Source organism: Kurthia populi (assembly GCF_042686175.1).
GTDB classification, from domain to species: Bacteria; Bacillota; Bacilli; order Bacillales_A; family Planococcaceae; genus Kurthia; species Kurthia populi.
This window is the reverse complement of sequence record NZ_JBHUOR010000025.1, coordinates 1-51,319: the sequence shown is the minus strand read 5'-3', so window position 1 is coordinate 51,319 and position 51,319 is coordinate 1. Positions and strand designations below refer to the sequence as shown.

The following is a 51,319-nucleotide window of genomic DNA, read 5'->3' as shown; positions in this document are numbered from 1 at the left end:
TGGCCCCCTGTTGATTTTGGTGTAGGAACTTTAATTATACAGGCTCATATTGAATGGGTCTTTTTTTATTTATTTTGAGTGGTGCACTTAATATTACAATTCGTCCTATACAAAAACAAAAAAATTACAGATAAAAAGGACTTCGGCATCTTCATTTGCCGAAGTCCTTTCTTTAGCTAGGGTTTTGTCCCAGCCTCTTTTAAGATTATTTAAGATGCAAACGTTAAAATGACAGTATAAATTAATAACAGACCATTTAATAGACCACCCGTTAATAAGTAAATCGCATTCTTTGCTTTTACTGCAAATACAAGACCTACAATTGTTAAAGCAAGGAATACAATAGCAAACAGTAAAATCGGCATATGTACACCACTTAGGATGAACAATGCCAGGACCGCGATTACACCACATAGTATGGAATACATTCCAAAACGATTCATTAAAACACCTCGTGACTCATTATACTATGCTTTTAAACTATCTGTCACCTTTGTTAAATGTGCGATAATTGACTCACGAGAAGCTGTTACTGTGCGTTCTCGCTCTTCATCTTGGACGATTTTTTCTTTTGCACGCGCAGCTACTTCTAGTGCAGCCTCTTGTGGTACAACGACTACACCATTAACATCCCCCACAATAATATCGCCTGGCTGTACCGTTGTTTTGCCGATTGTTACTGGAATATTCACTTTGCCTCCGCCATTTTTAACACCTGCGGCTGGTGTGATGCCTGTCACGAATACTGGGAAATCTAATGCCAGCACTGCTTCAACATCACGAATAGCACCATTAACGACAAGGCCGCCGATACCCAACTTCTTCATCATTCCAATAACGAAGTCTCCAGCAACTGCACGCGACGTATTATTTTCGATATCAACAACTAAAATATCACCAGGTTCTGCACGTAACATTGCTTCCATCACTGCACCATTTTCATAAATCGGCAACTTTACCGTCACTGCCTTTCCGGCAATATGATGGCGTGCATCAAGCACTTTAATAGTTGATGGCAAATGATTCTTCCCCTTTAACGCATCACTTACCGCAGTTGTTGGTAATGTCTGAAATACTTCGTTTGACATGTAAATTCCTCCCATCTATATGGTTTAACAGTAGAATTAATTGAATATTTTGTCAAATAAAAGTAAGAAAGCAGCTAGAACTATTTTGCTGCTTTCTTATCGAAGCTTACATCGACGGTGTACATAATTCATTCAAACAGTATTCTAACGCATCATCAAATTCTTCTAAAGATGAAAACAGTTTGCGTATGCCCATCGCACGTGACAATAACCGATTAATCGACTTTGTATAACGTCTTTGCTCAAGCGCAATCTCCGCTTTTTTCCATTTTAATTGACCTGTTTCATCGGTTAATGCTAAAAATAAACGTGCTAGTTGGTCAATATCACTATAAATCGTCGTTTGTTTATAAAGTTCTTCGCTCGTCAGTTCATTAGGCGTTGTTAATTCCGCAGCTTGATCAAAGCCAACGATAGCCAATTGTTGATGCTTAAAAATAATATTTTCAGGTTTTAAATGCCGATGCACATAGCCTTGTTTATGAATTTTTTGAAGTAGGCTACTAACTTTTTTAATAATTCGTAACGCATCTAAAGCAGCATATGGTCCATGTTCAAGAATATTTTCTCCTTCCATATACGTCATCATAAAAAAAGGAACTTTTCCGACCATCCCATTGCCTAACCAAGTAGGTACATACGCTAAATCAAGCGCTTGCAATACTTGTTGCTCCTGCTCGAAGCGTTTTTTATATTTTGTACGATTTAACGTGCGCTTGCGCATTCTTTTTAAAACAATTTTTTCATGTGTTCGGCGATTTTCTACTAAATATAAAATACTGGTGGAGTTTTTTCGCAATATTCCACAATACGTAAAGGGCGTATCTGTTGCGATATACTCTAAAAATTTTTGATTCGTCGACAATTCTTGGAAGTTTTCCAGTGTCTTCTTCATTTTCTGACCCCTCATATATACCGAATTCGATGGCTAAATTTATTTTTCTATGAAAACAATCTTTTTTTCTATTTTATTTACAATTTTACTCAATCTGTATTTTAATTCTATCTGACTTTTAATCCTTTTTCAATATAACTTCTTTGCCTTTTTATGTAGAATTCCAAAAGACGCCTATTATACTTAGACATAATAGGCGTCTTTTGCGTTACATATTAGTGGAAACGTTTACGAGATGGTTTCTTTTCTGGCCATTCACGTAATGTTTTCTTTTTAATCGCATATTGTTGTACGCGGTAAGTACCTTTCGCACTTTCAATTGATTTATCCATTTCTTCAATATATTTATCTTTATGACCTTGCTCATAAGCAATTAATGCTTCAATTGCATGGTCCATCCATAATTGAACTTGTGGAATTTCACGCGCCATCCCGAATTTACCCATATATACTTCACACTGCGCTTGGTTAAATCGTTTTAATGGACTCTTTTTCATTGAACCAACAACTGCTTTTGCTGTTGTTAAATCCTCTTCCAAAATCGCTTTGCGGAATTGGAAATCAGATAACGTATCTACATTTTTACGGTGCTTATGTAAGATGCGTTCAATTTCATCTAATTCTTGCTCTTTAGTACCTTCCAATAACGTAATAGGGTATTGGAATAATGGATCTGTTTTTTGCATACGCATTAAGCGTAAAATAAGTTTCGTATTCTTACTTGATGTAATCACATATGAATAACCAGCTACAAGTGCAAACGCTAATACAGCGAAAAATCCGACTGCATATTTCGTTGGCACACCTAAATAAATAGCTAGCATCCCTAGTGATACAGACACTAAGTAGAAAACGACGAGAACAACAATATTCATACTCTTTTATACTCCTCTGTCTAATAGGCAAATGCCCAGTATCTCCTTAATAGTAGCAATATCCTATATGAAGAGCAATGGATATCCGGTGACAAATTGTTACCAATACGTTGGGTATTTACGCGTTTGTCGCAAATTATTAATCAGTAGTGCCATAATAACAACAAACACTGCGCCCGTTAATACAGGGAACAATAAAAAGCCCCAATTGTGACTGCCTTCCAGCATAATTACTAATGGATTGGCTGCTGCCGGTGGATGCATCGTACGTGTTAGCATCATTGCTGCTACCGCTAAAGCAATTGTAAGCCCGACAACAACAGCATGATTCCCGGCCAAATGATACATACTAAGTCCAATCGTTGTCGATAAAACATGCCCTACAATAATACTTCGTGGCTGGGATACCGGTGCTTGCCATAACCCAAAGGCCAGCGCACAGCTACCACCAAATGATGCCATGATCCACTGGGAATGCAAATGTTGCGTTAAATAGATTAACCCAGCGATTGTTATAAACGTGCCAATAAATGTTACAATAATATCTTTCATATAAACGGTAAATGGATTTTGTCCATTCCCTTTCATTTTACTGAAGTAGTTCATCCACATTTTCATCACTCGGTTCAGCTAATTTAATTTCATACAACATCATATCACTGAGGTCCCCCTTGTAGCTCAGCTTCTGCTGATCAATTAGTGAACGCACACGATATTCTAAAAAAGTATCACCGGTATAATCGCGCATTGTGCTATACACGTCACCTAGTAATTCAGCTGCTTTTACATAGCTGCCTTGTTGTAAATCTGCGACATGCTCTAAAATAAAATCATCTAAAATCGTTTCATCAAACGCTTTTAGTTCCCCTGCCTCAAATAAATGGAGCTTCGCTTCGCTCATTAACCACAGCTTACCTTCTTCTTTAAGCTCTGTAACTTGTTGTGCCGTTAAATGCGTTGGCGGTAGCTGCGCCATTTTTGATAATAACTCAGGTGCTACCTCGCCTGTCGTCCGTGGAAAACCTGGTGTGTCATGTTGTTCAATATCTCGGTATCCTTGGTATGTATCCACTAATTGAATCGTATGCACTTGTGGCAATGCCGCCATAATAATTCGTGCGCCTAAACGCTCCGCAGAGTTTGCACATGTCCAAATCACGACATCTTGCTCCGCTGTTAAACGTTTTAAATCACGGAAAGACTGCATCATTTTACGCTTCATTTTTTTAAATTCATTATATGTATCATGTAAGTTTTCTTTAAACCACGCGTAACGCGCTTCCATCCCTTTCCACGTATCAAGCGCCTTAATAGGCCCCATTGATAAGACATCTGGAAAAGCAATAACCCGTTCATCTAATGCTTGCTTAAGACTAAGACAAGCTGTACGTCCAAAGATAATATGTACCGTAGACGTATCCCATTCTAATTGGTGTTTTAAATGCTCATTAAACCATATTTCATCGTTTTCATCTAATTCCATATATAAATCCAGCAATAAATTTTTTGCTTGATTCTCTGAAAGCTCATCAATTTTTTGTTTCATTAAATCCGATTTTTCCATACTAAAAGAGCCTCCTTCATGCATTATGCATCATCCAAATATCGCCAATTTCAATGATAACTGTTTTTATTGTACAACACCTTTTTCATGGAAAGAAGAAAAAATTTTAACGGCAGATGCTTTTTCATAGGCAAAAACACAAAAAAAGAACGCCGATTCGTCATGAATCTGGACGTTCTTTCTCATCATATACCACTCATTTATTTTAAATTTTTCGCTAAAAATGCTTTTGTCCGTTCATGCTGTGGATTGCCAAATAATTCGTCTGGTGTACCCGCTTCAACGATTTCGCCGTCATCCATAAAGACAACTTTATTGGCCACACCCCGTGCAAAGCCCATCTCGTGTGTCACCACAATCATCGTCATATGCTCTTCTGCTAAATCTTTCATAACTTTTAATACTTCGCCTGTTAATTCTGGATCAAGTGCAGAAGTTGGTTCATCAAATAATAAAATTTCGGGATTCATCATTAGCGCACGCGCAATGGCTACACGCTGCTGTTGACCACCAGATAAGCTTTTTGGATACGCTTTTTCTTTATTTAATAGCCCGACTTTTTGTAGTAAATCAGTTGTCATTGCTGAGATTGTAGTCTTTTTACCAGCCATTTTTGGAGCCAGCTCTAAATTATCTTTGACCGTTAAATGCGGGAATAAATTAAATTGCTGGAACACCATGCCCATTTTAGATGTCGCCTGTTTAATAATTTCTGGACGTTTATACACGCCATCCTCGACAAAGGCTTCATCGGCAATTTTAATTGTACCGCCGTTAATTTCTTCTAAATGAATTAAGCTACGAAGCATCGTACTTTTACCAGAACCTGAAGGACCGATAATTGCAATAACATCGTTTTTTTCGACGTTAAATGTAATATTTTTCAATACTTCATTATCGCCAAATGATTTTTTTAAATTTTGAACTTCAATTAATGACATGTCAATGTCCTCCTATTCGTATTGAAAGCGACGTTCTAACCATTTGAAGAAAACTGTCAAAATAATCGTCATGATTAAGTAAATCGCACCTGCAATAAAGTACGGTACAATCGAGAAATCTCGGTTGACGGCTGTTTCAGCAAAGTGTAAAAGCTCTGGTACAGCAACCGCATATAATAATGCAGTATCTTTAATTAATGTAATCGATTCATTGGCAACCGATGGTAGTGCTACGCGGAACATTTGTGGCAAAATAATTTTACGCGTTGTTTGAGATTTTGATAAACCAAGTACCTTCGCTGCCTCGTATTGACCTTTATCAATTGACAATAAACCGCCACGGAAAATTTCAGCAAAATAGGCTGCATAATTTAAAATGAAACCTAAGCAAGCCGCTGCAAAACGGTCAATCGTTAAATATTCACCGATTCCTGGAATCATCGGTAGACCAAAACAAATAATTAATAATTGTAGTAAGAGTGGTGTCCCACGCATAATTGTTACGTAAATTGTTGCAAGCCAAGAAAGTGGCTTCACTTTACTGTTAATCGCAAGCGTTAATAAAAAGCCAATTGGCACAGATACAATAATTGCGATAAAAAATAATAGCAATGTCATTTGCGCGCCTTCAAGCATCGGCATAATGACGGATGACCAATAATCTGCCATCGATAGTTCCTCCTTTATAGTGAGCGAGAATAGGGTTTTGAAACGAGGGAAGGAGATGCCCGTTGTTGGACATCCCCTTCAGAAAGATACGCTATTTTAGAACTTTGTTTTCACCAAACCATTTGTCTGAGATCTCTTCAGCTGTACCATCTTCGTTCATTTTATCTAAAGCTTCTTGTAATTTTGTTTGAAGGGCTTCATTCCCTTTTTTAATCCCAACACCATATTGCTCAGGTGCTAAGGATTCATTCATGATTTTGAATGTATCTGGTTGTTGCGTCATATAGTAATCAATTACTACTTGGTCAATAACAACCGCATCTATACGTTTCGCTTTTAAATCATTTAATGCTAATACATTATCTTTAAACTCTGAAACGTTTTTTACTTTTTTGCTAATCGCATTATCATTGAATGCGTCAAGTGCAGAAGATTGTGCTTGCACACCGATTTTTTTATTTGTTAAATCTGTTAATTTCGCTAAACTAGAATCTTTTAATGTAACAAGTACTTGTGCGTTTTCTAAGTATGGTTTTGAGAATAATACTTTTTCTTTACGCTCGTCTGTAATTGTATAGCCGTTCCAAATTAAATCAATACGTCCACTTGCAAGCTCTGATTCTTTTGTTGACCAGTCAATTGGTTGAAACTCAACAGCCATATCCATATGTTTTGCTGCTTCTGTCGCTAAGTCAATATCAAAACCGACAATGTTGTTTTTATCATCGCGGAAACCCATTGGTGCGAATTTGTCGTCAATCCCAATTACTAATTTGTCTTTGCCTTCTGCTCCTGATTTCTCATCAGATGAGCCACATGCTGCAAGAACCGAAACAATCCCTACTAACATGAACAGCAATGAAAAAATACGTTTCATGCAAAATGCCTCCTATTTCATATCCTATTCTCTAGCTCTTTACCATTTTACTTTCGTCTGCTAAATCACTAATGTAATGAAATATTATCACGAGCCTGAAAAAGTGTCAACGGTTTTCAAAAAATCGGAATTTTCTGTTTTTAATATATCCATTATAATTTCCAAATGGCGAATTTTTTGGATTATAATAGAAGAAAAAGCAACGCGTACTTCGTTACACGTTGCCTTATTTGATTAAACATCTCTTTTTTCGCCTTTTTCATTGATGCCATCTTTATTACCTTGTTGATCAAAGCTGTATTTATCTAAACCTTCTCTTGAATACCCTTGCTCATCTAACGGAGTCCCATTTTTGTGCATGCCGTACTCATTAAACCCAAACACATCATATGGGCCTGCTGCTTTGCCTTTTGGATTGTATGCCTTGTGATTCGTATAATCCCGTCTCCGTGAAAAAGTTCGCTTTTGTAGCGGTTGTTGTGCTACTGAAATTAATTGTTGTTCTAATTTTGTCAATGGCTGCTGCCGTTGATTTAGCTCGGCTACTTGTTGTTCAAAGCGCTTTTTTCCGTATTTATCGAAGCCTTCCTGATTATAACCATTATGGTCATAGCCCGATGCATTATAGCCTTGTCTATTAAAACCAAGCGCATCATACCCAACCGCATTATAGCCGTCATCATTAAACATCGTCCCATTACGATGCCGACCTTTTTGATTAAAGCCACGCGCATTATAGCCCTGCACGTCAAAACCACGTGCATTATAGCGTTTCCCTTCTCTTGTAAAGCCGCGTCGATCAAAGCCTTTTTGATTAAAGCCACGCGCATCATAGCCTTGGCGATTGTAACCTTGACGATCAAAACCATCTCGTTTAAAGCCAGCTACATCGAAACCTGCATTGTTATAGCCGTCTTGCTTAAAGCCAGCTGCATTATAGCCCGCATGATCATAGCCATCATAATCGTAGCTTGTGCCGTTTAAATGCAACCCTGCTTTATTAAAACCTCGTTTATCATACGTGCGCTGAATACTTTGATGTTCTCGTCGCTTTTTAAAAAATTCCATTGCCGTCACCTCATATGCTGTTTCTATTTTTATCGTGATAAATAGCGCGTCATTTAGGATTCACAGTGGAAATGTCTCTTTCTTTTTTAGCTAAACTATGTTAAATTACTCTTTGTGTCTTAATTTAGAACGGAAAGGACTTAAGCGTATGAAAGCGAGCGATTGTATTCATTATTATGTCGTCGAAAAAGACGGCCTTTTTTATTCTCATGGCAGCATGTTCACAATGAACCAAGAAGCTGCCTATGCCTTCACTAATGAAGAAGCGGCTGCACAATTAGCACGTGAGCATGACGCTTCAGTTCAACATTTGTCAGTAAGCTATGGAGAGCTAGAAAACTTATCACTAGCGCCTGAAGACTGTATTGAACTCGATTTTTTAGAAGCAGTTTTCTACTAATTAAAAAGAGTCCCCTCCTCGTAATAAGGAAGGGGCTCTTTTTATAGATGTTTATTGTAAAACGTCATTGTAAAGTGGGGCAATATGCGTGATGAATTTTTCTGCGTCCTCACGTGTAGCAAGCGTTAGCGTTACACTATGACCTTGTTGCTTTAAGTCGCCTTCAATCGCATAAACGGCCATTTTTTCGTGTAAGCCTTCCATTGTAATTGCACCATAATGTTTTAAAATGCTTACGTCTAATAAATCAAATGGCTGACGGTCAGGTGTCATCGCATAAATTTTTGTCACGCGACCGGTTTCACGTTCTGTTAACATATTATTTACTGTAAATTTGTTTGTCACTCTATCTCTTCCTTTATTTCATTATCTGTTTTATGATGCCATAGTATACTGGCATTTGTAAATGCTACGCTGCGTAAGTATAGCCATCTTTTCCTTTTTTCTTTGTTTTATACAGCGCATCATCTGCCCTTGCAAATAAACTATTTTCCGTTTCATCCTCACATTGTTGAATTGCTCCACCAATCGACGTCGTCAATAAGTTCCAGCATTCACCTGTTTTATCATGGACGCTATTCATAATTTTTTGCGAAAGTTGTATCATTTTTTGCTCTGTAGCCTTCTCTAAAATAATACCGAATTCATCTCCACCAAAACGAACTACATAGTGTCCTTTTTCTATATTTTGATGCAAAATCTGTGCAAATTGCTTTAATACTTCATCTCCTACTGGATGTCCAAACTGATCATTTACTTGTTTAAAGTTATCTAAATCCATTAATAATAAACCAATTGGATATTTTTGTTTGTGTTGCATCATTTTATGCATTTGTTGTAAATAAAATGCACGATTATAAACATTTGTTAAAACATCATATGTTGCTAATCGTAGTGGGCGTGTGAAAATTTTAAAGATAATTAATAACGCCATAATTGATGTGACAAAAGCTACAGCAAGCATTACTTCTAGCTGTCTACGACTTTCTTTTAACATGGCCATTTCCGTATCATTCGTATAAGCAGTGTATATCACTCGATCTGTTGAATTTCCACGTCGATTTTCTGCTGTATATGGTTTAAAACGATAAATCATTTTTTTACCATTTTTAAGTTCACTCTCATAGCGTTGTGCTTTACCACTTTCTACAGCTTTGTTGTATGTTGATTGCCATGTTTTTGGCATATCATGAATAGATTCTTTATCATCGGATGACTCCAAAAAAAATCCTTCACTACTAATAATACGAATATCTTTTAAATCATTATATTTTTCTTTTAACGATGCAGATGAATCAAAAAAGTTAAAGGATTTAAATAGTTGTGTATCACTTAATGGCACGCCTAATTCTAATATATATTGATGATCTGCCGTAGCAATATAACCATATTTCCATAAATCTTTCGTCGCTGCTGAATTATCCAAGCCATCCGATACAAATGTCTCTTGTGCACGTCGCTCATTTAATAACTTGGCAAATTTTTCACAACACTCATTAAAATCTAAACCTTGTGCCGGTTGATAGGTTGTTTTAATAATTGTATTGGTTGTATCAATTATGTAAAACTCCATTTCTGTACGTTCTTTAATCGCTGCAATGTCCCACGTTTCAACTTCGGGATTCTTTTTATAGTAATTGCGCAGTGATTTTAATTCTTTCTCCATCTTCTCTGTATATGATTCATCAAAATATAAATAGGCTTTATCAACCGTTTGCATACCTGTCATGACATTGTTCTCAACTAAATTCCAAAGCTCTTGCTGTTGATTTCCTTGCATTTCTCGTAACATCATATAATTTAACCAACTAAATACTGCAATTAAAATGGCCGCAAAAATAATTAAACTTGCAAACACATTCATATATAAGTTTTTCATTCTACGACACCAACTTCCAAAAATCAATTACTTTACACTCTATTTTATATCATTAATTGTTATAATATTATTTTTTTGAAAATAAAATATCGTTAGACAAAAAAAGGAAGCACGATTCATCGCACTTCCTTTTTTAAAAATTATTTTTTTGTCACAGTAATTGTCCATGCAGCATCGCTTAATGCTTCATAGTTTGATACGGTATGACCTTCTTCTGCAGCCCAGCGTGGAATTGATTCTGTCGCTTGTGTACAGTCAAAATTGATAACTAAATCGTCCCCTGATTGTAAGTCTTTCATCGCATCTTTTGCTTCGATTAACGGGAATGGACAAACTTTCCCTGCTGTTTCTAATACTTTTTTCATTATTATTTCCTCCTTAAATTAAGCGGCGCGTTGTTTTGTTGGGCGTACAAACACAAAGTATGACGCTACCCAAACGCCTAAAATCATAAATACTAGCGCAATCCAGCCTTGCCAAGTCATCATTGCTGTCATTACTAAACCGTTACCGATTGAACATCCACCTGCAAGACTTGCACCAATACCCATTAAAACGCCACCTGCTGAACTTGTCACCATCGTTTTAGCATTTGGTACACGCCAGCGGAATTCACCACTTGCTTTCGCCGCAATAAATGAACCGATAAACAAACCTAATACTAAAAACATACCCCAGTTTAAAAATTGATTATCTCCTGTTACTGCAAATTGTAAAATATTAGCCGTCGGTACCGTAACACCAAGGCCAAACATACGACCTGTGGCTTCTGATACAGGCCATGCAATTGCGGCAATTAGACCGACAAGTACAGCTGTTACAAAGGGACTCCAGCGCTTTTCAAATAAAATATGCGCAAGTCCTGATTTTTTTGGCTTTAATTGTGGAATTTTCACTTTTGGGCGACGTGCATAGTTTATTAGCACTACTGACACAACAAGCACAAGCACAGCAATCAGTATCCATGTGTTCACATGAAGTGTCTCAGCCATCGAATTATTAACGACACCTACAGAAGATACAGATGTTGTAATCCCTGCAAGTACACCTGTTTTCATCATCGCTGCTGTCAGCATATAAAACCCAAGTGCAGCCCAACTACCAATAAGGCCTTCACCCGCACGATACCAAGTACCGGTCGCACAGCCACCCGCTAAAATAATACCGATACCAAATACAAAAGCACCACTTATAATCGCAACTAATGAAAATGTGCCTGCTGTAAATTGAACTTTTCCAGCAGCAATTAACGCGTAAACCATAACGCTTTGTACAGTAATTGCCAGTAATAACGCATAAAACATACGATTATCTTTTGCGATATACATATCACGGAAACCACCCGTTAGGCACCAGCGACCACGTTGCAACACGAAGCCTAATAGGGCACCTACAAATAGACCTGTTAAAATCATAAATGTCATTCATCTAAACTCCTTCAAAACCCAGCAATTTTATATGATTTATTATAGTAAATCATTTGAATATTGCAACGTGATTTTATACATTTCCTACAAGTTTACTTATAATTAAGCGGTTTTATGTAAAATCGAGTAGTTGAAGCAAAAAGAAAAAAGAAAAACTTTTTCAAGTTTTTCCTTTTTTGCAAATTATTGAACGCGTAATTTATAATAATATTCCGCTTCACCTTTATATCCTTTTTTACCAGAGCCGTCCCATTTCGCTGTATACGTGTAATAATAAATACCTTTATCTTGCGGTGCGAATAATAAAGAACCTTTTAATTTTTCTTTCCCTTTTTTTCCTTCTTCTGTAACCCATTCTAGTTCACCTGAAGTCGGACGATCTTTACTATCAATTGCGAATGTTAACGCTGTCCCCATTGTTGCTGGAATAGCTTCTGCTTTTTCTAATGTTTCAACGATGTCCTCGCCTTTTTCGCAGTTTTCTTTTCCTTCTACTTCCCAGCAATAATCGCCTAAAACACCTTTATCTTTATTATTCGTTGTCATCAACTCACTTTTGGGTGGTTGTGTGACATCTTCACCGCAACCAGCTAGTAATAGCCCTGTTGTTGCAAATGTTGCAAATGCCCATTTTAAACCTTTCATTATCTAAATCTCTCCTTATCTATCGTTCAGTTCTTCTCTATTATAGCTTTTCTATTTCAACTCTAACAGTCGCATTACAGTGGAAAATGACACGTTTCTTCAATTGTGCGACAATCCACACAATTTCTACAAAAAGTAACAGCATTATTTTAATTCCGTTATTAATTTGGCCAATAACGCAAAGCGCTTTGGAATTTCTGATAACACAATATGTTCATTACTCGCATGCATACCTTCACCAATAACCCCTAAACCGTCCAATGTTGGCGTAAACTCACTCGTAAAATTCGCATCACTGCCTCCACCTGCCGCAATTTGTTTTACAATATAATCAAGTTCTCCAGCAATAGCATATGTTTCATCAAAAATATGCTCGGTGCTATCCAAACGTGGCATTGGTGGACGATCGACACCGCCTGTAACGGTTAATGTAATGTCTTTACGCGTTGGTTTTAACTGTTTAAAAAAGCGCTCGATATGACTTTGTTGATGCTTCGTGAGCACGCGCACATCAACACCTAAGTGAACACGCTCAGGAACGACATTTTTGGCACTACCACCTTGAATAGTCCCAATATTAACGGTTGTGCCAAGTTCTAAATCCGTCAAATGACTTAAATGTTCAATTTGCTTCGCCGCTTCGATAATAGCACTAACGCCTAGGGTAAATGCATTCCCTGCATGCGCCGCCTTTCCAGTGATCTCAATATCATACGATAAAATGCCTTTTCGACTTGTCTTTAGCGCACCACTTGCCTCTGGTGGCTCTAGCACGAGTGCTACTTTACTTTTTTTCGCCTCTTCCTTAATTAATTCACGCGATGTTTTACTACCAACTTCTTCATCACTATTAAAAATACAGACGATTTTATAAGGGATACCTATCTCTAATTCTCTACAAGCTTTCAATGCCCAAACCGCCATCACAATACTCGATTTCATATCTAAAATACCAGGTCCATACAATTTATCGCCGTCTTGTTTTATTGGAAAAACTCCTTTTTTCCACACCGTATCATAATGTCCAACTAGTAATAATTGTTCTGCGCCATCTCCATAATCAAAACGCAGATGGCTACCATGCTCTTGTTGCGGAATTTCTTCTGCACGTTGTTTGAATTCACGCATTAGCAATTGTTGGATTGACTCTTTGCATTGATTGGCAGCATCACGATCTATCGATGGGGATTCTTTTTGAACGAGCGTTAAAATGTCTTGTTGAATCTCTTTCATATGCATTGTCATATAATCATAAATTCCAGTCATCTTTACCACTCCTTTATTGCCTTCTATACCCCAAAAAAAGAAGGAATCGAGCTGTCAGTAGCCCAATTCCTTCTTTTTTTATTTATGAGAGGTTTTCTTTTTCTTCTTTAATGCGGGATAGCCGACTAAAATTGCAATAAGCGCCATCACACCCATCAATAGTGGATAAATTGAATACACTTGCCACATACCAACTGTCGAAACACCGGCAATACTAGCAGCAGCTAGTAATTGCGGTGAATACGGTAATAACCCTTGCCAAAAACTGGCGAAAATATCGAGTAAACTCGCTGATTTACGTGGATCCACCTCATATTTATCAGCAATTGTTTTTGCTAATGGACCAGCCATTAAAATCGCAATGGTATTATTTACCGTCGCAATATCAACAACTGATACTAATGAAGCAATCCCCAATTCAGCACCTTTTTTCTTTTTGACACGTTTTGACACGACTTCTAGTAAATATGCTAGACCACCATGATGTTCAATCAGTGCTACGAGACCACTAATTAAAATCGCAATAAGCGCAATGTCTTCCATCCCAATCACACCGTCACTTACAGCCTTGATAAATGTTAAAAATGTATACGAGCCATTCATAAAACCGATAATACCAGACAATACGATACCGATGACTAAAACAAGCATAACATTTAAGCCTGCTAACGCTACAATTAAAACAATTAAATACGGTAACACTTCTACAAATGAATACTTTGCTACTTCTATAGCATCTGCACTACTGCCTGCTGTTAACCAATATAAAATAACACAAGTTAAAATCGCAGCTGGTAACACGATAAAGAAGTTCACTTTAAATTTATCACGCATATTCGTACCTTGCGTACGTACGGCAGCAATCGTTGTATCTGAAATAATCGATAAATTATCCCCGAACATTGCACCACCAACAACCGTCGCCATAGCGAGTGCCATCGGAATATCTGTGCTTTCTGCAATCCCAACACCTATTGGCGCAAGCGCGACTACTGTCCCCATCGATGTTCCCATTGATACGGAAATAAAGCATCCTATAATAAACAGACCTACTAATAATAAACTTGGTGGTACAAAGTCTAAACCTAAGTTTACCGTTGAATCAACGGCTCCCATCCCTTTCGCAACACTTGAAAAGGCTCCTGCTAACACGAAGATGACGACCATCAACATCACATTTGAATTGCCGGCACCTTTCGTAAAAATTTCTACTTTCGTTGCTAGTTTTTCTTGTCGATTCATCAAAAAGGCAATTATACAGGCAATTAATACCGCAACATTTAACGGCATTGCCGTAAAGTCACCACTAATCGCCCCTGTGCCAATAAATAACACGATAAACGCAACGAAGGGCAATAGCGCCCATTTATTTGCTCGCTGCATGTCATTCCTCCATTAATTAAAAATAAGACAGTTTATATCATACGCCAATTCAAGAACAGTGTAAATTTTTTGTTTTTTCAATTTTTTTATATATAAATGCAAAAAGACGCATAAAAACGCGTCTTTTTTTGTACTACTTCACTTCAATTTGGCCCATCATACCATTGTCCTCATGCTCTAAAATATGACAGTGGAACATATACATCCCTTCGTATGGGAATTTAACCGCAATACGCGCTTTTTGACCAGGCTGTAACGTGATTGTATCTTTATAGCCTTGTAAGCTTGGCTCTGGCTTTTCACCATTCACACTTAGTACTAAAAACTGTGTACCATGAATATGGAAAGGATGAATCATACCGCCTTCATCGGTAATAGCATTGTCAATTTCCCAGACTTCTGTTTCACCTTTTTTCTGTGTGAAATCAACACGCTTTTCATCAAATTTTTTGCCATTAATCGTCACGTTCTCACGCATGCCTTCCATTTTGACAACTTTTGTTGGTTGTTGCTCTAGAAGCGCTTTGTCTACTTTAATCGTATTTAGCTTTGTCGATGCGTTCACTGCCGATTTAGTATCGCTTACATCAATCGGTAATAACACAACATTTTGGTCATTCACTAACGACACATGCTTTTCTTTTACTTTTGATAAATCGACTAAAATCTCTGCACGTTCGCCCGCACCTAATAATAATTCCTTCATTTTTTGTGGTTTATTTAAAAAGCCACCATCTGTCGCAATTTGCGTAAAGGCCATATCATTATCAAAATGGACGTTGTAATTGCGCGCATTGGAGCCATTTAATATACGTAGGCGCACTAATTTCTTATCCGTTTTCAGCACCGGATTAATGACACCATTGATCATCATCGTATCCCCATAAGTGCCGTCACTATTCGCTACTTTGCTATAATCGAGCTGCTTTCCTTCAACAAATGCACGATCTTGTAAAATGATTGGGAAATCATTTTTACCGTAATCATTTGGTAAATTAAGCGCTTCTACATTGTCATCTTCAATATATAACAGCCCAGCTAATCCTTTATACACTTGCTGTGCTGTATTGCCCATTGGATGCGGGTGATACCAAAGTGTGGCCGCCTGTTGTGTCACTGTAAATTGAATTGTTTTTTCCTCACCTGGTTCAATTAAAGCATGTGGTCCTCCATCTGCCTTACCTGAAACTTCTAACCCATGCCAGTGGAATGTTGTTGCTTCAGGTAAATCATTTTTTAAGTGAATCGTCACATGCTGGCCTTCTTTTAAGCGTAATGTCGGACCAAGTAGATTACCGTTATAGCCGTATGTTTTTGTTTCATAGCCGTTGAATAGTTCCGTTGTACCGGCTTGTGCTGTTAACGAATATTCGACATTCTTTCCCTTCTCACTATCGGGTTTCAATATTGCTGGAAATATTAATGTATTTGTTCCTTTATTGTCCTTTAATACGAGCTGCTCATGGTCCATCGAGCCATTTTGATGCGTATTCGCCATCGAATGTTGATGCTCTGAGGCGCCTGTTGTATGATCTGTTGCTCCATCTTCATTGCCGCATGCTGCTAATAATGCTGTGCCGACAAGTAGTGATGCGATGAGTGTTTTCTTCACGTCTTCTCCACCCTTTCATTGTGACTATAGTATACCGAAGAAATATGAATTGTATATGAACAACTATCGACAATTCCAGAAAAAAGAAGGAATTGTGCGGCAACACAGCTCCTTCTTTTAAGATGGACATATTTTTCTAGCTCTGGCTTATTTAATGTGCGTGGTCATGATCGTGATGATGTTCTTCGTTTAAATCACAAATCAATTCATTATGATGCGTTGATTCACTTGATTCAAACTGCACCGTTATATGTGTAATATTTTTATGCTGTAATTTATGCTCTAAATCGTCTAATACTTTTTGTGTTTCACGAATCGTTAAATTATCATCTACAACGATATGACAGCTCAGTGCATTCGTACCGCTTGTAATCGTCCAAATATGCAAATCATGCAGACGTTTTACAGCAGATGTCTCCTCAATCGTTTTAACGATGTCATCAAACACTACATTTGTTGGTGTTCCTTCCATTAAAACATGAACCGAATCTTTTGTTACGGCAAGACCGCTTCGTAAAACAAGTACCGCAACAATAATACTCGCTAACGGATCCGCCCAACTCCAGCCAAATGCCATAATAAGCAGTGCGGCAATGATAGCACCAAATGAGCCTAGCATATCGCTGATGACATGCGCCAATGCTGCACGCATATTCAAATTATCATGTGTATCGCCACCACGTAGTAAAATGAATGCTACTAAAATATTCACAAGCAAGCCAATAATAGCCACAATCAGCATCCCAGTTGTCGCAATTTCTGCTGGTTGCATAAAGCGCTGAATTGCCTCGAAGAAAATAAAAATGGCGATTGCAATTAGCGTAACACCGTTAAAAACAGCTGCTAAAATTTCAAATCGTTTGTAGCCAAATGTTTTCGTCGTATTCGCTACTTTTTCGGCCATCGCAAAAGCGGCAACCCCGACACCAAGTGCAATCGAATCGCTTAGCATATGCCCTGCATCAGATAATAATGCCAAGCTATTGGTCATAAAGCCACCGATTACTTCTACGACCATGTAGGCCGTAATAATAATAAAGGCAATTAATAATGTTTTTTTGTTTGCGCCATGTGTATGGTCGTGTCCATGGCCACCGTGACCATGCTCATGTGAGTGTCCCATAAAACTCCTCCTAGCAGTGAGCGGCGTGCTCAATCATTTGTTTTAATATTTGCATGACATGCTTGTCAGCTTGTGAATAATAAATGCTTGTTCCCTCTCGACGAGATTTTACAAGACGCATATTTTTTAAAAATCGTAATTGATGTGACACAGTCGATTGTTTTAATGCTAACTCGTCACTAATTTCATTCACTGCATATTCTCGCTCAAACAACAAATATAAAATACGAATACGCGTCGGGTCACTAATCGCTTTAAATGTTTGCGACACGATAAATAACGTTTCTTCATCTAATTCCTGCGTGAAATCTATCGTTGGTTGTACATCCATACCATCACCTCTTATGCTTATATGATTATATGTTCATATATAGTATATTTTGGCTTAACGCTTCTGTCAATGTATTTCATGCATCGATTTACTAATCGAAAACTAAAAACAGCGCCGCTTACCAATACCATCGTACACACTGTTTCACTGCATCTATTCGGCACGAAATAACGCCAAGGTTTTGGGGATTTCTAGTAATGTAGTTCCCTTTTCGATGGCTTCTTCTAAGCAAGTAATGGCGGCTGCTACATCGCCTATTTCATGTAAAATTAATGCCTGCTCATAAAGCGCTCGGTCAAGGCTAGGAGCTAAGCGTAGCGCGTGCTCACTTGCTTCTAGCGCCCATTTATAATGCTGATGCCTACGCAGGCGCCTCGCTAAATTCATCATATATTCAGCAGATTCATGACGCCGACTACGAGGAAATTCTAAAGTAATGGGCTGTTCTGCAAAAAATTGTTCAAACACATGACGAAGCTGTCCTACCTCCTTTAAATAAAGTGGGACCCGGTGCCCTGCATATGGTAGCGCTAAAACTGTGCATTGAAGTAGTGTATTCTTTAAATTTTCTTCATAAAATCGCCCATCTGTCACATTTTTTATATCGAGTAATAAGGTAACGGGTGCGCTAACAATCGGAAATTGTTTATACGCTTGCTTTCCTAAATTTCGAGGTGAAAATGCCAAAATTTGTACAGATGGAATAACGGCACCTAAATACAGCGCACAATAACCAGCAAGGCTCGTGCCATAAGCAAAGGTCTTATTATAATTTTTAAAAATAGCGGCTGTTAATGCCTTGTAGTGCGCCTGTGAAATATCTTCATAATAATAGTCGATGCGATTACGTCGCAATGCAACGATGTCTAATTGTTGATTATTAATATAATATGTTGAAAAAATCGGATCATCTACGGTTAATTCCACCGTATCAAATGCTGCCACAATCCCCCGAGCGATGCCCTGCCATTTATAAAATTCAAGTGTATAGTTCGCCGTTTTATGCACGATGTATTTTTTATAACCATCTACTGAAAAAAAGTCGGCATGCTTTTGGGAATCATACAATGCTTGTGCACATTGTTCAAAAGAGTGCGCCTGCTCACGATTTCCTTGTAAAATCTTTTCCACACTTAGATGAAACGCTTCTTCAAATTGCATATAAATCCCTCCTTATACGGGATGATTGTTTTTCTCTAGCATGATTTTCATGCCACTTCTATGAAAAATACAAATTCCGTAATTCAAAATTTTCAAAATTATATCATTAATGAATGGCTAACGGGAATAGAAAAATTTTCTATATTCACGATAAATCATTGATTTTACGGCATTTAGACCTTATTATGGAGGAGAGTAATGGCGAGGCTCACGCAAAACACGAATGAAAGTAGACCTGCTTATAAAATTATTCGATAATTTCTATAATTCTATTTTTATGCGTCCCATTACAAACCTGCATACTATTATGAAAAAGAGGCGACGTTTATGCATAAATTAGCAGCTCAATTAAACGACACATTACAACAACAAGCACCAACTGTTTTGGACATGCTTTCAAACCTTGGTAAAGAAATGTACTACCCAACAGAAGGTATTTTATCGCAATCTGCTGAAGCAAAATCAGCTAAAAAGTACAATGCAACAATTGGTACTGCACTTGAAAATGGCAAACCGATGCACCTTAAAGTCATTCAAGATACACTTTCTGCATACGAGCCAAAAGATTTATACCCATATGCTCCTCCAGAAGGAAAAGCAGAGCTTCGCCAAGCATGGCGTAAAAAAATGCTGAAAGAAAATCCTTCATTAGAAGGCAAAACTTTCGGTACACCAATCGTAACAAATGCGTTAACACATGGTTTATCAATTGTCGCAGATTTATTTGCTGATACAAATGATGCCCTCATCATTCCCGATAAAAACTGGGAAAACTACGATATGGTATTCGGCATTCGCCGCGGCGCAAACGTCGTTACATACCCACTTTATAATGAACAAGGTCTTTTCAATGCCGAGGCATTAAAAGAAACAATCATTGCACAAAAAGATGCGACTGGTAAAGCCATCGTTCTATTAAACTTCCCGAACAACCCAACTGGTTACACACCTACTGCTGCTGAAGGTGAATCAATCGTACAAGCGATTAAAGAAGCGGCAGAAACAGGCGTAAAAGTTGTGGCGGTAACGGATGATGCTTACTTCTCATTATTTTTTGAGGATTCAATTACAGAATCATTATTCGGTAAATTAGCTGATGTACATGAAAATGTATTAGCTATCAAAGTCGACGGTGCTACAAAAGAAGAATACGTTTGGGGCTTCCGTGTAGGGTTCATTACATTTGCTGCACAATCACAGGATGTAATTCATGCACTAGAAGAAAAAGCGCGTGGTATTATTCGTGCAACGATTTCTTCAGGTCCACACCCTTCTCAAACATTCGTCTTAAAAGCGCTTGAAAGCAATGAATTCGACGCACAAAAACAACAAAAATTCGATATTATGAAAGGCCGTGCTTTAAAAACAAAAGCCGTCCTTGATAGTGGTAAATATGATGATGCATGGAGCTACTACCCATTCAACTCAGGTTACTTCATGTGCTTAAAACTTAAAACTGTCTCTTCAGATGCATTACGTAAAGTAGCATTAGAACAATTTGGTGTTGGTGCGATTGCACTTGGTGACACGGATTTACGCGTTGCTTTCTCTTGTATTGAAGAAGATGGCATCGAAGAATTATTCGATTTATTATATGCAGCTGTAAAAGAAGTCGAAGCAGCAAACTAGCATTTTTTTAAGCGTTGGCATTTGCCAGCGCTTTTTTGTATGCTTAAAGAAAGGAGGGATTTTTGATGATTCGACAAGCAATACTTGGACATGCAATTGCCGATGCTATGGGTGTACCATTTGAATTTCGTGCGCGCGATACCTTTACGGTGACAGATTATGAAGGCTTTGGCTCGTGGGACGTACCAGCAGGTAGTTTTTCAGATGATTCATCGATGCTATTTTGTACAATGCGCCATCAAATTGAGCATAGTGACATCGATGACTTAAAGCAGAAGTTTTGTGATTGGCTTTATAATGGATACTGGACATATAACCGAAAAGCAAGCTTTGATGTCGGCAATACAACAAAACATGCAATTGATCGGTGGCTACAATATGGCTTTGATACGGAATTGCCTTGTGATGAGCATCAAAACGGCAATGGAGCCCTTATGCGTATTTTACCCGTTATGTTGGCAGCAAACTCGCATGATGACGTATTCCAATTAAGTCGCCGCTATGCACTGACTCATTTGCATATTCGGAGCATTTTAAGTTGCACATTCTTCGGTCATATCGTTTTAGCATTAAAAGATGGTCATTCATTTGCTGATAGCTTTCAGTTGGCACAACGCTACACACAGCCACATTTTATGACATTCCAAGGTGAGCGACCGCATTTTGCAAGACTAATGGACACAACAATTCTAACTGCACCTAGAGTAACAATAAAAAGCTCCGGCTATGTCATCGATACACTCGAAGCAGTTTGCTGGAGCATGGCACAGTCTTCTAGCTATGAGCAGGCGATTTTCACAGCAATTGAGTTAGGTAGTGATACAGATACCGTTGGCGCACTAACGGGTTCACTCGCTGGTATGCTTTACGGTCTACATCATATCCCCGCACACTGGATTCGTGAGCTTGCGCGAATTGATGATATTGAGCAATTAATTCACGAATTTGAGCAGCAAGTAATATCGTAAAAAAGAGGCTGGGACATACGTATAAAAACAACCGTTCATATGAGCATAAGAAAAGCCGGAACCGCGCTGTAGCGCGGTTCCGGCTTTTCGTTGCGAACGCTAAAAAAGGAAAATGACGTGTTTTGTCCCAGCCTCTTTTTTTATTAAGAGGTTGCACCGCGTTGTATCACGCTACGCTGACTAAAGGCTACCGCATGTAAAATGGTTTTTGTCATAATTTCAATACCTGTAAATAAACGGTCGCGATTGTACGTCATATGTGGATCATGTAGGCCCGGTGTGACGCCACAACCTACACCTAGCATCGTCGCCTTAATGTATGGACGCTTCAATGTATAATAATGAAAATCCTCTCCACCTGGCGTTACGACGTCTGCCGCTAAATGATCTAAGCCACATGTATCAATAATGGCTTGCTTCATTAATTGTTTAGCCGTATCGTCTACCTCCGCTGCGACAATCGTTGCTTTCGTCTCAAATTCAATTTTAGCGCGATGGGATTGTTCAACACCCATAATTGCTAACTGTAGCTGGGCCATTAGCTGTTCCATGCCTTCATTTGTTTGGGAGCGTGCGTCAATCGTAAAACGCGCAATGCCAGGGATTGTATTCGCATTTTGCATATCTCCTGCTTGGAAGCTTGTTAATTTAACAGACGATGGAATCATCGGGTCAATATGAATATGAGATAAAGCCGTTACAAGACTTGAGCCAATTTCAATGGCATTTTTCCCTAAATGCGGGCGTGCACCGTGGCATTCTTGGCCAACAATGGTGCCTTCAATTAAACGTGCTGCTCCGTGATAAAGTGCCGGGCTATAGCTATTATCTTGCATTTCTTGTACAGGACGAATATGCATACCAAATAAAAACTGCATACCATCAACTAAACCACGTTCTACAAAAGATAATGCGCCGTTCCCCTTTTCCTCAGCAGGTTGAAACAAGACGCGAATTTTTCCTGATGCAGGGTTGTGTAACTCTTTTAATAGTAAAAGTACTCCTACTGCCATCGTCATATGTGCATCATGACCACATGAATGATTGCCACGAAACTCGCCATCTACTTGTTGCCATAGAGCGTCGATGTCTGTGCGAAGTCCGATAACTGGCGCACCTTCACCGATTTCAACATATAAGCCAGTCGAACCTTCAAAAGTTGTGACATGGAAATTTTGATCACGTAAGATTTTTGCCAAATACGCAGTCGTTTTATATTCTTGCCAGCCAACTTCTGGAATAGCATGTAGTTGTTCATATACTTGTCGTAAAAATGGTTTATGTTGTTCCAGCACTTGTTGCACATGCGTCACCTCTTAAATTTCTATTTCGCTATAAATGTACACTACTTTATCATGCTTTCGATGAAAAAGCAAATTAATTTCAGAAAATTTAATTTTTTAAGTCTTTTATTTTTACCAAAGTTTTACAAATTTTACAATAAAATTTGTTTGAAATTTTCTGTCTTTTTAGGTATAATAGAGAAAAGGCACTAGGAGGAATGGCTATGAATGTTAAAAATATTGCTGTTGACCCGTATGACACAAATGTTGAAATCCCTGCTTTCCTTGACGCATCTGTCTATTTCGAAGACATCGAAGCAGCTTTAAAAGAATTATTACTTTTGATTCAGTCAACGCATAGCGCTGTCGTTAATCCAGGCCCACAAGCATCGTAAATTATCCATAGTTCAGTCAACCATCATTCTTTTTAGGAATGATGGTTTTTTACTGTTCAAATCTTCCATTTCACGATATAATTATCAGAAAATAACGAATTTTCAAAAGGAATGGTGATATAGATGCACGCTCAACTAGAAAAAATCCTCGAAGAATTACAGACCTTTTTAGGGAAGGAACAGCTTTCGACAAATCAGACAGTCCGTGAGAATCATGGTCGTGATGAATCCTATCATGAAATGGCTCTACCTGACATCGTCGTCTTCCCTCGTACGACTGAGGAAGTATCAAAAATTATGCAAGTCGCAAATACATATGAAATTGCGGTTATCCCCTTTGGTGTAGGCTCTAGTTTAGAGGGCCATATTATCCCAGTAACACATACGCTAACAATTGATTTTAGCCAAATGAATCAAATCTTAGAAGTGCGCCCTGAAGATTTATTAGTGCGTGTACAACCTGGTGTCACACGTATGCAATTAAATAAAGAACTGAAAAAACATGGCCTATTCTTCTCAGTAGATCCAGGAGCTGACGCTACGCTTGGTGGGATGGCCGCAACGAATGCCAGTGGTACAACAGCAGTTCGCTATGGTGTCATGCGTGACCAAGTACGGGACTTAGAAGTCGTGCTTGCAGATGGACGTGTTATGCATACGGGGAATCTTGCCGCGAAATCATCATCTGGTTATCACTTAAATGGCTTATTCGTAGGCTCAGAAGGCACACTTGGTTGCTTTACGGAACTGACATTAAAAGTATATGGTATTCCTGAATTTGAAATGGCGGCACGTGCTGTATTCCCTACGGTTCGTCAAGCAATTGAAGCGGCTACAATGGTCTTGCAAGCAGGTGTGCCGATTGCACGTATTGAATTAGTTGATGAGCAATCAATGGAGCAAGCCAATGCCTATAGCGGAACGTCTTACTTAGTAAAACCAACATTATTTTTAGAATTCCATGGTAATGAGGCAGGTTTGAAGCAAGACGTCGAATTTACAACAGAAATCATGAATGATAATGGTTGTTTGGAAATCTTTTTTGAAACAGATAATAAAGCGCGTCATGAGCTATGGGAAGCGCGTCATAATTTGGCTTATGCTTATATTCATGGCTATCCTGGCAAAAAAATGATGACAACCGATGTCGTGGTGCCAATTGGTGTGTTAGCGGATGCGATTGAATTTGCACGTCAATTAATTGATGAAACGGGCATGATTGGTGGCGTTCTTGGACATGTCGGTGACGGCAACTTCCACTCGCTTGTGATGATGGATTTAAATAACCCAGAGGATGTAGCACGTGCGAAAGCCTATAATGCACGTCTTGTCGAGTTTGGTCTTGAAAATGGTGGTACTTGTACAGGTGAGCACGGCGTTGGTGTTGGTAAAATGATTTATCAATCACGCGAGCACGGCGAATCGCTAAATGTTATGCGTGCCATTAAGCACACATTAGATCCTAAAAACATTTTAAATCCAGGCAAATTAATTGCGGAAGTATAACTCAACTATAAAAAGAGATTGCGACAACGTCATGTTCCTTTTCTAGCGTTCGCAACAAAAAACCGGAACCGCGCTACAGCGCGATTCCGGTTTTTCTTATGCTCCTAGGAGCGGTTATTTTTACACGTATGTCAAAGCCTCTTTTTTACAGTAACAATCAACTTCGTTTTGAACGATCTAATGTCACCATCATCACAGTAGCTAGTACCCAAAGCCCTATCATAATTGTAATAATAACACCGTTTATATTTTGTAAATTGAAATTATGATATATCAAATACGCAATAATCACGATAATAAATACGAGCTGAATGGCCATTTTTTTCATCATGTGGTTCGTCCCTTCTTCTTTGTTGATTGTATCACGTTATAGCAGGATTTTGTGCATCGTATTCGTTCTAAACTGAATCGTTTCAATTTGCTCCAAGCGCTGCTCTACGAACGTAAACTGATGCGCTGTATAAAAAGCAATCGCTCGCTCATTCAATGCATTGACACGTACGTATAGCTCAGTGCCTGCTGGATAGAAGGATTCTCCTGTTACCAATAAATGATGCCCAATCCCCTCACTAAAAACGGTTGGGCTTAAATAAATTGTCTCCAGCTCATTTCGTGTACCTATTGAAAAATTAGCAAAGCCAACAATGACATCTTGCTGCAACGCAACGAAAAATAGCGTCGTATCAATGCGGTGGCGCAATTGACGATAATTATAATCAAATGCTAAAAATTGCTGCTGTAGCTTCGGTGGAATAATTTGTTGATACGTTTGACGCCAACTTTCAACGGCGATTTTTTGAATCATCGGTATATCTTCATATGTAGCTCGCCGAATCATGTCGATTCCCCCTTTTTATTTATTATAAAGCGTGCGAATTAGTTGTACAAATGCGTGCAATTTCTTACTATGAAGAGAGGGAGGGATTTTATGGAAAACTTCACGTATTATAATCCAACGCGCCTTCATTTTGGGAAGGGACAAATCTTAAAATTAGAGCAGGAGCTAACACATTACGGTAAAAACGTTTTACTCGTTTATGGAAGCGGTAGTATTTTTAAAAATGGTGTCTATGATGATGTCTATAAAGTGTTATCAGACGCAGGTGCTAATATTGTCGAGTTAGGTGGCGTTGAGCCAAATCCACGTGTCGATACAGCTGAAAAAGGTATCCGCATTTGTCGTGATACGAGCATTGATTTTATTTTAGCCGTTGGTGGTGGCTCTGTAATTGATTGCGTTAAATTAATTGCCGCAGGCGCGAAAACCGATGCAACGGCTTGGGATATTGTGACACGTAAAGCAAAAGTGCGTGATGCACTACCATTTGGTGTTGTCTTAACACTGGCGGCAACGGGCTCAGAAATGAATTCAGGCTCTGTTATTACAAATTGGGAGACAAAAGAAAAATATGGCTGGGGTTCTTCAAAAACATTCCCACAATTTGCAATATTAGATCCAGCCTATACATTTTCTGTACCAAAAGACCAAACAATTTATGGCATTGTCGATAGTATGAGCCATGTACTCGAACATTATTTCCACGAGGCCGACCATACAGAGTTTCAAGACCGTATGTGTGAGGGATTATTATTAACGATTATGGAAGCCGCACCCGATGTGCTGAAAAACCCTGAAAACTATGATGCACGTGCTACCTTAATGTATGGTAGTACAATGGCGTTAAATGGCATGTTAAATATGGGTTATCGCGGCGACTGGGCAACGCATAATTTAGAACATGCCGTCTCTGCTGTACACGATATTCCACATGGTGGCGGCTTAGCGATTTTATTCCCTCGCTGGATGCGCCATTATGTTCACGAGGATGTACAGCGCTTCCGTAAGCTCGCAACGCGTGTATTCAATGTCAATACGACGGGATTAAGTGATTTAGAAGTAGCAATGAAAGGCATCGAAACACTTGAAGCCTTCTGGGAGTCAATTGGTGCTCCGACACATTTAGCTACGTATCAAATCGACGACTCGACGCTTAATATCATTGTCGACCGTGCGATGCGTCAAGGGGATTTCGGAAATTTCGCGACCGTTACAGCCTCTGACGCAGAAGCGATTTTCAAAGCTGCTCTTTAAGTATTACATGAACCTGAAACAACCATATATAAGCATAACAAAAGAAGGAATCGCGCCAAAACGCGACTCCTTCTTTTTTTGCACATCACTATCAAATGACATTCTCTTTTATGATTTCTTACGTAATGCAAATGGCAAATAAAGCACAAGCCACACGATAAATAATAATAAAACAAGGCCAAAAATATAGCCTGGATTCCCAAAAATATGTTCAAGCGGCACGATTGGTGAGCCCGCTGATGGTGTGCTTAAAAACCAGAAATTGGTATCGTAATGCTTGTTAAACATATACATAATCGGCGTTAAAATTAGTAAAAATAAGGCCGGTTTCCATAAGTTTTTCGGTTGTGGGCGTAGTTCTTTTGAAGCAATTAGCATGATGATAAATGCCACAATTAAAATATGATACGTAAAGCTATAATTATTCATAAAACTAAACATTTCACGATGCGTCCAGTTCGGAAATAAGAGTGCGGCGAATGCACCCGGTAAAAAGATGCTATATAATAACTCGCCAACCGTTTTATTTTGCGTGTAAGCATAAATTAAAATAACGACTAATGCCATACCACACAAATCTAGTGGCAATGAACGGATTGACCAAGTCTCAAGAAAGAAAATATAACTATCGCGGATCATTTCCGCACAAATAAGTGCCCAGACTAAAGCAATGCGAATTTTCTTTCGCGCCTCGTCTGTTGCTAAACGATATTGATGCGCGACAAACCAAATCGCAAGTATTCCAAATGCTAGCCAACCTATATGAAAAGAATCGTACAATGAAAAGCCGGTTGTTGGCATACGTTTCCCTCCTTTCGTTGCGTTACAAATAAAGACAATGCGGGTATAACTAGAGTAATGCTAGGGGGTTATTATCATTACAATGTTGTCCAACACATCAAAATGGTAGACGACAAAAACAGCAATGGCTTGTTTTTTATTAATTATTTCGTATGTAATTACTATGACAATCGACTTTGAGACAAAAAGTTTAGCGCTTTTTTGCGCATTAAGTCATCTGCTGATGACGATTTCATTGCTCCTTTTCTATATTGTAAACCAGAACTATATCGCAAAAAAAGCAAAATCTCGTCAGATGTACCATATGTGGTTGATTGAACGCTTTTTAATTTTATGCTGTGGGCTTGTTTTTTCGCTTATGGCTTGCTTCTTATTAGTTATGAGTATGCTACGCCTTATGGAGCCTGAGCCTATAGTAGTTGCTATTGAGCCGATTTTACAAATCGCCGTGCTTATTTTAATTAGTAACCTCTGTTGTTATTTGCTACTGTCATCATACGAAACGAGTTCAAAAGCATTTACACGTTATTTACTGCGTGCAGACGGCTTAAATGCATTGCTTGTCATTTTAGTATCTTTCCTGTTAATTAGATGGCAAGTATCTACTATTGATGAAGTATTGGCGTTTATGCTTGCACTTACCCTATTTAACCAAGCATATCACATTTTAAAACGCTCGCTCATTTTAATGACAGAAGGCACCTCCGAACAACGTCAACTTGCCGCTATTCAAGGAAGTTTGTATCGTTTAGATGCTGTTACAGACATTGCAAATTTACAATTATGGACGGTTGTTGGCGAAGAAATGACGTTTAGTTGTCAGCTATATATTACAGCTGATGCACCAATTCAAACCGTTGAACAAGAAGTGCTGACGCTCTTAAAGCAGCAATACGCGATTACAAGAACCGCCATTCGTTTTATTGTAGACACATCGTCAAAACAACTTACCCCAGTCACCTGATTATAAAAAAAGGTTAGTACAAAACATTTTATTTTCCTTTTTTAGCATTCGCAACGAAAAACCGGAACCGCGCCACAGCGCAATTCCGGTTTTTTTATGCTCATAGGAGCGGTTGTTTTTACACGTATGTTAAAGCCTATTTTGTCATTAGACTTTTTTCACATATTGTGAACGAATATATAAAGAGCCAAAACCTTCTACTTTCGCTTCTAAATCATGCCCGTCAACATCGCCACAAAATTTGATATTTTTCACTTTTGTACCAGCTTTCAAGTCAGATGTGGCACCTTTCACTTTTAAATCTTTAATAATTGTGACACTATCACCTGGATTTAAAATATTGCCGACGCTATCGCGAATAAGCGCCGCTTCCTCTGCTTGTTGTTGCTCAAATGCCGTCCATTCATTGCCACACTCTGGGCAAATGAACGCTGAGCCATCATGATACGTATAGGCCGAATTGCACTTCGGACAGTTTGGAATGTTCTCCATTTTTATCTCTCCCTTCCTACATTTCTCCATCATGCCATAGCTCTCTATGGTCGAACAACCTTTTCTTTCATTTCAATGAAATTTCCTCGCATCCTGTTCACGAATTTTACATTTCTTTACGCTGCGTTAAAGCTCTCCTTACATTTCTTCGTTACAGTAAAGTTATACCATTTAAGGAGGAAGTTACATGAAAATTTGGTCTAAGAAATTCGCTGCAGTTTTAGCAAGCTCTGCGCTTGCGTTAAGTGCCTTTGGTGCTACAAACGCCGAGGCAGCATCCAAAAAGAAGGACTCACCGAAAAATATTATTTTTTTAATCGGTGATGGCATGGGAAATTCCTATACTTCTGCGTATCGTTATATGCAAAACGCACCACAGCAGCAATTCGTGAAACAAACCAAACTAGATCAATACTTAGTCGGTCAGCAAATGACCTATCCTGAAGATCCCGCACAAAATGTAACGGACTCTGCTTCTGCCGCTACGGCAATGTCTGCGGGCATTAAAACCTATAATAATGCCATCGCCGTCGACAACGATAAACAACCTGTAAAAACGGTGTTAGAGCGCGCAAAGGAATTAGGAAAAGCAACGGGTCTTGTTGCTACATCAGAGATTACCCATGCGACACCGGCGGCATTTGGCTCACATGATGAGTCCCGTAAAAATATGGATGCCATTGCAGATGATTATTTTGATGAATTAGTTGGTAAAAAGCATAAAATCGATGTATTGCTTGGTGGTGGTAAATCAAATTTCGTGCGACAAGACCGCGACCTAACAAAGGAATTTGAAAAAGCCGGCTTCCATTATGTAACAGATAAAAAAGCTTTAGCAAAAAATAAAGAGGACCAGCTTATCGGTCTTTTCGCAGATGGCGGTCTTGATAAAATGATCGATCGTAAGAGCACCACCCCCTCTCTACGCGATATGACCACGGCGGCATTAAAGCAATTGAAAAAAGACGATGATGGCTTCTTCCTAATGATTGAAGGCAGTCAAATCGACTGGGCAGGTCATGATAATGATATTGTCGCCGCAATGAGTGAAATGAAGGACTTTGATGCTGCATTCCAAAAAGCTGTCGACTATGCAAAAAAAGATAAAAACACACTTGTTATTGCGACTGCTGACCACTCAACAGGTGGCTTCTCAGTTGCTGCTAACGGGGACTACAACTGGAATCCCGAAGCACTGCAAGCTTTCTCAAAAACGCCTGATTATCTAGCTGCACAAATCGCAGGTGGTGCGGACGTGGAACAAACACTTAAACAATATATCAAGCTTGATTTAACGACAGCTGAAATCGACCAAGTGAAAGAAGCCGCGACAACGAAAAAAGTAACCGATATCGATAATGCCATCGAAAAAATTGCAGATAGCCGTTCAAACACCGGCTGGACGACAGGTGGTCATACAGGCGAAGATGTTAATGTTTATGCGTATGGGCCACAGGCAGAAAAATTTGCTGGTCAAATCGATAATACCGACCAAGCCAAGCTCGTATTTGAATTACTCGAACAAAACACAAAAAAGAAAACAAAAATCAACGATAAAAAAATGAACTAAGGGAGCTAGAGGATGCCGATTCGCTTTTTCATTGGTATCTTGCTCGTCGTCCTGTTAGCGGGATGTCAACAGAAGGCGACGGCAGATGACCATCTACCACGAACCGATTATGCAACAGGCTATAACGGTAATGCACAAATTCCAGATGACCGTACCCTGTTAAAGGAAAACGATACGATTCAAGCAGAAAAGGGCTTTATGACCTTAAAGGAGGCAAACTTTGAGCCGCAAACGATTGTCGTTGGCGATATTCATTTAACAATTCATGATGTGAAGCGTATCCATTTAGAGCCAGACTATAGTATGGTTGATTATTTCCATCAGCTCACACATGAGGAAACATTCGATTTTGTAAAAGCGTATGTGACGATTGAAAATACCGCCAAAGAAACACGTCACTTCTCCCCTGTTGCAACGTTAAAAGCCGCTTCAGGCACACAATCATTTGAACGAGATATTTATTTAGATAATGTAAGCGGCTCGCTTGCCCCTTCAGAAAAAAAGCAAGGCAATATCGGCTACATTACCGAGCCGGGTGATGATACGCTTACTGTTACAACGAGTGCGGTTTTTGACGAACATGAACAACAGCTCACAAAACAAACAACATTTACGTTACAACCATAAAAAAAGCAGGTAGCCGATTAGCTACCTGCTTTTATATATATTAATTAAAATCTAAATATAAGCCAATCAATGCGTAAAGAATGACTGTTGAGAATAAAATCACCATATGCAGCAATGAATAGACAAATAATAAATTCGCCCATTTTTTCGGATCTTTTTTATGATAACCATAAATATTTAATACAAGCCATACAGCGCTTAAAATAATCGCTACGAGCATAAGTCCTGTACTTAATGAACCAAGTGGAATACAGCAAAGGATCAAGATAACTAAATACACATTTGTGGTCACATATGTGCGCTTCATCCCTTTTGCTACCGGTAGCATCGGTATACCAGCGGCACGGTAATCTTCCATTTTTCGAATAGCAATCGCATAAAAGTGTGGCATTTGCCAAATTAATTCGATAATAAATAAACTAATAATCGCCGGATGGAAAATATCATTGCTGACAACACCCCAACCAATTAACGGAGGCATCGCGCCTGATAAACTCCCGACTTCGGTGTTATAAACCGTATGACGCTTTGTCCACATTGTATACGGTACGACGTAGAAAAACCAGCCTAAAAAGCCAAGTAGTGCCGCCATTGGAGATGCAATATAAAGCATGCCCAAACCGGCAAGTAATAATGTAAAGCTAATCACTAACGTCATAACAGGTGAAACTTCACCTGTTACGGTTGGACGTTTTTGCGTACGACGCATTTTTGCATCAATATCACGGTCATACCAGTTATTAAACGCGCTCGCTCCACCAATAACAGCTGCCGTTCCTGCAATCGCGAGTAAAATGGCGAGCTTTTCATCAAATGGATTGACATGGTATGTGTACATCGCAAGCATAAGACCCGCAATCATCGTAATTAAATTCGATTTAATAATGCCGGTTTTAATTGTTTGTGCTAAAACTTTCATCATCGTCGGATTTTCTACATCGAGTGCGGCATGTTGACTTGCCATATTTTTTGTTTTTTGCTGACTTCGCATGTACTTCATTCCTTTTCAAATTAGTGCGTTAAAATGCGACTAATCCTATTCGTGCTTCCTTCTTGCAATATGTCTATCATAACAAAAAATAATTCAATTACCTATTGTATTTGACGATTTCACATAAAAGACACGATTCATTAATTATTATCGTAGGCAACTATCTATATTTCTGACAGTGCTTTCGTTATACTGAAGGCATTCGAAAGGAGTTTTCTATTCATGAAGATTAGTTTTATCGGCCTTGGTAATATGGCTTCGGCCATTGTTCGTGGCATTGCTGCTGCTCACGATGATGCAAGCTTTATTATTGGCTATAACCGCACAACGACAAAAACAGAGGCACTTGCCGCTGAAACAGGCATTACTGCTGCCACAACAATCGAGCAAGCCGCACAGGCAGACATTCTATTCCTTGGTGTCAAACCACAGCAATTACATGAGATTGCCGCACAGCTTCGCCCGCATTTACGAAACGAACAATTAGTTGTCTCAATGGCAGCTGGGAAAGATCTTAACGCATTGCAAGCATTATTTGGACACGACGCCTTCATGCGTATCATGCCAAATGTTAATGCAGCTGTTGGCCACTCGACAACAAGCTATGCCGTGTCAGATGCCGTAACAACTGCACAGCAACTGCAAGCCGTTACATTATTAGAAGCAACGGGTTCGATGATTGCCTTACCAGAAGAGCAGTTTGCGATTTTTTCTGCTATCGCTGGTGCAGCACCGGCCTTCCATTACCTTTATATGGATGCTATTGCACGCGCCGCAGTAAAAGAAGGCATGGCAAAACCAATTGCTCTTCAAATTGCCGCAGACGCTGTATTAGGTAGTGCCAAAATGGTGTTAGAGAGTCAAACGCATCCGATTGAGCTAGTCGATCAAGTGTGCTCACCAGGTGGTACGACGATTGAAGGCGTTATGACATTAAAAGCGCATTCATTTGAGCATGCTGTCCATGAGTCCGTTCATGCGGTTATTGAAAAGGACCGTACATTCGAATAATCAATTGCTTTTTACAAACAGAAATCACTTCATTGATTTCTGTTTTTTTATGCCAAAAAACAGGAAATTGATGCTTAAAAACAGTTTGTATTGACTTTCATTTCCTTTTTCGATATAGTTTACTTACAAAAATGTAAACGCTTTCAAAAAAGAGAGGAGTTTTTTAAATGCAAACACATATGATTCCTGTAGAGTCGTCTAAAATTAACGCTATTGGATATGAAGCAAACCCGATGATTTTACGTGTTGAATTCCATAAAGATGGCGTTTTCGAATACTATGGTGTGCCTGAACTTGTCTATAATGATTTCATGGCTGCCGATTCGCACGGCACGTATTTCACGCGTTCAATTAAAAACCGCTATCGCTATGTTAAATTGAGTTAGCATTTATGAAAAAAAGAGGAATTGCGAAAGACGCAACTCCTCTTTTTTTATTACTGTCGGTTATCTAGAAAATGCATTGCTTCTGCCAAAAGACCTTTCCATGTGTCATAGGATGAATGTTCTTTTACAAAAACATTTAAGTCGCTTTCCGATAAGCGTTGGACATCGGCAACATTGTTAATATCAATTGGCAATTCTTTCAACAGCTGTTCAATCGAAGCAAAATCGGTTTTTTCACGAATAAAATCCTCTGATAATAAATCAGATAAGCCATATTTCCCTCCGGTAATTGCCTGCACCTGTCCGAGCAAATCAAGCAAACTCACATTACCAACTCCTCTAGTTTTGTCTTAATTTTCTATACCCGATAGCATGTGTACTAAACTATTTTGCTTTGTTGTATGGTACTTTTGTGGCAGCACCTTCTGCAAGTGTTGATTTTTTAAGTGCTACGTATAGGTTGCCGCCTTTTTTATTTAATTTAATGGCTTTTGTCATTGTGGCACTTGTCGCTTTGAAGCTTGTTACTTTTTTCGTTTTCTTCGCATCACTATAGACATTTACTGTTGCACCAACTGGTAATGCTTTTAAAGTAATTGTTGATTTTGCAGCATTTTTCACGACAACATTTGAACGTTTTACAGATTTAGTAACAACATTTGCTTTCAATGAATAATTTGAATGACCAAATACTTCTTCGTCAGAACCTGCTACGCGTACATAGTATGTTCCTTTATTAACATAGGTTGAGCTTGTTAATTTAGTTGCTTGGCGATTCGCAACATATTCAAAGTTTTTAACGCCTTTACGGTTGGCATCATATAATGTGTAGCCTAAATCTGCATTCGGATTTGATGATGTCGCTTTTAACACAAGGTTCCCTGAGTCTGCAACGTCTACTTTAAAGTAATCCATTGGGTCTAAATCATTGGCAACGCCCGTAAATGTTTTATTTAATGGTAATGCTGTTGCTGATTTACGATCATTATTGCTTTCTAACTCAATTTTATTTTTTGCTTCAAATTTTGTTGTTAGACGGTACGTTGAATCTTTATACTCTTTTAATGACCCACCTGTTACAACTAAATAGTATGTGCCTGCTTTTAAACCGGTTTTAAATGTTGGTGAAGGCTCTTCTAATGGTAAATACTCGCCTGTTAAGCTTTCGTATGAATCGTCACCTTCTGTTAAGAATTTTTCGTTCACACCGTAGTTGATTGCTGATGAAGAATCAAGTAATTCTTCTAATACAGATTCTACATCTGTTAGTTTAACAGGACGTAAGTAATCAAAAATATCCCCAAGTGTTGTAAACTCATATGAGTAAAATGGATTTAATTTTGTTGTTAACATAACGGATAAACCTTTATTCTTCGCATCTGCGATATGTACTTTTAACTCCCCATTAGTTGGTACAGTTACTTTAACAACATCGATTGAATCGGTATCTAATTGCCCGTTAATTGATGTTGTGGTTGTTTTTGCTGTTGTTTCATCGATCACACGTTTTTCAAGTGCACTTGCAGGTGTTGCCACAGCACTTAATGCCATCGCTCCTGTAAATAAAGTAGCCATCGCTGTTTTTGTCATTTTTTTCATTCGTAATCCCCCTGAATTCTCTTTTATTTACTAATAATATCAATAAATTGGGTCGTTTCGCAGTTTATTTTTGTAAAATAATTATTATTACTTATGTTTCGATAAAAGACCTATTGAATAATAGATAGCATTAAATCTGAATATTCGGTACTATTTAAATGGAGGTGTCTTCATTGGCAGAAAGTATACATACTGAAAAAACATTTCTAGACGGCATCAAAGATTGCATTCCAACCTTACTAGGCTATATTAGTATCGGCTTTGCATTTGGTGTCGTCGGCATCGCATCACATTTATCCACCTTTGAAATCTTTTTATTATCACTGCTTATTTACGCAGGGGCAGCACAATTTATTTTTTGTGGTCTTTTTGTAGCAGGTACACCAGTGTCTGCCATTATTTTGACGACCTTTATCGTCAATTTGCGACATTTTTTAATGGCACTCTCTGTTGCCCCGTCCTTCAAAAAAGAATCGTTGGCACGAAATATAGGCTTCGGTACCTTACTGACTGATGAAACTTATGGCGTAGCGATGACAAAGCTTGCACAGGGGCATACATTATCGGGGCGCTGGATGGACGGCTTAAATATAACTGCCTATTTATCATGGATTATTGCCTCTGTCTTCGGAGCCTTTGTTGGGAAATGGATTCCTAACCCTGAAAATTGGGGTTTAGATTTTGCATTAACAGCCATGTTTGTAGCACTGCTCATTCTTAATTTAGAAAGTACACCCAAAAATAAATTAATGCACTATCTATCACTAATTCTTTATATGGGTATTGCCATGTTTGTGTTAATGAATTTTTTACCTGGGCATTTAGCGGTGCTCATTAGTACAGTACTTGTTGCATTGATTGGGGTGCTAACCGAAAAATGACAACCTGGACGATGGTTTGGCTTATTTTAGGATGTGCAGTCGTTACATGGCTACCGCGCGTCATCCCGTTTATTCTCGTAAAAGCTGTAACGCTTCCTGCATTTATGATGCGCTTTTTAACGTATATTCCGGTATGTATATTAAGCGCACTCGTATTTGACTCCCTTTATACAAAAGGTGTATCTATGACATCGATTAATTGGTTAAATTTTGCGGCCTTTCTTCCGACATTATTCGTTGCGATTTGGACAAAAAGTTTATCAAAAACCGTTATTGTCGGTGTTCTGACAATGGCAATATTACGCTATTTTTTTGCGTGACGACATAAAAAAAGAGCTACTGCGTACATACGCAATAGCTCTTTTTTAGTGAGTGCTAGACATTGTCCGTTACTCGTTTATGAATCATTCTTTGTGAAAATAATTCATATCCCCTAGTTTGCTTGTAACAATGATTCTTTCCAGCTCGCTGGTAAGATTGCATTAAATCGTGCGCGTTGCTTGTCTGAAAGACGTGTAATTTGGATACGATCATTCACCACTACAAAATGATCGCCTTCTTTTGCAGAGAATAAATAACCTAATAATGCGATGGCAGCTTCTGTTGTCATCGTTTTCGCTTCGTATCCTACACGTAATACTTGCTCAAACATTGTTGCATTGGCGTTGTACGCTTCTACTAATGTCTCAAACTCCATGTTTGCTACTTTACTTGTGAATGCTTCTAGTTGATTACGTTTTACTTTGTATAAAATTTCATCATTCGTTAAACCATTGCTACGTAATGCTTCAATTTGTAATGCTTGTGTTAATTCAATTGTTACTGTCATAAGCAAACTCCCCTTTTGTGAAAATGAATCACTCGTTTTTTTATAGCAGTATATTTCCAATCCCAATATGGAAATTATATTGTTGTAAATATACAATATCAATTCATTTTAACGACGTCAATGTATATAAAAAAATAAAATAATTCGAATAATTTAAAGATTTTATGTCTTTTATGTTTTTTCATCTATTAAGAATCTTTTTTTCTATTTTTATACACATTACTGTCTGAAAAACAAAGATATAGGCATTTCTCTACGGGATCATAGTCGAACATTAAAAATATTTATACGACATATTTCATTTATTAACGAACGTTCACTCATTTAAGTGTTGAAAGGTTCCGATTTCCCATAGTGAATAAAATGTATTTTTAATTTTAAAAATTAATTTTTATACATTATTCCTCAACGAATAATTTCAACATAAATTGTCCGTCATCTTCTTTATATTATGATATAATAGTAATTGCATGAGCTTTTTATTGCTAACAACTCATGCTAGGTCATCAATTGACTCGACACGATTTTACATTATTTATTTTTCTGAATTTTCCAGTAATTTTAATTGGAGGTTTTTTATATGGTAGAGTTAGGCGAATTATTAGCTCAACTCATGATAATTATTGTTGCCGCAAAATTATGTGGCACTATCGCCTCACGCTTTGGTCAACCGAGCGTATTAGGCGAAATTATTGCCGGTATTTTAATCGGACCGGCTGTATTTGGACTTGTACATACAAATGGACATGATGTGCTCCATTTATTAAGTGAAATTGGTGTTATTTTCCTCATGTTCTTCGCAGGTGTTGAAACGAATTTAAAGGATTTAACGAGTAGTATGAAGTCGGCATTAACAGTCGCGGTATTCGGCGTTATTTTACCGTTTATTGGCGGATATATCGTCGGTGTAAGCTTTGGTATGGATTCATTGCACGCGATTTTTTTAGGTATTGTACTGACTGCTACATCGGTTAGTATATCAGTGCAAACCTTCCGCGAGCTTCATTATATGAGTACGCGCGAAGGCGCAACTGTCCTCGGCGCAGCGATTGCTGATGATATTATCGGCTTAATTATTTTAGCAATTATGATTAGTATGACCGTTGGTAGTGGCAATCCGTTATCACTTATTGTCTTAAAGCAAGTAATTTTCTTCGTTGTCATTATTGCGATGCACAAGCTATTACCGCTTCTGACAAAAATCATCATTCGAATGCCGATTCCGGATATGGCCATTTTCTATGGCGTTATTTTATGCTTCCTGTATTCATGGTTCGCTGAATTTATGGGCATTAGTAATATTATCGGCGCATTCTTCGCGGGCCTAGCACTCGCAAATAATGACCTATTACGCGAAAATTTAGAAGGTAAATTATTACCATCTGTTAATGTCATCTTTATTCCAATCTTCTTCGCAAGCATTGGTTTAGCTGTGTCATTAGATGGCCTAGCAGAGCATCTCTTATTAATCATTGTGTTATCAATTGTGGCTGTAGCAACAAAAGTAATTGGCGCCGGCTTTGGTGCACGTATTACTGGATTTAATATGTCCTCCTCGCTTATTATTGGGACTGCGATGATTTCACGTGGTGAGGTGGCGTTGATTACATCTTCTATTGGTTTAGCTGCCGGCTTATTCTCACAAGAATATTACACGCCAATGGTGATTGCCATCGTCGTCTCAACACTTGTGACACCGCCGATGTTGAAAGTACTCATTTCAAAACAACAAGCAGCATAGTACAAAAAAACAGGCATTGCTTTTAAAAAGCGCTGCCTGTTTTTTATATTTCATTCGTTTCTATGTACGACAATTCAGTTGCTCATACCAATAAACACGACTTGCGAGTTGCGGATATTCATCATTTAAAGCAACGCGTGCATTATCTCGTTTTATTTTCGTTAAATAACGTTTCAACGCAATAAAAATTTGCTCAAAGCCATCGTCAAATGGATAAACAAATCGTCCACATTTTTCAGATTCTACAATTAATTGTTGCGCTTGTCGTGTCAATTTAACTGTATTATTGCGATACGTATAAATTTCCTTCGTACCTGGTTGCTCATATAAGTCAACAAACGCATCAATAAAGTCAACTAGAAATCGTCCTTGAATGGATGCATAGACAATTGCTTGTTCATCATCTTTTAAGGTCACACTTTGAAAAAAATAATCCTCGTAATTCCCCAATTTTAACATTTCTTCCCCAACAGAATGCCATTTCATCACCATAGTGTCGTTTAACACCTCCACCTATATTATGTCTTATTTTTTCTCATAAAATCAACATTATTCTATTAAAAACTTTTATTCTATAAAAAAACGTCTGCACTTCTGCAGACGCTATTGCCTAGACTAACTCGGGTAATAAATGCAATACCTCAGCAATGGACTCAATCGTATAGGTCGGTTCAATGCCGGTATCATTTGCTGTATGATGGAAATTAAACCAACATGTATCAAGCCCTGCGACAATACCACCTTGAATATCACTCGTTAACGAATCGCCAATCATTAATGTCGTTTCCGGGATAATTTCAGGGGACTCAGCGAAGACAATATCGAAAAATTCACGCTGAGGCTTATGATAGCCAAGCTCCTCTGAAACATAAATCGCCTCGAAATACTGCGTGAAATCCGAATCTTTTAGACGGCGATGTTGCGTTGAGCCAACACCATTTGTGACAACGTATTTTGGTATATCACATAATGCTTCAAGCACTTGTTTTGCGCCTTCTACTTGCTCATGACCTTCCGCTAACAAGGCTTGATATTCGGCCGCTAGTGCAACACCATCCACCATAATATCATAAATATAAAAGGTTTCAAAAAAGCGTGTATCAAGTAAATATTCGCGTGTCATCTCCCCACGTTCAAACGCGTGCCACATACTGCGATTGATTTTTTGATACGTCGCATGGAGACTTTCTTGGTCAAGTGTCGGACCATACTTGGATAAAATTTTAGCGAGCGCGACTTCCTCCGCTGCGTCAAAATTTAAAATCGTATTATCTACATCAAATAGTAAATGTGTATATTTCTTCATGCTGTTCCTCCAAAATCATTTAAACTAAATCTTATCCTACCATACAATGTAAAATAATGTAGGAATTTTGTATGACTGTGTTGTACGCAGTGTAACGAAAAACACTTCCAAAGAGAAATTCTCTTTGGAAGTGTTTCAGACAAGTTTTAAGAAAGGCGCCCTTTAAAATCTTCATAGCCAAAGCGTTTTTGTAAATGACAATTTCCATCGCGATCTTGAATAACTAAATCCGGTAATGCCATCCCATTAAACGTATTATTTTTCACCATTGAATAAATCGCCATATCTTCAAAAACAAGTCGGTCACCCGGTTTAAGCGGTGCATCAAATGAATAATTGCCAATGACATCCCCCGCAAGACAGGTCGGGCCACCGAGACGATACGTATGCGCTTTTTCACCCGCTTCCCCACTGTTTTGAAGTGGTGGACGGTACGGCATTTCAAGCACGTCTGGCATATGACAAGAGGCAGACGTATCCAAAATAGCGATATCTCCGTCATTATATGTCGTATCTAGAACGGTCGTTACAAGATAGCCCGCTTCGTAGGCGATAGCCTCACCTGGCTCTAAGTAAATGCGTAAATTATACTTTTGCTTCATATACGTAATGCATTTTTTTAGTAACGCTAGATTATAGCCCGGTTTTGTAATATGATGACCTCCGCCAAAATTCAGCCATTCCATGTCATACAGCACATCACCAAAGCGCTCCTCTACTGCTAAAATCGTTGTCCACAGGTCATCACTATCTTGCTCGCATAATGTATGAAAATGCAGCCCCGAAACATTCGCAAGTGCCTCACGGTCAAAATGCTGTGCGGTAATGCCAAAACGACAACCTTTCGCACAAGGGTCATAAATTTCATGTCCTACTTGTGTGGAGTGCTCTGGATTAATACGCAGCCCAATGCTTTTCCCTGCAGCTACTACTTGCTCGCCAAAGCGTGCTAACTGTGAAAATGAGTTAAAGACAATATGATCGCAAATCGATACGATTTCCGCAAAATCACTGTCTTTATAGGCTGGTGAAAAAATATGATTTTCCTTGCCCATTTCCTCATAGCCAAGCTTTGCTTCATATAAACCGCTTGCCGTTGTCCCATGTAAATATTCCCCGATTAACGGATACAAGCTATACATGCTAAATGCCTTTTGCGCTAATAAAATATGACAGCCTGTTTCGTCGATGACTTCCTTTAAAATGCGCAGATTCCGCTCAATTAATGTTTCGTCTACCACATAGGCAGGCGTCGCAATATCTGTCATCTTCATGCTAATCAACAAGCTCCGGCGTTAAGCTTTCTTGCCATGGTAGGCCCCATTTATTTAAGCCTTCCATGAATGGATCTGGGTCAAACTCCTCGATATTGTAGACACCTGGTTTTTGCCATGTACCATTCATCACAAGTGCTGCGCCAATCATGGCTGGTACACCTGTCGTATAAGATACTGCTTGTGAGCCAACCTCCGCGTAACATGCCTCGTGGTCACACACATTATAAACATAATATGTTTTATCTTGGCCATCTTTTTTACCGCGGAAAATACAGCCGATATTTGTTTTCCCTTTTGTACGTGGACCAAGAGATGCTGGATCTGGTAGTACGGCTTTTAAAAATTGGAGCGGAATGATTTCTTTTCCTTCATACATAATAGGCTCAATCGCTGTCATACCAACGTTTTCTAAACATTGTAAGTGGCGTAAATACGATTCACCGAATGTCATGAAGAAGCGAATACGTTTAATACCCGGAATATTTAATGCAAGCGATTCTAACTCTTCATGATGTAGTAAATACATATCCTTTTCGCCGACTTCTGGGAAGTTGTACACACGTTTGATTTCCATTGGCGCTGTTTCTACCCAGTCACCATTTTCCCAATACGAGCCATTTGCCGTTACTTCGCGAATATTAATCTCTGGGTTAAAATTGGTAGCGAATGGATAGCCGTGGTCGCCAGCATTACAATCTAAAATATCGATGTAATTAATTTCATCGAAATGATGTTTTAATGCATGTGCTGAGAATACACCGGTCACACCTGGGTCAAAACCCGAACCAAGTAATGCCGTAATGCCCGCTTCTTCAAAACGTTCGCGGTATTCCCATTGCCATTTATATTCAAATTTTGCTGTATCTTCAGGCTCATAATTGGCTGTATCCATATAATGCGTTTTCGTCGCTAAACATGCATCCATAATCGTTAAATCTTGATATGGAAGTGCTAGGTTCATGACGATATCTGGCTTCACTTCATTAATTAAAGCGATTAATTCTTCTACATTATCCGCGTCTACTTGTGCCGTTGTAATAATCGTTCCTTGGCCATCTAATTTTTCCTTTAAGGCATCACATTTTGATTTTGTACGACTGGCGATACAAATCTCCTCAAATACCTCGCTATTTTGTACACATTTATGAATTGCGACTGATGCGACACCGCCACAGCCGATAATTAATGCTTTACCCATTTTTACATAACCCCTTTTCTATTTTTGAAGTGCGATTAAAAATTCGCGAATAACTTTTCCTGCAAGTGCCGTTGAACGGCCGGATGGATCATAAATTGGTGCGAGCTCATTGACATCACAAGCGACAACATTGGCCTGTTTACTAACAGCAATCAATGCGTCAATAAGTGCTGTAAATGTTACACCACCCGCTTCTGGTGTCCCCGTTCCCGGAAACTCTGACGGGTCGAGGACATCTAAATCAATCGTGAAATAGACTGGCTTATCACCAATGGCTTGTAGTGCTTGTGCTAAACCATCGAAATTAAATTTTTGAAGCGTTGTATGGCCCTCGTCTGCCCATTTAAATTCTGGACGGTCGCCTGAGCGAATACCAAAATGATAAATTTTTTGGTCGCCTAGTAAATCATGGCAGCGACGTAATACGGTCGCATGTGATAATTTTTCGCCTAAATAATCATCCCGTAAATCCGTATGCGCATCGAAATGAATCATATGTAAATCTGGATGTTTTTTAAACGCTGCACGTACGGCTCCAAGGGTCACTAAATGCTCACCGCCAACCATAAATGGAAATTTCCCATCGTCTAAAATCGTTGTTGCACGTGCTTCAATCGCCTCTAACACACGCACTGGGTTACCAAATGGTAGCTCTAAATCGCCACTATCAAACACTGTATAATCCGTTAAATCCTTATCTTGGTACGGGCTATACGTTTCTAAACCAAATGATTCTGCGCGTACGGCCGATGGACCAAAACGTGTCCCCGGACGATAGCTCGTCGTCCCATCAAATGGCACGCCGTATAATACATGCGTTGCGTCGCGGTAATCCGCTTCACAGCCGATAAATGTTTGAATATTAGTCTTCAACATCTGCTAATAGCTCCTCTACATAGTTTGGTAGGCAAAACGCTCCGATATGTAACTGATGATTATAATATTTCGTCGGAATATTCAATTTTTTAAAGCGCTCCGCCTGCTGGTGCTCAATTGGGTGATACTGTTTTGACGCAAAACCAAAAAGCCAATGACCTGATGGGTACGTCGGAATATGCGCCTGATAAACGCGACTAATCGGAAAGCTTTCCACGATGCGCTTATGTGCACGCTGCATCGCTAAACGATCCTCTTCGTAAAATGGACTTTCATGCTGGTTGACCATAATACCATCTGATTTCAGCGCGTTATAGCAGTTGCCGTAAAATTCTTTCGTAAAGAGCCCTTCACCTGGTCCAAAGGGATCTGTTGAATCGACGATAATGACATCATATTGATTTTCAGCATGGCGTACATATTTTAAGCCATCTGCAATATGCACCGTTACACGTGGGTCGTCAAAACCACATGCTGTTTGTGGTAAATACTTTTTACACACGTCAATAACCTGCTCATCAATTTCTACAAGATCAATCGTTTGAACCGATGGGTACTGTGCTAGCTCGCGTAAAATACCGCCATCTCCTGCACCAATAACTAAAATATTTTCTGCTTTTGGATGCACAGACATTGGTACATGTACAAGCATTTCATGGTAAATAAATTCATCTTTTTCCGTCAGCATCATATAGCCATCAAGCGTTAAAAAACGGCCAAACTCCGCTGATTCAAATACGTCAATGCGTTGAAATTCACTTTGTGCGCTATAGAGTTGTTTATTCACTTTAATCGAAAATTTGACATCTTTCGTATGTGGCTCGCTATACCATAGCTCCATCTAAACACCCTCCTTGACGACATTTAATTTTTCTACTTGTAAATCCTCTGTGCCAGTTAACTGACAGCCCTTTTCCTTCGCATAGGCAATATACGTCACAACGGCCTCAGTCACGACTTCCCCTGGTCCTAAAATCGGAATACCCGGTGGATAGCACATAACAAATTCACCACATATACGGCCAATTGCCTCATGAAGTGGCAACAGCTCTTTTTGTGCATAAAAGGCTTGTTGCGGTGAAATGGCAACAATTGGCTCAAGATATTCCTGCGTCAGCATGCCTTTTTTCGAACGTTCAAAGCGACGTTTAATATCGGCTAATGCTCCGACTAAGCGCTCGATATCACGCTCGCGGTCGCCAACGGAAATGTATGCCAAAATATTTCCAAGATCTCCAAATTCAATTTGAATATCGTAATCATCCCGTAAAATATCGTACACTTCAATTCCCGCTAAACCTACGTTTAAAGTATGAATAGAAAGTTTAGTTGGGTCTAAATCATAGACACTATCGCCGTTAATCAAATCGTTACCGAACACATAATAACCACCAATGGCATGCAATTCGTCGCGCACATAATTCGTATAATCGACGACTTGTTGGAAAATGTCATGACCATTTAACGCTAAATTGCGACGTGATAAATCCAGACTCGCCATTAATAAATACGATGCACTTGTCGTCTGCGTTAAATTCACTACTTGACGTACATAATCGGCGTTCATGCCAGGCCCCATTAATAAAAAGGAGCTTTGTGTTAGGCTGCCGCCTGATTTATGCATGCTCACTGCGGCCATATCAGCTCCAGCGGCCATTGCCGAAATCGGCATATCTTTACCAAAATAAAAATGCGTACCATGTGCCTCATCCGCAAGTACTTTCATACCTGCTTTATGTGCCACATCAACAATACCTTTTAAATCTGAGCAAATCCCGTAATACGTTGGGTTATTCACAAATACGGCCTTCGCATTTGGATGCTCTTCAATGGCACGCTGTACTTGGGTAATCGACATGCCGAGTGCAATCCCAAGTTCATCATTCGCCTCTGGATTGACATATACCGGAATCGCGCCATTTAACACGAGCGCATTGAGTACGCTACGATGAACATTGCGCGGTAGAATAATTTCATCGCCCTGCTTCGTCGTGCTAAAGACCATTGCCTGTACAGCCGATGTCGTTCCACCGACCATAAAAAAGGCTTCGTTTGCACCAAAAGCTTGTGCAGCGACTTCTTCTGCTTCCTTAATGACGGATACAGGATGGCATAAATTATCGAGTGGTTTCATCGAGTTAACATCGACGGCCAATGCATCTTCGCCTAGAAAAGCAGCAAGTTCTGGGTTACCACGACCTCGTTTGTGACCTGGTACATCAAACGGTACGATGCGTTGTTTTTTAAAGTGCATCAGTGCTTCATAAAGCGGTGCCTTTTGCTGCGTTGTTGCAAGTTGCTGCATGAATCGTTACACTCCCGTTCCGTGAAAAATTTCTTCCATTTCGACGTGAAGCGCCGCAAGCATCTGCTCTTTTTTAAGCGACGACACGTCAGCTAAATCCATATCAAATACATAATTTTCGAGTGGTAAATCTTTTAAACGCATTCGCGTGTGAAACAGATTGGCATGTGGGACATTCATATCGTCAACGTCGTATTTAGCAAGTGTAGGAGACGCAATATAGTCTTGAATCGAGTGAACTGGATGGTCAAGATACACTTTATTGCCATGAATATCACGCGTGAATCCTCGTACGCGGTAATCCATTGTGATGACATCTGAATCGAATGATGAAATTAAATAGTCGAGTGTCGATAGCGGTGTAATCTCACCACAAGTTGCGACATCAATGTCTACACGGAACGTCGCTAAATGGTTTTCTGGGTGAAATTCCGGATATGTATGCACCGTCACATGACTTTTATCTAAATGAGCAACGAGTGTATCACTACCATAGCGCGCTAGTTGTTGCTCAGCAATTAAACACGTCACGCTCGCGCCTTGCGGATCATAATCTTGCTTTGAGACATTTAACACATGCGCACCAATCATTTCCGTCACATGCAATAAAATATCCGTTAGGCGGTCTGCATTGTATTGCTCATCAATATAGTCTATATAGGCTTGTTGCTCTGCAGACGTCTCCGCATAACACACATCATAAATATTGAAGCTCAGTGCCTTTGTTAAATTATTAAATCCATACAGCTTTAATCGTTCCATTTTCCACACCTCCAACAAAAAAAGAGCAAGCAATGCACTTTGGCATCACTTGCTCTTGGATATATACATACGAATTCGTAAAAAAATAGACAAGTTCAGAAAAACAGAAAAAATCGCCTAAATTCCCGTATCGGTTTCGAAGTTAATCCTATCATGGCTTTTTAGAGTCTATATAGCAAATAATTACTTTTACTACTCATATTGACCAATTTCACAAGTTGATGTGCATTTAAACACTGGTTGTAAAGTAACCAACTTATAAAACTTGAGCTTTTAACTCAATCAATAGGTGGAATGGCTCCACCAAGCGGCAGTCGACCCGGCTGTCCGTATGGCCTTAACTCCTTAAAGGAGTGGTCAAATAATCATTGCTCGGAAAGACTCACTCGAAAACGACTTCCCTGTTGAACAACGCATTTATCGTAACAACACCATGTTTTAATGTCAATAAATTTTTAGAAAATTTTCAAGAATTTTTTTATTTTATAACTAAAGAAAACGCATAAATACTGTAAATTAGACAACAGAAAAAAAGTCGCATTTATCGAACATTTTATGCGACTTTTTAATTTTTATTCGTATGTTAGTAATTCATCAATGGCGATTTTTACGCGGCTTGGATTTGGCATCCAGTCTCGTTCAATGGTGCCTGCCGGGTAAGGTGAATCAAACCCTGTCACACGTTTAATCGGCCCAACAAGCGAGAAAATAGCACGTTCTGAAACAAGCGCAGCAATTTCTGCACCGATACCATTTGTTTTAACTGCTTCATGTACAATACATAATCGTTCGGTTTTTTCAACTGAGGCTACAATTGTATGAATATCTAGCGGCGCCACTGTACGCAGGTCAATTAGCTCGATCGATACCCCTTGTTTTGCATAGTCTTCTACAACTTGCTGTAACCATACAACAGGCGGTCCCCATGTCACAATCGTTGCATCCGTTCCTTCTTGGACGATTTTTGCCTCACCAATCGGTACCGTATACGCTTCATCTGGTACCTCTTCACGTACCGAACGATAAATGCTCATCGGCTCTAAAAACAGTACCGGATCGGGGTCCTCAATTGCTGCAAGAAGTAAGCCTTTTGCGTCATATGGACTCGATGGCATCACAATTTTCATACCTGGAGAATGACTAAAAATCGCTTCAATACTGTCTGCATGAAGCTCCGGTGTATTAACGCCTGCACCATACGGACTACGTACGACAATCGGTGAATGGAAGCGGCCATTTGAGCGGTAACGCATACGCGTAGCCTGGCTAACCATTTGATCCATTGCTTCATAAATAAAGCCGAAAAATTGAATTTCTGCGATTGGACGTAAACCGTTAACACTCATACCGACCGCTGTACCGATAATGCCAGACTCTGCAAGTGGTGTATCAATGACACGCATCGGGCCAAACTTTTCCTTCAGCCCATCCGTCACACGGAATACACCGCCGTTTGTTGCTACATCTTCGCCTAATAACACAACATCCTCATGCTCCATCGCATGAAATAATGCCTCATTAATCGCCTGTACAATCGTTTTTTCGCTCATTATTCATTCCCCCTTAAACCATCGATTTGCTCTTGAATAAGCGTTGGAGGTGTTTCGTAAACTTTCTCTAGCATATCCGCTAATGTCGGTGGCGGGGTTTCTTCAATTTTCGCCACAGCTTCCTCGATTTCCTCCGATGCACGGTCTTCTATAGCACGTTCAAATGCCGCGTCCCATAGGCCTCTCGCTTCTAAAAAAGCACGCATACGTACAAGTGGGTCCTTTTGTTGCCACTGCTGTTCTTCCGTCTGTTCACGGTATTTTTTCGGGTCATCTGACGTTGTATGTGGTCCTAAACGATACGTCACAGCCTCGACAAATACAGGCCCATCCTGTGCTTTGTCATAGGCACGTTTCATTACATCATAGCAAGCTAATATATCATTGCCATCTACATATTCATAGGCCATATTATATGCCTTTGCACGCTCCACAATTGTTTCTGTGTTCATTTGTTTACTAACTGGCGTACTGATGGCATATTGATTGTTTTGACATACAAAAATCACAGGTAGCTTATAAACGGCTGCAAAGTTTAGCGCCTCGTGGAAATCTCCCTGACTCGTTGCACCATCGCCGAAAAACGTCACCGTACGTGCCTGCTCGCCTTTAATTTTCGATGCAAATGCCACACCTGTCGCATGAAGCATTTGTGCTGCAATAATGATTTGTACTGGCAAGACATTGACACCTTCAGGAGCACCACCGCCGTCACTATACCCTTTGAAATAACGAATAATATTTTCAAGCGGCATACCATGAAGCATCGTCGCAACCGAATCACGGTAACTTGGCGCTATCCAGTCCTCTTTATTTAATACAAGCGCACTCGCTACCTGAATCGCTTCTTGACCACTCACTGGCGCCACAAGTGCCATACGCCCTTGACGCTGCATTTTAAACATTTTTGTATCAATCATACGGCCACGTTTCATTTCTGCGTACATCGTCTTTAATACATCATCTGATGGCACCGCTACATCGCCAATTAAGTTCCCTTGCTCATCTAACCATTTTGTCATTTCCATCTAAAGCACCTCCTATGCTTTTAATAACAAGCGTTTTGGATTTTCTACATAGTTCTTAAATGCTTCCATAAAGTAGCCGACTGCTTCCCCATCAATAATACGATGATCAAATGATAGACTTGACCCCATTACCGTACCGATACCAATTGTGCGGTCTGGTAAAATAACTGGTTTTTCCACCATTGCATGTAGCCCTAAAATTGCTACTTGAGGTGCTGTCATAACAGGTGTTGCATAAACACCTCCGCGCATACCCGTACTTGAGATAGTGAATGTAGCACCTTTTAATTCATGTAGTGATAATTTATTATTACGCCCACGCTCTGTTAAATCTTGAAGCTGTGCGGCAATTTCTTCTAGCGATAATGTTTCTACATTATGAATAACTGGTACGACAAGACCTTGCTTTGTTGCCATCGCAATCCCAATATTTACATTTTCATGATAAATAATTTCTTCTTTTTCTTCATCAATACTCGCATTAAAAATCGGATTTTCTTGTAGCACATACGTAATAATTTTAATAAAGAATGGTAAGTAGGTTAATGGCTGTTCTGTAAACGCTTTCAAGTCTTTACGCACACGATTCAGTTCATCAACTTGCATGTCGTACATCGCTGTCGTATGTGGGATATTCGCTAGTGAATACGCAATGTTTTGATACATTTGCTTACGTACACCAGAAATTTTTTCACGACGTTTTTCACCCATAATAGGTGCTACACGATGTACCGATACTTTTGCAGCTTCTTTTGTTGGATCAGCTTGTGATACTTCTGCTGAACTTCCTGAAGTAGCATTTCGAATATCCTCTTTCGTTATACGCCCATGTGCTGCAGAGGCCTGTACCGTTTGAATATCTATCCCTAGTTCACGTGCCAATTTACGTACGCTTGGCGCTGCCTTAATACGTTTTGGCCCTTTCTCATCTAGAGTAGCTTTCTTTTCGGTTGTCGCAACAGATTCGATAGCTTGTTCAGGTGCTGCTACTTGTTGTGGTTCCTCAACCACCGTGCTAGAAGCCTCCCCAGTATCTACTTCTACGAGTGTATCACCAACAATAATGCGTTGGCCAATATCCCCAATGCGTTGCATAATGATTCCTTTTTTTGGAGCTGTTACCTCGATTGCCACCTTATCTGTTTGTAATTCTACAAGTGCTTCATCACGTTCTACGCTATCGCCAACGTCAACAAACCACTGCAAAATTTCAGCTTCATGTAGCCCTTCACCAACATCTGTAAACAACACTTTTTCCACAGAAATCACCTCGTTTATGTTATTTTTAGCTGTTTAAAGTCATTTTATCGTTCATACTATTATCATATTCGATTATGAATTATTTTACAATATATAAGTATATTCGTAATTTTCTGATAATTACTTATTTCATAGCTATCAGAAATAGTAATATATTATATATTTCTTTCTAAATATAATAATTTAGCAATGATGACATTTTTGAGTATAAACGCTTGTATAAGTTATTAATAGTGATATTTGTCACCTGGTACTAATACTAAGTATAAAAAATAGATTTCAATAAAAAAGGACAGAAAAAAACACGGCATATAGATAGAAAAATCTATCTATATGCCGTGTTTTTTTAATATGAGTCATGCAGGATTCGAACCAGCGACCCTCTGATTAAAAGTCAGATGCTCTACCAACTGAGCTAATGACTCGCCTAGCAACGTCCTACTCTCGCAGGGGGAAACCCCCAACTACCATCGGCGCTAAAGAGCTTAACTTCTGTGTTCGGCATGGGAACAGGTGTGACCTCTTTGCCATCATTACTAGACTTTTGGTTACGGCTTCTTCTCTACGTCGTCTTACATTGTCAGCCACTTCATTCGTATCCTCACATACTTAAGTATGTGAGGTGCTCACTCATTGCTTCCTCGTCTGACTCGTATAGTAGAACCCTTCGTACAAAATGTACGTGAAAGATTGTTCTTTCAAAACTGGATAAACTGTGACATGAAAGTATATTTGGTTAAGTCCTCGACCTATTAGTATTCGTCAACTCCGTACATCGCTGCACTTCC

Annotated in this window: 55 protein-coding genes, 1 tRNA gene and 1 rRNA gene; 14 read left to right on the top strand and 43 right to left on the bottom strand. The window is 39.1% G+C overall.

The annotated features are described in order from the left end of the window. Window positions 1–209: 209 nt before the first annotated feature. The 10 genes from ACFSY7_RS05105 to ACFSY7_RS05060 all read right to left on the bottom strand — a co-directional run bounded on the left by ACFSY7_RS05105 (window position 210) and on the right by ACFSY7_RS05060 (window position 7,977). Entirely contained in the window at window positions 210–443 is a 234-nt protein-coding gene (locus tag ACFSY7_RS05105) for a hypothetical protein (RefSeq protein ID WP_126989515.1), read from the bottom strand. A gap of 24 nt (window positions 444–467) precedes the next feature. Beyond that, window positions 468–1,088, bottom strand: a complete 621-nt coding sequence (locus ACFSY7_RS05100) for an RraA family protein (RefSeq protein ID WP_126989514.1) — start codon at window positions 1,086–1,088, stop codon at window positions 468–470. A gap of 106 nt (window positions 1,089–1,194) precedes the next feature. Then, window positions 1,195–1,983: a protein kinase domain-containing protein gene (locus ACFSY7_RS05095; protein ID WP_380147095.1), complete on the bottom strand. Its 789-nt coding sequence runs from the start codon at window positions 1,981–1,983 to the stop codon at window positions 1,195–1,197. A 215-nt stretch (window positions 1,984–2,198) separates the two neighbouring features. After that, the gene (locus ACFSY7_RS05090) at window positions 2,199–2,858 is read right to left on the bottom strand and encodes a hypothetical protein (protein ID WP_380147094.1); all 660 of its coding nucleotides are present in this window, start codon (window positions 2,856–2,858) and stop codon (window positions 2,199–2,201) included. 99 nt (window positions 2,859–2,957) lie between these two features. Further along, window positions 2,958–3,470 (bottom strand): HPP family protein, encoded by a 513-nt coding sequence (locus tag ACFSY7_RS05085; RefSeq protein WP_139992726.1) that lies wholly within the window; start codon window positions 3,468–3,470, stop codon window positions 2,958–2,960. Further along, window positions 3,448–4,422, bottom strand: a complete 975-nt coding sequence (locus ACFSY7_RS05080; RefSeq protein ID WP_380147093.1) for a DUF1835 domain-containing protein — start codon at window positions 4,420–4,422, stop codon at window positions 3,448–3,450. Before ACFSY7_RS05080 ends, ACFSY7_RS05085 begins: the two co-directional genes overlap by 23 nt. Window positions 4,423–4,622: 200 nt before the next feature. Continuing rightward, window positions 4,623–5,363 carry an amino acid ABC transporter ATP-binding protein gene (locus ACFSY7_RS05075; protein ID WP_380147092.1) on the bottom strand — a complete coding sequence of 247 codons (741 nt, stop codon included), beginning with the start codon at window positions 5,361–5,363 and terminating at the stop codon, window positions 4,623–4,625. A 12-nt stretch (window positions 5,364–5,375) separates the two neighbouring features. After that, complete coding sequence (locus ACFSY7_RS05070; RefSeq protein ID WP_126989509.1) at window positions 5,376–6,032, bottom strand: amino acid ABC transporter permease; 657 nt, start codon at window positions 6,030–6,032, stop codon at window positions 5,376–5,378. Between the two features lie 91 nt (window positions 6,033–6,123). Beyond that, the gene (locus ACFSY7_RS05065; RefSeq protein ID WP_380147089.1) at window positions 6,124–6,909 is read right to left on the bottom strand and encodes an amino acid ABC transporter substrate-binding protein; all 786 of its coding nucleotides are present in this window, start codon (window positions 6,907–6,909) and stop codon (window positions 6,124–6,126) included. A 234-nt stretch (window positions 6,910–7,143) separates the two neighbouring features. Beyond that, window positions 7,144–7,977 (bottom strand): hypothetical protein, encoded by an 834-nt coding sequence (locus ACFSY7_RS05060; protein ID WP_380147088.1) that lies wholly within the window; start codon window positions 7,975–7,977, stop codon window positions 7,144–7,146. A gap of 148 nt (window positions 7,978–8,125) precedes the next feature. On the opposite strand from ACFSY7_RS05060, the gene ACFSY7_RS05055 reads away from it, so the two are divergent. Then, window positions 8,126–8,377: a hypothetical protein gene (locus tag ACFSY7_RS05055; protein ID WP_380147087.1), complete on the top strand. Its 252-nt coding sequence runs from the start codon at window positions 8,126–8,128 to the stop codon at window positions 8,375–8,377. A 51-nt stretch (window positions 8,378–8,428) separates the two neighbouring features. On the opposite strand, the gene ACFSY7_RS05050 is transcribed toward ACFSY7_RS05055, so the two are convergent. From ACFSY7_RS05050 to ACFSY7_RS05000, 11 genes are all read right to left on the bottom strand, one after another. Further along, window positions 8,429–8,722, bottom strand: a complete 294-nt coding sequence (locus ACFSY7_RS05050; protein WP_126989505.1) for a hypothetical protein — start codon at window positions 8,720–8,722, stop codon at window positions 8,429–8,431. 64 nt (window positions 8,723–8,786) lie between these two features. Next, window positions 8,787–10,256 carry a GGDEF domain-containing protein gene (locus tag ACFSY7_RS05045; protein WP_380147086.1) on the bottom strand — a complete coding sequence of 490 codons (1,470 nt, stop codon included), beginning with the start codon at window positions 10,254–10,256 and terminating at the stop codon, window positions 8,787–8,789. A gap of 140 nt (window positions 10,257–10,396) precedes the next feature. Further along, window positions 10,397–10,621, bottom strand: coding sequence for a sulfurtransferase TusA family protein (locus ACFSY7_RS05040; RefSeq protein ID WP_126989503.1), 225 nt, complete (start codon window positions 10,619–10,621; stop codon window positions 10,397–10,399). An 18-nt stretch (window positions 10,622–10,639) separates the two neighbouring features. After that, window positions 10,640–11,680 (bottom strand): YeeE/YedE thiosulfate transporter family protein, encoded by a 1,041-nt coding sequence (locus tag ACFSY7_RS05035; RefSeq protein WP_380147085.1) that lies wholly within the window; start codon window positions 11,678–11,680, stop codon window positions 10,640–10,642. A gap of 186 nt (window positions 11,681–11,866) precedes the next feature. Continuing rightward, window positions 11,867–12,328 (bottom strand): hypothetical protein, encoded by a 462-nt coding sequence (locus tag ACFSY7_RS05030; RefSeq protein WP_380147084.1) that lies wholly within the window; start codon window positions 12,326–12,328, stop codon window positions 11,867–11,869. A gap of 144 nt (window positions 12,329–12,472) precedes the next feature. Then, a complete protein-coding gene (locus ACFSY7_RS05025) occupies window positions 12,473–13,594 on the bottom strand; it encodes a M20 family metallopeptidase (protein WP_380147083.1) in 1,122 nt (373 codons plus the stop codon). Window positions 13,595–13,672: 78 nt separating this feature from the next. Further along, entirely contained in the window at window positions 13,673–14,977 is a 1,305-nt protein-coding gene (locus tag ACFSY7_RS05020; protein ID WP_380147081.1) for a Na+/H+ antiporter NhaC family protein, read from the bottom strand. Window positions 14,978–15,110: 133 nt separating this feature from the next. Next, window positions 15,111–16,589 (bottom strand): multicopper oxidase family protein, encoded by a 1,479-nt coding sequence (locus ACFSY7_RS05015; protein ID WP_380147080.1) that lies wholly within the window; start codon window positions 16,587–16,589, stop codon window positions 15,111–15,113. Window positions 16,590–16,740: 151 nt separating this feature from the next. Then, window positions 16,741–17,712, bottom strand: coding sequence for a cation diffusion facilitator family transporter (locus tag ACFSY7_RS05010; protein WP_380147079.1), 972 nt, complete (start codon window positions 17,710–17,712; stop codon window positions 16,741–16,743). 10 nt (window positions 17,713–17,722) lie between these two features. Beyond that, window positions 17,723–18,043 carry an ArsR/SmtB family transcription factor gene (locus tag ACFSY7_RS05005; RefSeq protein WP_380147078.1) on the bottom strand — a complete coding sequence of 107 codons (321 nt, stop codon included), beginning with the start codon at window positions 18,041–18,043 and terminating at the stop codon, window positions 17,723–17,725. A gap of 153 nt (window positions 18,044–18,196) precedes the next feature. Continuing rightward, on the bottom strand, window positions 18,197–19,204 hold the full coding sequence (locus ACFSY7_RS05000; protein ID WP_380147077.1) for a hypothetical protein: 1,008 nt from the start codon (window positions 19,202–19,204) through the stop codon (window positions 18,197–18,199). Between the two features lie 327 nt (window positions 19,205–19,531). On the opposite strand from ACFSY7_RS05000, the gene ACFSY7_RS04995 reads away from it, so the two are divergent. Then, window positions 19,532–20,833 (top strand): aminotransferase class I/II-fold pyridoxal phosphate-dependent enzyme, encoded by a 1,302-nt coding sequence (locus ACFSY7_RS04995; protein WP_380147076.1) that lies wholly within the window; start codon window positions 19,532–19,534, stop codon window positions 20,831–20,833. Between the two features lie 65 nt (window positions 20,834–20,898). After that, on the top strand, window positions 20,899–21,801 hold the full coding sequence (locus ACFSY7_RS04990) for an ADP-ribosylglycohydrolase family protein (RefSeq protein ID WP_380147075.1): 903 nt from the start codon (window positions 20,899–20,901) through the stop codon (window positions 21,799–21,801). Between the two features lie 143 nt (window positions 21,802–21,944). On the opposite strand, the gene ACFSY7_RS04985 is transcribed toward ACFSY7_RS04990, so the two are convergent. Then, the gene (locus tag ACFSY7_RS04985; RefSeq protein WP_139991896.1) at window positions 21,945–23,105 is read right to left on the bottom strand and encodes a M20 peptidase aminoacylase family protein; all 1,161 of its coding nucleotides are present in this window, start codon (window positions 23,103–23,105) and stop codon (window positions 21,945–21,947) included. 203 nt (window positions 23,106–23,308) lie between these two features. Between ACFSY7_RS04985 and ACFSY7_RS04980 the strand changes: the two genes are divergently transcribed. Both ACFSY7_RS04980 and ACFSY7_RS04975 read left to right on the top strand, forming a co-directional pair. Next, a complete protein-coding gene (locus tag ACFSY7_RS04980; RefSeq protein WP_380147074.1) occupies window positions 23,309–23,479 on the top strand; it encodes a hypothetical protein in 171 nt (56 codons plus the stop codon). Between the two features lie 123 nt (window positions 23,480–23,602). Then, a complete protein-coding gene (locus ACFSY7_RS04975; protein ID WP_380147073.1) occupies window positions 23,603–24,985 on the top strand; it encodes an FAD-binding oxidoreductase in 1,383 nt (460 codons plus the stop codon). A gap of 157 nt (window positions 24,986–25,142) precedes the next feature. Here ACFSY7_RS04975 and ACFSY7_RS04970 read toward each other — a convergent pair whose 3' ends face one another. After that, on the bottom strand, window positions 25,143–25,316 hold the full coding sequence (locus ACFSY7_RS04970; RefSeq protein WP_158620944.1) for a hypothetical protein: 174 nt from the start codon (window positions 25,314–25,316) through the stop codon (window positions 25,143–25,145). Window positions 25,317–25,352: 36 nt separating this feature from the next. Continuing rightward, a complete protein-coding gene (locus ACFSY7_RS04965) occupies window positions 25,353–25,823 on the bottom strand; it encodes a GNAT family N-acetyltransferase (protein ID WP_380147071.1) in 471 nt (156 codons plus the stop codon). 90 nt (window positions 25,824–25,913) lie between these two features. Between ACFSY7_RS04965 and ACFSY7_RS04960 the strand changes: the two genes are divergently transcribed. After that, on the top strand, window positions 25,914–27,077 hold the full coding sequence (locus ACFSY7_RS04960) for an iron-containing alcohol dehydrogenase (RefSeq protein WP_380147069.1): 1,164 nt from the start codon (window positions 25,914–25,916) through the stop codon (window positions 27,075–27,077). Window positions 27,078–27,185: 108 nt separating this feature from the next. Here the strand turns inward: ACFSY7_RS04960 and ACFSY7_RS04955 are convergent, their stop codons facing one another. Then, window positions 27,186–27,878 (bottom strand): TMEM164-related integral membrane acyltransferase, encoded by a 693-nt coding sequence (locus ACFSY7_RS04955; RefSeq protein WP_380147068.1) that lies wholly within the window; start codon window positions 27,876–27,878, stop codon window positions 27,186–27,188. Window positions 27,879–28,002: 124 nt separating this feature from the next. On the opposite strand from ACFSY7_RS04955, the gene ACFSY7_RS04950 reads away from it, so the two are divergent. Continuing rightward, the gene (locus tag ACFSY7_RS04950; protein WP_380147067.1) at window positions 28,003–28,842 is read left to right on the top strand and encodes a cation transporter; all 840 of its coding nucleotides are present in this window, start codon (window positions 28,003–28,005) and stop codon (window positions 28,840–28,842) included. A gap of 147 nt (window positions 28,843–28,989) precedes the next feature. Here ACFSY7_RS04950 and ACFSY7_RS04945 read toward each other — a convergent pair whose 3' ends face one another. Beyond that, complete coding sequence (locus ACFSY7_RS04945) at window positions 28,990–29,334, bottom strand: zinc ribbon domain-containing protein YjdM (RefSeq protein WP_126989486.1); 345 nt, start codon at window positions 29,332–29,334, stop codon at window positions 28,990–28,992. A gap of 187 nt (window positions 29,335–29,521) precedes the next feature. Between ACFSY7_RS04945 and ACFSY7_RS04940 the strand changes: the two genes are divergently transcribed. Together ACFSY7_RS04940 and ACFSY7_RS04935 are read left to right on the top strand one after the other, a co-directional pair. After that, window positions 29,522–30,904 carry an alkaline phosphatase gene (locus ACFSY7_RS04940; protein WP_126989485.1) on the top strand — a complete coding sequence of 461 codons (1,383 nt, stop codon included), beginning with the start codon at window positions 29,522–29,524 and terminating at the stop codon, window positions 30,902–30,904. 12 nt (window positions 30,905–30,916) lie between these two features. Continuing rightward, on the top strand, window positions 30,917–31,531 hold the full coding sequence (locus ACFSY7_RS04935) for a DUF4352 domain-containing protein (protein WP_380147066.1): 615 nt from the start codon (window positions 30,917–30,919) through the stop codon (window positions 31,529–31,531). A gap of 40 nt (window positions 31,532–31,571) precedes the next feature. On the opposite strand, the gene cyoE is transcribed toward ACFSY7_RS04935, so the two are convergent. Continuing rightward, window positions 31,572–32,495 (bottom strand): heme o synthase, encoded by a 924-nt coding sequence (gene cyoE, locus ACFSY7_RS04930; protein WP_380147065.1) that lies wholly within the window; start codon window positions 32,493–32,495, stop codon window positions 31,572–31,574. A gap of 249 nt (window positions 32,496–32,744) precedes the next feature. Here cyoE and proC point away from each other — a divergent pair, with 249 nt between their 5' ends. Beyond that, window positions 32,745–33,533, top strand: coding sequence for a pyrroline-5-carboxylate reductase (proC, locus tag ACFSY7_RS04925; protein ID WP_380147063.1), 789 nt, complete (start codon window positions 32,745–32,747; stop codon window positions 33,531–33,533). Between the two features lie 167 nt (window positions 33,534–33,700). After that, window positions 33,701–33,919, top strand: coding sequence for a KTSC domain-containing protein (locus ACFSY7_RS04920; protein ID WP_380147062.1), 219 nt, complete (start codon window positions 33,701–33,703; stop codon window positions 33,917–33,919). Window positions 33,920–33,969: 50 nt separating this feature from the next. Here the strand turns inward: ACFSY7_RS04920 and ACFSY7_RS04915 are convergent, their stop codons facing one another. Both ACFSY7_RS04915 and ACFSY7_RS04910 read right to left on the bottom strand, forming a co-directional pair. Further along, window positions 33,970–34,245, bottom strand: a complete 276-nt coding sequence (locus ACFSY7_RS04915) for a hypothetical protein (RefSeq protein ID WP_126989481.1) — start codon at window positions 34,243–34,245, stop codon at window positions 33,970–33,972. Window positions 34,246–34,303: 58 nt separating this feature from the next. After that, entirely contained in the window at window positions 34,304–35,518 is a 1,215-nt protein-coding gene (locus ACFSY7_RS04910) for a PPC domain-containing protein (RefSeq protein ID WP_380147060.1), read from the bottom strand. Window positions 35,519–35,676: 158 nt separating this feature from the next. Between ACFSY7_RS04910 and ACFSY7_RS04905 the strand changes: the two genes are divergently transcribed. Continuing rightward, window positions 35,677–36,399 carry an AzlC family ABC transporter permease gene (locus tag ACFSY7_RS04905; protein ID WP_380147059.1) on the top strand — a complete coding sequence of 241 codons (723 nt, stop codon included), beginning with the start codon at window positions 35,677–35,679 and terminating at the stop codon, window positions 36,397–36,399. After that, window positions 36,396–36,719 carry an AzlD domain-containing protein gene (locus ACFSY7_RS04900; RefSeq protein WP_380147058.1) on the top strand — a complete coding sequence of 108 codons (324 nt, stop codon included), beginning with the start codon at window positions 36,396–36,398 and terminating at the stop codon, window positions 36,717–36,719. The genes ACFSY7_RS04905 and ACFSY7_RS04900 overlap by 4 nt, the downstream gene beginning before the upstream one ends. A gap of 113 nt (window positions 36,720–36,832) precedes the next feature. On the opposite strand, the gene ACFSY7_RS04895 is transcribed toward ACFSY7_RS04900, so the two are convergent. Continuing rightward, window positions 36,833–37,228 carry a hypothetical protein gene (locus tag ACFSY7_RS04895; RefSeq protein WP_126989477.1) on the bottom strand — a complete coding sequence of 132 codons (396 nt, stop codon included), beginning with the start codon at window positions 37,226–37,228 and terminating at the stop codon, window positions 36,833–36,835. A 580-nt stretch (window positions 37,229–37,808) separates the two neighbouring features. Here ACFSY7_RS04895 and ACFSY7_RS04890 point away from each other — a divergent pair. Beyond that, entirely contained in the window at window positions 37,809–38,969 is a 1,161-nt protein-coding gene (locus ACFSY7_RS04890) for a cation:proton antiporter (RefSeq protein ID WP_380147057.1), read from the top strand. Window positions 38,970–39,029: 60 nt separating this feature from the next. Here ACFSY7_RS04890 and ACFSY7_RS04885 read toward each other — a convergent pair whose 3' ends face one another. The 13 genes from ACFSY7_RS04885 to rrf form a co-directional block, all read right to left on the bottom strand. Beyond that, window positions 39,030–39,476, bottom strand: coding sequence for a hypothetical protein (locus tag ACFSY7_RS04885; protein WP_380147056.1), 447 nt, complete (start codon window positions 39,474–39,476; stop codon window positions 39,030–39,032). 103 nt (window positions 39,477–39,579) lie between these two features. Continuing rightward, window positions 39,580–40,275, bottom strand: coding sequence for a YjjG family noncanonical pyrimidine nucleotidase (locus ACFSY7_RS04880; RefSeq protein ID WP_126989474.1), 696 nt, complete (start codon window positions 40,273–40,275; stop codon window positions 39,580–39,582). Between the two features lie 146 nt (window positions 40,276–40,421). After that, entirely contained in the window at window positions 40,422–41,549 is a 1,128-nt protein-coding gene (nspC, locus tag ACFSY7_RS04875; RefSeq protein ID WP_380147055.1) for a carboxynorspermidine decarboxylase, read from the bottom strand. A 1-nt stretch (window position 41,550) separates the two neighbouring features. Then, entirely contained in the window at window positions 41,551–42,750 is a 1,200-nt protein-coding gene (locus ACFSY7_RS04870) for a saccharopine dehydrogenase family protein (RefSeq protein WP_126989472.1), read from the bottom strand. 18 nt (window positions 42,751–42,768) lie between these two features. After that, on the bottom strand, window positions 42,769–43,626 hold the full coding sequence (gene speB / locus ACFSY7_RS04865) for an agmatinase (protein ID WP_380147054.1): 858 nt from the start codon (window positions 43,624–43,626) through the stop codon (window positions 42,769–42,771). Further along, complete coding sequence (gene speE / locus ACFSY7_RS04860) at window positions 43,613–44,467, bottom strand: polyamine aminopropyltransferase (protein WP_126989470.1); 855 nt, start codon at window positions 44,465–44,467, stop codon at window positions 43,613–43,615. The genes speB and speE overlap by 14 nt, the downstream gene beginning before the upstream one ends. Further along, the gene (locus ACFSY7_RS04855) at window positions 44,468–45,931 is read right to left on the bottom strand and encodes an aminotransferase class I/II-fold pyridoxal phosphate-dependent enzyme (protein WP_380147053.1); all 1,464 of its coding nucleotides are present in this window, start codon (window positions 45,929–45,931) and stop codon (window positions 44,468–44,470) included. It lies immediately after the preceding gene. A gap of 6 nt (window positions 45,932–45,937) precedes the next feature. After that, the gene (speD, locus tag ACFSY7_RS04850; RefSeq protein WP_139991866.1) at window positions 45,938–46,693 is read right to left on the bottom strand and encodes an adenosylmethionine decarboxylase; all 756 of its coding nucleotides are present in this window, start codon (window positions 46,691–46,693) and stop codon (window positions 45,938–45,940) included. Between the two features lie 572 nt (window positions 46,694–47,265). After that, window positions 47,266–48,243 carry an alpha-ketoacid dehydrogenase subunit beta gene (locus ACFSY7_RS04845; protein WP_126989467.1) on the bottom strand — a complete coding sequence of 326 codons (978 nt, stop codon included), beginning with the start codon at window positions 48,241–48,243 and terminating at the stop codon, window positions 47,266–47,268. Continuing rightward, window positions 48,243–49,271: a pyruvate dehydrogenase (acetyl-transferring) E1 component subunit alpha gene (gene pdhA, locus ACFSY7_RS04840; RefSeq protein WP_126989466.1), complete on the bottom strand. Its 1,029-nt coding sequence runs from the start codon at window positions 49,269–49,271 to the stop codon at window positions 48,243–48,245. The genes ACFSY7_RS04845 and pdhA overlap by 1 nt, the downstream gene beginning before the upstream one ends. 12 nt (window positions 49,272–49,283) lie before the next feature. Continuing rightward, the gene (locus ACFSY7_RS04835; RefSeq protein WP_380147052.1) at window positions 49,284–50,531 is read right to left on the bottom strand and encodes a dihydrolipoamide acetyltransferase family protein; all 1,248 of its coding nucleotides are present in this window, start codon (window positions 50,529–50,531) and stop codon (window positions 49,284–49,286) included. A 352-nt stretch (window positions 50,532–50,883) separates the two neighbouring features. Next, window positions 50,884–50,956, bottom strand: a tRNA-Lys gene (locus tag ACFSY7_RS04830). Then, window positions 50,957–51,072 (bottom strand): 5S ribosomal RNA (rrf, locus tag ACFSY7_RS04825). Window positions 51,073–51,319: the final 247 nt, after the last annotated feature.

Excerpts from the sequence above, each read along its gene's own strand:
- ACFSY7_RS05105 (WP_126989515.1), bottom strand. The coding sequence starts at position 443 with ATGAATCGTTTTGGAATGTATTCCATACTATGTGGTGTAATCGCGGTC.
- ACFSY7_RS05100 (WP_126989514.1), bottom strand. The coding sequence starts at position 1,088 with ATGTCAAACGAAGTATTTCAGACATTACCAACAACTGCGGTAAGTGAT.
- ACFSY7_RS05095 (WP_380147095.1), bottom strand. The coding sequence starts at position 1,983 with ATGAAGAAGACACTGGAAAACTTCCAAGAATTGTCGACGAATCAAAAA.
- ACFSY7_RS05090 (WP_380147094.1), bottom strand. The coding sequence starts at position 2,858 with ATGAATATTGTTGTTCTCGTCGTTTTCTACTTAGTGTCTGTATCACTA.
- ACFSY7_RS05085 (WP_139992726.1), bottom strand. The coding sequence starts at position 3,470 with ATGTGGATGAACTACTTCAGTAAAATGAAAGGGAATGGACAAAATCCA.
- ACFSY7_RS05080 (WP_380147093.1), bottom strand. The coding sequence starts at position 4,422 with ATGGAAAAATCGGATTTAATGAAACAAAAAATTGATGAGCTTTCAGAG.
- ACFSY7_RS05075 (WP_380147092.1), bottom strand. The coding sequence starts at position 5,363 with ATGTCATTAATTGAAGTTCAAAATTTAAAAAAATCATTTGGCGATAAT.
- ACFSY7_RS05070 (WP_126989509.1), bottom strand. The coding sequence starts at position 6,032 with ATGGCAGATTATTGGTCATCCGTCATTATGCCGATGCTTGAAGGCGCG.
- ACFSY7_RS05065 (WP_380147089.1), bottom strand. The coding sequence starts at position 6,909 with ATGAAACGTATTTTTTCATTGCTGTTCATGTTAGTAGGGATTGTTTCG.
- ACFSY7_RS05060 (WP_380147088.1), bottom strand. The coding sequence starts at position 7,977 with ATGGAATTTTTTAAAAAGCGACGAGAACATCAAAGTATTCAGCGCACG.
- ACFSY7_RS05055 (WP_380147087.1), top strand. The coding sequence starts at position 8,126 with ATGAAAGCGAGCGATTGTATTCATTATTATGTCGTCGAAAAAGACGGC.
- ACFSY7_RS05045 (WP_380147086.1), bottom strand. The coding sequence starts at position 10,256 with ATGAAAAACTTATATATGAATGTGTTTGCAAGTTTAATTATTTTTGCG.
- ACFSY7_RS05040 (WP_126989503.1), bottom strand. The coding sequence starts at position 10,621 with ATGAAAAAAGTATTAGAAACAGCAGGGAAAGTTTGTCCATTCCCGTTA.
- ACFSY7_RS05035 (WP_380147085.1), bottom strand. The coding sequence starts at position 11,680 with ATGACATTTATGATTTTAACAGGTCTATTTGTAGGTGCCCTATTAGGC.
- ACFSY7_RS05030 (WP_380147084.1), bottom strand. The coding sequence starts at position 12,328 with ATGAAAGGTTTAAAATGGGCATTTGCAACATTTGCAACAACAGGGCTA.
- ACFSY7_RS05025 (WP_380147083.1), bottom strand. The coding sequence starts at position 13,594 with ATGACTGGAATTTATGATTATATGACAATGCATATGAAAGAGATTCAA.
- ACFSY7_RS05020 (WP_380147081.1), bottom strand. The coding sequence starts at position 14,977 with ATGCAGCGAGCAAATAAATGGGCGCTATTGCCCTTCGTTGCGTTTATC.
- ACFSY7_RS05010 (WP_380147079.1), bottom strand. The coding sequence starts at position 17,712 with ATGGGACACTCACATGAGCATGGTCACGGTGGCCATGGACACGACCAT.
- ACFSY7_RS05005 (WP_380147078.1), bottom strand. The coding sequence starts at position 18,043 with ATGGATGTACAACCAACGATAGATTTCACGCAGGAATTAGATGAAGAA.
- ACFSY7_RS05000 (WP_380147077.1), bottom strand. The coding sequence starts at position 19,204 with ATGCAATTTGAAGAAGCGTTTCATCTAAGTGTGGAAAAGATTTTACAA.
- ACFSY7_RS04995 (WP_380147076.1), top strand. The coding sequence starts at position 19,532 with ATGCATAAATTAGCAGCTCAATTAAACGACACATTACAACAACAAGCA.
- ACFSY7_RS04990 (WP_380147075.1), top strand. The coding sequence starts at position 20,899 with ATGATTCGACAAGCAATACTTGGACATGCAATTGCCGATGCTATGGGT.
- ACFSY7_RS04980 (WP_380147074.1), top strand. The coding sequence starts at position 23,309 with ATGAATGTTAAAAATATTGCTGTTGACCCGTATGACACAAATGTTGAA.
- ACFSY7_RS04975 (WP_380147073.1), top strand. The coding sequence starts at position 23,603 with ATGCACGCTCAACTAGAAAAAATCCTCGAAGAATTACAGACCTTTTTA.
- ACFSY7_RS04970 (WP_158620944.1), bottom strand. The coding sequence starts at position 25,316 with ATGATGAAAAAAATGGCCATTCAGCTCGTATTTATTATCGTGATTATT.
- ACFSY7_RS04965 (WP_380147071.1), bottom strand. The coding sequence starts at position 25,823 with ATGATTCGGCGAGCTACATATGAAGATATACCGATGATTCAAAAAATC.
- ACFSY7_RS04960 (WP_380147069.1), top strand. The coding sequence starts at position 25,914 with ATGGAAAACTTCACGTATTATAATCCAACGCGCCTTCATTTTGGGAAG.
- ACFSY7_RS04955 (WP_380147068.1), bottom strand. The coding sequence starts at position 27,878 with ATGCCAACAACCGGCTTTTCATTGTACGATTCTTTTCATATAGGTTGG.
- ACFSY7_RS04950 (WP_380147067.1), top strand. The coding sequence starts at position 28,003 with ATGGCTTGTTTTTTATTAATTATTTCGTATGTAATTACTATGACAATC.
- ACFSY7_RS04945 (WP_126989486.1), bottom strand. The coding sequence starts at position 29,334 with ATGGAGAACATTCCAAACTGTCCGAAGTGCAATTCGGCCTATACGTAT.
- ACFSY7_RS04940 (WP_126989485.1), top strand. The coding sequence starts at position 29,522 with ATGAAAATTTGGTCTAAGAAATTCGCTGCAGTTTTAGCAAGCTCTGCG.
- ACFSY7_RS04935 (WP_380147066.1), top strand. The coding sequence starts at position 30,917 with ATGCCGATTCGCTTTTTCATTGGTATCTTGCTCGTCGTCCTGTTAGCG.
- cyoE (WP_380147065.1), bottom strand. The coding sequence starts at position 32,495 with ATGGCAAGTCAACATGCCGCACTCGATGTAGAAAATCCGACGATGATG.
- proC (WP_380147063.1), top strand. The coding sequence starts at position 32,745 with ATGAAGATTAGTTTTATCGGCCTTGGTAATATGGCTTCGGCCATTGTT.
- ACFSY7_RS04920 (WP_380147062.1), top strand. The coding sequence starts at position 33,701 with ATGCAAACACATATGATTCCTGTAGAGTCGTCTAAAATTAACGCTATT.
- ACFSY7_RS04910 (WP_380147060.1), bottom strand. The coding sequence starts at position 35,518 with ATGAAAAAAATGACAAAAACAGCGATGGCTACTTTATTTACAGGAGCG.
- ACFSY7_RS04905 (WP_380147059.1), top strand. The coding sequence starts at position 35,677 with ATGGAGGTGTCTTCATTGGCAGAAAGTATACATACTGAAAAAACATTT.
- ACFSY7_RS04900 (WP_380147058.1), top strand. The coding sequence starts at position 36,396 with ATGACAACCTGGACGATGGTTTGGCTTATTTTAGGATGTGCAGTCGTT.
- ACFSY7_RS04895 (WP_126989477.1), bottom strand. The coding sequence starts at position 37,228 with ATGACAGTAACAATTGAATTAACACAAGCATTACAAATTGAAGCATTA.
- ACFSY7_RS04890 (WP_380147057.1), top strand. The coding sequence starts at position 37,809 with ATGGTAGAGTTAGGCGAATTATTAGCTCAACTCATGATAATTATTGTT.
- ACFSY7_RS04880 (WP_126989474.1), bottom strand. The coding sequence starts at position 40,275 with ATGAAGAAATATACACATTTACTATTTGATGTAGATAATACGATTTTA.
- nspC (WP_380147055.1), bottom strand. The coding sequence starts at position 41,549 with ATGAAGATGACAGATATTGCGACGCCTGCCTATGTGGTAGACGAAACA.
- ACFSY7_RS04870 (WP_126989472.1), bottom strand. The coding sequence starts at position 42,750 with ATGGGTAAAGCATTAATTATCGGCTGTGGCGGTGTCGCATCAGTCGCA.
- speB (WP_380147054.1), bottom strand. The coding sequence starts at position 43,626 with ATGTTGAAGACTAATATTCAAACATTTATCGGCTGTGAAGCGGATTAC.
- speE (WP_126989470.1), bottom strand. The coding sequence starts at position 44,467 with ATGGAGCTATGGTATAGCGAGCCACATACGAAAGATGTCAAATTTTCG.
- ACFSY7_RS04855 (WP_380147053.1), bottom strand. The coding sequence starts at position 45,931 with ATGCAGCAACTTGCAACAACGCAGCAAAAGGCACCGCTTTATGAAGCA.
- speD (WP_139991866.1), bottom strand. The coding sequence starts at position 46,693 with ATGGAACGATTAAAGCTGTATGGATTTAATAATTTAACAAAGGCACTG.
- ACFSY7_RS04845 (WP_126989467.1), bottom strand. The coding sequence starts at position 48,243 with ATGAGCGAAAAAACGATTGTACAGGCGATTAATGAGGCATTATTTCAT.
- pdhA (WP_126989466.1), bottom strand. The coding sequence starts at position 49,271 with ATGGAAATGACAAAATGGTTAGATGAGCAAGGGAACTTAATTGGCGAT.